General features: G+C 71.2%; 63 protein-coding genes, 1 pseudogene and 1 riboswitch (1 of these 65 cut by a window edge). Of the genes and pseudogenes, 31 read left to right on the top strand and 33 right to left on the bottom strand.

The features are described from left to right. Positions 1 to 156: 156 nt before the first annotated feature. Positions 157 to 777 (top strand): hypothetical protein, encoded by a 621-nt coding sequence (locus tag GCU67_RS20180; RefSeq protein WP_163613166.1) that lies wholly within the window; start codon positions 157 to 159, stop codon positions 775 to 777. A gap of 372 nt (positions 778 to 1149) precedes the next feature. Beyond that, the gene (locus tag GCU67_RS20185) at positions 1150 to 2340 is read left to right on the top strand and encodes an MFS transporter (protein WP_211661798.1); all 1191 of its coding nucleotides are present in this window, start codon (positions 1150 to 1152) and stop codon (positions 2338 to 2340) included. Positions 2341 to 2451: 111 nt separating this feature from the next. On the opposite strand, the gene GCU67_RS20190 is transcribed toward GCU67_RS20185, so the two are convergent. The 5 genes from GCU67_RS20190 to GCU67_RS20210 form a co-directional block, all read right to left on the bottom strand. Continuing rightward, complete coding sequence (locus GCU67_RS20190; protein WP_163613167.1) at positions 2452 to 3093, bottom strand: hypothetical protein; 642 nt, start codon at positions 3091 to 3093, stop codon at positions 2452 to 2454. Between the two features lies 1 nt (position 3094). After that, complete coding sequence (locus tag GCU67_RS20195) at positions 3095 to 4189, bottom strand: hypothetical protein (protein WP_163613168.1); 1095 nt, start codon at positions 4187 to 4189, stop codon at positions 3095 to 3097. Beyond that, a complete protein-coding gene (locus GCU67_RS20200; protein WP_163613169.1) occupies positions 4186 to 4803 on the bottom strand; it encodes an ATP-binding cassette domain-containing protein in 618 nt (205 codons plus the stop codon). The genes GCU67_RS20195 and GCU67_RS20200 overlap by 4 nt, the downstream gene beginning before the upstream one ends. 19 nt (positions 4804 to 4822) lie before the next feature. Next, on the bottom strand, positions 4823 to 5995 hold the full coding sequence (locus tag GCU67_RS20205; RefSeq protein WP_211661799.1) for a biotin/lipoyl attachment domain-containing protein: 1173 nt from the start codon (positions 5993 to 5995) through the stop codon (positions 4823 to 4825). 323 nt (positions 5996 to 6318) lie between these two features. After that, entirely contained in the window at positions 6319 to 6516 is a 198-nt protein-coding gene (locus tag GCU67_RS20210) for a hypothetical protein (RefSeq protein ID WP_163613171.1), read from the bottom strand. A 423-nt stretch (positions 6517 to 6939) separates the two neighbouring features. Between GCU67_RS20210 and GCU67_RS20215 the strand changes: the two genes are divergently transcribed. Then, positions 6940 to 7194: a hypothetical protein gene (locus GCU67_RS20215; protein WP_163613172.1), complete on the top strand. Its 255-nt coding sequence runs from the start codon at positions 6940 to 6942 to the stop codon at positions 7192 to 7194. Positions 7195 to 7532: 338 nt separating this feature from the next. Here GCU67_RS20215 and GCU67_RS20220 read toward each other — a convergent pair whose 3' ends face one another. After that, positions 7533 to 7862, bottom strand: coding sequence for a hypothetical protein (locus tag GCU67_RS20220; protein WP_163613173.1), 330 nt, complete (start codon positions 7860 to 7862; stop codon positions 7533 to 7535). 218 nt (positions 7863 to 8080) lie between these two features. On the opposite strand from GCU67_RS20220, the gene GCU67_RS20225 reads away from it, so the two are divergent. The 4 genes from GCU67_RS20225 (at position 8081) to GCU67_RS20240 (ending at position 12289) form a co-directional block, all read left to right on the top strand. Beyond that, on the top strand, positions 8081 to 8527 hold the full coding sequence (locus GCU67_RS20225; RefSeq protein WP_163613174.1) for a plasmid mobilization protein: 447 nt from the start codon (positions 8081 to 8083) through the stop codon (positions 8525 to 8527). Continuing rightward, positions 8527 to 10110: a relaxase/mobilization nuclease domain-containing protein gene (locus GCU67_RS20230; protein ID WP_246215461.1), complete on the top strand. Its 1584-nt coding sequence runs from the start codon at positions 8527 to 8529 to the stop codon at positions 10108 to 10110. Before GCU67_RS20225 ends, GCU67_RS20230 begins: the two co-directional genes overlap by 1 nt. A 28-nt stretch (positions 10111 to 10138) precedes the next feature. Beyond that, on the top strand, positions 10139 to 11083 hold the full coding sequence (locus GCU67_RS20235; protein ID WP_163613176.1) for a coiled-coil domain-containing protein: 945 nt from the start codon (positions 10139 to 10141) through the stop codon (positions 11081 to 11083). 300 nt (positions 11084 to 11383) lie between these two features. Beyond that, complete coding sequence (locus GCU67_RS20240) at positions 11384 to 12289, top strand: matrixin family metalloprotease (protein WP_163613177.1); 906 nt, start codon at positions 11384 to 11386, stop codon at positions 12287 to 12289. Positions 12290 to 12364: 75 nt separating this feature from the next. Here GCU67_RS20240 and GCU67_RS20245 read toward each other — a convergent pair whose 3' ends face one another. Further along, the gene (locus GCU67_RS20245; protein WP_163613178.1) at positions 12365 to 12784 is read right to left on the bottom strand and encodes a hypothetical protein; all 420 of its coding nucleotides are present in this window, start codon (positions 12782 to 12784) and stop codon (positions 12365 to 12367) included. A gap of 541 nt (positions 12785 to 13325) precedes the next feature. Between GCU67_RS20245 and GCU67_RS20250 the strand changes: the two genes are divergently transcribed. Further along, a complete protein-coding gene (locus tag GCU67_RS20250) occupies positions 13326 to 13652 on the top strand; it encodes a PadR family transcriptional regulator (RefSeq protein WP_211661800.1) in 327 nt (108 codons plus the stop codon). Positions 13653 to 14194: 542 nt separating this feature from the next. On the opposite strand, the gene GCU67_RS20255 is transcribed toward GCU67_RS20250, so the two are convergent. From GCU67_RS20255 to GCU67_RS20300, 10 genes are read right to left on the bottom strand one after another with little or no spacing between them, the layout of a single operon-like run. After that, positions 14195 to 14614, bottom strand: coding sequence for a DUF4913 domain-containing protein (locus GCU67_RS20255; protein ID WP_211661801.1), 420 nt, complete (start codon positions 14612 to 14614; stop codon positions 14195 to 14197). Further along, a complete protein-coding gene (locus GCU67_RS20260) occupies positions 14611 to 16404 on the bottom strand; it encodes a TraM recognition domain-containing protein (RefSeq protein ID WP_163613180.1) in 1794 nt (597 codons plus the stop codon). The genes GCU67_RS20255 and GCU67_RS20260 overlap by 4 nt, the downstream gene beginning before the upstream one ends. Continuing rightward, positions 16401 to 17993, bottom strand: coding sequence for an ATP-binding protein (locus tag GCU67_RS20265; protein WP_211661802.1), 1593 nt, complete (start codon positions 17991 to 17993; stop codon positions 16401 to 16403). Before GCU67_RS20265 ends, GCU67_RS20260 begins: the two co-directional genes overlap by 4 nt. Then, complete coding sequence (locus GCU67_RS20270; RefSeq protein WP_163613181.1) at positions 17990 to 19498, bottom strand: SCO6880 family protein; 1509 nt, start codon at positions 19496 to 19498, stop codon at positions 17990 to 17992. The genes GCU67_RS20265 and GCU67_RS20270 overlap by 4 nt, the downstream gene beginning before the upstream one ends. Next, positions 19485 to 20843 (bottom strand): TrbL/VirB6 family protein, encoded by a 1359-nt coding sequence (locus GCU67_RS22590; RefSeq protein ID WP_163613182.1) that lies wholly within the window; start codon positions 20841 to 20843, stop codon positions 19485 to 19487. The genes GCU67_RS20270 and GCU67_RS22590 overlap by 14 nt, the downstream gene beginning before the upstream one ends. Next, on the bottom strand, positions 20843 to 21574 hold the full coding sequence (locus GCU67_RS20280; RefSeq protein WP_163613183.1) for a DUF8175 domain-containg protein: 732 nt from the start codon (positions 21572 to 21574) through the stop codon (positions 20843 to 20845). Before GCU67_RS20280 ends, GCU67_RS22590 begins: the two co-directional genes overlap by 1 nt. Positions 21575 to 21617: 43 nt before the next feature. Then, positions 21618 to 21905, bottom strand: coding sequence for a hypothetical protein (locus tag GCU67_RS20285; protein WP_163613184.1), 288 nt, complete (start codon positions 21903 to 21905; stop codon positions 21618 to 21620). Further along, complete coding sequence (locus GCU67_RS20290; protein ID WP_163613185.1) at positions 21902 to 22525, bottom strand: DUF6668 family protein; 624 nt, start codon at positions 22523 to 22525, stop codon at positions 21902 to 21904. The genes GCU67_RS20285 and GCU67_RS20290 overlap by 4 nt, the downstream gene beginning before the upstream one ends. A 26-nt stretch (positions 22526 to 22551) precedes the next feature. Beyond that, positions 22552 to 23580, bottom strand: coding sequence for a M23 family metallopeptidase (locus GCU67_RS20295; protein ID WP_211661803.1), 1029 nt, complete (start codon positions 23578 to 23580; stop codon positions 22552 to 22554). A 26-nt stretch (positions 23581 to 23606) separates the two neighbouring features. Continuing rightward, positions 23607 to 23972, bottom strand: a complete 366-nt coding sequence (locus tag GCU67_RS20300) for a hypothetical protein (protein WP_163613187.1) — start codon at positions 23970 to 23972, stop codon at positions 23607 to 23609. Between the two features lie 304 nt (positions 23973 to 24276). On the opposite strand from GCU67_RS20300, the gene GCU67_RS20305 reads away from it, so the two are divergent. From GCU67_RS20305 to GCU67_RS20320, 4 genes are all read left to right on the top strand, one after another. Next, a complete protein-coding gene (locus GCU67_RS20305) occupies positions 24277 to 24735 on the top strand; it encodes an XRE family transcriptional regulator (protein ID WP_211661804.1) in 459 nt (152 codons plus the stop codon). 124 nt (positions 24736 to 24859) lie between these two features. After that, positions 24860 to 25369, top strand: a complete 510-nt coding sequence (locus tag GCU67_RS20310; RefSeq protein WP_163613188.1) for an ImmA/IrrE family metallo-endopeptidase — start codon at positions 24860 to 24862, stop codon at positions 25367 to 25369. Continuing rightward, positions 25366 to 26469, top strand: coding sequence for an MAB_1171c family putative transporter (locus GCU67_RS20315; RefSeq protein ID WP_163613189.1), 1104 nt, complete (start codon positions 25366 to 25368; stop codon positions 26467 to 26469). Before GCU67_RS20310 ends, GCU67_RS20315 begins: the two co-directional genes overlap by 4 nt. Next, positions 26466 to 27086, top strand: coding sequence for a phosphoesterase PA-phosphatase (locus GCU67_RS20320; RefSeq protein ID WP_163613190.1), 621 nt, complete (start codon positions 26466 to 26468; stop codon positions 27084 to 27086). The genes GCU67_RS20315 and GCU67_RS20320 overlap by 4 nt, the downstream gene beginning before the upstream one ends. Before the next feature lie 766 nt (positions 27087 to 27852). Here the strand turns inward: GCU67_RS20320 and GCU67_RS20325 are convergent. Next, positions 27853 to 28254 carry a hypothetical protein gene (locus GCU67_RS20325; RefSeq protein WP_163613191.1) on the bottom strand — a complete coding sequence of 134 codons (402 nt, stop codon included), beginning with the start codon at positions 28252 to 28254 and terminating at the stop codon, positions 27853 to 27855. A 165-nt stretch (positions 28255 to 28419) separates the two neighbouring features. Here GCU67_RS20325 and GCU67_RS20330 point away from each other — a divergent pair, with 165 nt between their 5' ends. The 6 genes from GCU67_RS20330 to GCU67_RS22595 all read left to right on the top strand — a co-directional run bounded on the left by GCU67_RS20330 (position 28420) and on the right by GCU67_RS22595 (position 33805). Beyond that, complete coding sequence (locus tag GCU67_RS20330) at positions 28420 to 28845, top strand: hypothetical protein (RefSeq protein ID WP_163613192.1); 426 nt, start codon at positions 28420 to 28422, stop codon at positions 28843 to 28845. Positions 28846 to 28933: 88 nt separating this feature from the next. Continuing rightward, entirely contained in the window at positions 28934 to 29788 is an 855-nt protein-coding gene (locus GCU67_RS20335; RefSeq protein ID WP_163613193.1) for a ParA family protein, read from the top strand. Continuing rightward, a complete protein-coding gene (locus GCU67_RS20340) occupies positions 29788 to 30144 on the top strand; it encodes a hypothetical protein (RefSeq protein WP_163613194.1) in 357 nt (118 codons plus the stop codon). The genes GCU67_RS20335 and GCU67_RS20340 overlap by 1 nt, the downstream gene beginning before the upstream one ends. 461 nt (positions 30145 to 30605) lie before the next feature. Beyond that, positions 30606 to 31163, top strand: a complete 558-nt coding sequence (locus GCU67_RS20345; RefSeq protein WP_163613195.1) for a hypothetical protein — start codon at positions 30606 to 30608, stop codon at positions 31161 to 31163. A 213-nt stretch (positions 31164 to 31376) separates the two neighbouring features. Further along, complete coding sequence (locus tag GCU67_RS20350; protein WP_163613196.1) at positions 31377 to 31697, top strand: hypothetical protein; 321 nt, start codon at positions 31377 to 31379, stop codon at positions 31695 to 31697. 461 nt (positions 31698 to 32158) lie between these two features. Next, positions 32159 to 33805, top strand: a complete 1647-nt coding sequence (locus tag GCU67_RS22595; RefSeq protein ID WP_163613197.1) for a ParB/RepB/Spo0J family partition protein — start codon at positions 32159 to 32161, stop codon at positions 33803 to 33805. A 269-nt stretch (positions 33806 to 34074) separates the two neighbouring features. Here the strand turns inward: GCU67_RS22595 and GCU67_RS20360 are convergent, their stop codons facing one another. Beyond that, positions 34075 to 34626, bottom strand: a complete 552-nt coding sequence (locus tag GCU67_RS20360) for a VapC50 family PIN domain-containing toxin (RefSeq protein WP_163613198.1) — start codon at positions 34624 to 34626, stop codon at positions 34075 to 34077. Between the two features lie 40 nt (positions 34627 to 34666). After that, positions 34667 to 35119, bottom strand: a complete 453-nt coding sequence (locus GCU67_RS20365) for a helix-turn-helix domain-containing protein (RefSeq protein ID WP_163613199.1) — start codon at positions 35117 to 35119, stop codon at positions 34667 to 34669. Positions 35120 to 35306: 187 nt separating this feature from the next. Between GCU67_RS20365 and GCU67_RS20370 the strand changes: the two genes are divergently transcribed. From GCU67_RS20370 to GCU67_RS20390, 5 genes are all read left to right on the top strand, one after another. Continuing rightward, positions 35307 to 35549 carry a helix-turn-helix domain-containing protein gene (locus GCU67_RS20370; protein ID WP_163613200.1) on the top strand — a complete coding sequence of 81 codons (243 nt, stop codon included), beginning with the start codon at positions 35307 to 35309 and terminating at the stop codon, positions 35547 to 35549. Positions 35550 to 35563: 14 nt separating this feature from the next. After that, entirely contained in the window at positions 35564 to 35746 is a 183-nt protein-coding gene (locus GCU67_RS20375; protein WP_163613201.1) for a hypothetical protein, read from the top strand. Positions 35747 to 35884: 138 nt separating this feature from the next. Then, positions 35885 to 36367: a flagellar basal body-associated FliL family protein gene (locus tag GCU67_RS20380; RefSeq protein WP_163613202.1), complete on the top strand. Its 483-nt coding sequence runs from the start codon at positions 35885 to 35887 to the stop codon at positions 36365 to 36367. Positions 36368 to 36624: 257 nt separating this feature from the next. Continuing rightward, the gene (locus tag GCU67_RS20385) at positions 36625 to 37272 is read left to right on the top strand and encodes an ArsR family transcriptional regulator (RefSeq protein WP_211661805.1); all 648 of its coding nucleotides are present in this window, start codon (positions 36625 to 36627) and stop codon (positions 37270 to 37272) included. Between the two features lie 147 nt (positions 37273 to 37419). After that, positions 37420 to 37574: riboswitch (cyclic di-AMP (ydaO/yuaA leader) on the top strand. A 35-nt stretch (positions 37575 to 37609) separates the two neighbouring features. Next, positions 37610 to 38941 (top strand): M23 family metallopeptidase, encoded by a 1332-nt coding sequence (locus tag GCU67_RS20390; RefSeq protein ID WP_246215455.1) that lies wholly within the window; start codon positions 37610 to 37612, stop codon positions 38939 to 38941. A gap of 182 nt (positions 38942 to 39123) precedes the next feature. On the opposite strand, the gene GCU67_RS22930 is transcribed toward GCU67_RS20390, so the two are convergent. From GCU67_RS22930 to GCU67_RS22935, 6 genes are all read right to left on the bottom strand, one after another. Then, positions 39124 to 40464 carry a peptidoglycan DD-metalloendopeptidase family protein gene (locus GCU67_RS22930; protein WP_163613203.1) on the bottom strand — a complete coding sequence of 447 codons (1341 nt, stop codon included), beginning with the start codon at positions 40462 to 40464 and terminating at the stop codon, positions 39124 to 39126. A gap of 383 nt (positions 40465 to 40847) precedes the next feature. Then, entirely contained in the window at positions 40848 to 41150 is a 303-nt protein-coding gene (locus GCU67_RS21470) for a signal peptidase II (protein WP_211661806.1), read from the bottom strand. 5 nt (positions 41151 to 41155) lie between these two features. Next, on the bottom strand, positions 41156 to 41401 hold the full coding sequence (locus tag GCU67_RS21475) for a signal peptidase II (RefSeq protein WP_211661807.1): 246 nt from the start codon (positions 41399 to 41401) through the stop codon (positions 41156 to 41158). After that, entirely contained in the window at positions 41391 to 42044 is a 654-nt protein-coding gene (locus tag GCU67_RS20405; RefSeq protein WP_163613204.1) for a cation diffusion facilitator family transporter, read from the bottom strand. The genes GCU67_RS21475 and GCU67_RS20405 overlap by 11 nt, the downstream gene beginning before the upstream one ends. Further along, entirely contained in the window at positions 42041 to 42436 is a 396-nt protein-coding gene (locus GCU67_RS20410; RefSeq protein WP_163613205.1) for an ArsR/SmtB family transcription factor, read from the bottom strand. The genes GCU67_RS20405 and GCU67_RS20410 overlap by 4 nt, the downstream gene beginning before the upstream one ends. Positions 42437 to 42577: 141 nt before the next feature. After that, positions 42578 to 43315, bottom strand: a complete 738-nt coding sequence (locus GCU67_RS22935; protein WP_163613206.1) for a DUF1775 domain-containing protein — start codon at positions 43313 to 43315, stop codon at positions 42578 to 42580. 254 nt (positions 43316 to 43569) lie between these two features. Here GCU67_RS22935 and GCU67_RS20420 point away from each other — a divergent pair, with 254 nt between their 5' ends. Then, complete coding sequence (locus tag GCU67_RS20420; RefSeq protein WP_163613235.1) at positions 43570 to 44559, top strand: IS481 family transposase; 990 nt, start codon at positions 43570 to 43572, stop codon at positions 44557 to 44559. A 48-nt stretch (positions 44560 to 44607) separates the two neighbouring features. Here the strand turns inward: GCU67_RS20420 and GCU67_RS20425 are convergent. Together GCU67_RS20425 and GCU67_RS20430 are read right to left on the bottom strand one after the other, a co-directional pair. Then, positions 44608 to 44850, bottom strand: a pseudogene (locus GCU67_RS20425) (YnfA family protein); the annotation flags it as partial. 117 nt (positions 44851 to 44967) lie between these two features. Then, positions 44968 to 45477, bottom strand: a complete 510-nt coding sequence (locus tag GCU67_RS20430; protein ID WP_163613207.1) for a PH domain-containing protein — start codon at positions 45475 to 45477, stop codon at positions 44968 to 44970. 192 nt (positions 45478 to 45669) lie between these two features. Between GCU67_RS20430 and GCU67_RS20435 the strand changes: the two genes are divergently transcribed. The 7 genes from GCU67_RS20435 to GCU67_RS20465 all read left to right on the top strand — a co-directional run bounded on the left by GCU67_RS20435 (position 45670) and on the right by GCU67_RS20465 (position 50713). Next, positions 45670 to 46314: a thioredoxin domain-containing protein gene (locus tag GCU67_RS20435; RefSeq protein WP_163613208.1), complete on the top strand. Its 645-nt coding sequence runs from the start codon at positions 45670 to 45672 to the stop codon at positions 46312 to 46314. Continuing rightward, positions 46295 to 46984, top strand: coding sequence for a vitamin K epoxide reductase family protein (locus GCU67_RS20440; RefSeq protein ID WP_211661808.1), 690 nt, complete (start codon positions 46295 to 46297; stop codon positions 46982 to 46984). The genes GCU67_RS20435 and GCU67_RS20440 overlap by 20 nt, the downstream gene beginning before the upstream one ends. A 48-nt stretch (positions 46985 to 47032) precedes the next feature. Then, entirely contained in the window at positions 47033 to 47875 is an 843-nt protein-coding gene (locus GCU67_RS20445) for a cytochrome c biogenesis CcdA family protein (protein ID WP_338105185.1), read from the top strand. Positions 47876 to 48069: 194 nt separating this feature from the next. Further along, positions 48070 to 48603 carry an SCO family protein gene (locus GCU67_RS20450; RefSeq protein WP_338105186.1) on the top strand — a complete coding sequence of 178 codons (534 nt, stop codon included), beginning with the start codon at positions 48070 to 48072 and terminating at the stop codon, positions 48601 to 48603. A 49-nt stretch (positions 48604 to 48652) separates the two neighbouring features. Further along, on the top strand, positions 48653 to 48973 hold the full coding sequence (locus GCU67_RS20455; RefSeq protein WP_163613239.1) for an ArsR/SmtB family transcription factor: 321 nt from the start codon (positions 48653 to 48655) through the stop codon (positions 48971 to 48973). Continuing rightward, on the top strand, positions 48973 to 49755 hold the full coding sequence (locus tag GCU67_RS20460) for a cation diffusion facilitator family transporter (protein WP_163613211.1): 783 nt from the start codon (positions 48973 to 48975) through the stop codon (positions 49753 to 49755). Before GCU67_RS20455 ends, GCU67_RS20460 begins: the two co-directional genes overlap by 1 nt. 25 nt (positions 49756 to 49780) lie before the next feature. Further along, a complete protein-coding gene (locus GCU67_RS20465; protein ID WP_163613212.1) occupies positions 49781 to 50713 on the top strand; it encodes a cation diffusion facilitator family transporter in 933 nt (310 codons plus the stop codon). 27 nt (positions 50714 to 50740) lie between these two features. On the opposite strand, the gene GCU67_RS20470 is transcribed toward GCU67_RS20465, so the two are convergent. The 5 genes from GCU67_RS20470 to lnt all read right to left on the bottom strand — a co-directional run. Then, the gene (locus GCU67_RS20470) at positions 50741 to 51058 is read right to left on the bottom strand and encodes a plastocyanin/azurin family copper-binding protein (protein WP_338105187.1); all 318 of its coding nucleotides are present in this window, start codon (positions 51056 to 51058) and stop codon (positions 50741 to 50743) included. Between the two features lie 203 nt (positions 51059 to 51261). After that, positions 51262 to 52203: a M48 family metalloprotease gene (locus tag GCU67_RS22940; protein WP_163613214.1), complete on the bottom strand. Its 942-nt coding sequence runs from the start codon at positions 52201 to 52203 to the stop codon at positions 51262 to 51264. 13 nt (positions 52204 to 52216) lie between these two features. Next, a complete protein-coding gene (locus tag GCU67_RS20480; RefSeq protein ID WP_338105188.1) occupies positions 52217 to 52585 on the bottom strand; it encodes a BlaI/MecI/CopY family transcriptional regulator in 369 nt (122 codons plus the stop codon). A gap of 173 nt (positions 52586 to 52758) precedes the next feature. Continuing rightward, positions 52759 to 53730 carry a c-type cytochrome biogenesis protein CcsB gene (gene ccsB, locus GCU67_RS20485; RefSeq protein ID WP_163613215.1) on the bottom strand — a complete coding sequence of 324 codons (972 nt, stop codon included), beginning with the start codon at positions 53728 to 53730 and terminating at the stop codon, positions 52759 to 52761. Beyond that, positions 53720 to 54850 carry the 3' portion of an apolipoprotein N-acyltransferase gene (gene lnt / locus GCU67_RS20490; RefSeq protein WP_338105189.1) on the bottom strand. The gene runs 450 nt beyond the window's last position, so 1131 of the gene's 1581 nt are visible here — the last part of the coding sequence; its start codon lies off the right edge, out of view; its stop codon occupies positions 53720 to 53722. The genes ccsB and lnt overlap by 11 nt, the downstream gene beginning before the upstream one ends.

Here is a 54850-nt window from a genome sequence, read left to right on the forward strand (position 1 = left end):
ATGCACCCGTTGAGACCGCCGGCCTTTGTGAGTGGTTGGCGATGGCCGAGAACGTCCTTTACTTGCCAGCTGGCAAGTGTCACGCGGCAGGTAGCCCCCTCGGCAGCGGCGGCGCGGCTCGCGGACCCCTGCGAGTGGTAGTGCGAGGCTCCGGGCGTGCGCATGGTCACTGTCTTCTCACTGTTCGCTGTCGCCGTGACGATCGCGGGGTGCAGCGGCTCGCAGCCACCGGTGACGGACAACGCTCCCGTCGTAGGTGCTGTACCCGTCGCGGAGGGCAACGCCCCCATCGTTGCGGTTGACGCCGACGCCGAGGGCAACACGCTGATCCCAGCTCAGTACCCCGTGTGTGACCAGGGTGCCGAAATCTTGGCCTACCTGGAGTCGGGCAACAACAACGGCGACCCGGAGCTGGACAGGGTGTTCGCCAGCTACGTCGGGGTTCCCGCTCCACAAGCTCGCGCCCTGGCCGGTCAGTGGATCGAGGCGTGCGATGAGCAGCAGATCGAGATAGAGATGGCCAAGGCCGCTGCCCAGGCAGAGGCTGCTGCGTCATCGGCGGAAGCTCGACGTGAGTCGGCGGTGACCGCTGAGCGGACACGGTCCTGCGCGGCTATCGGCGGGGAAGCTGACCACGACGGCGACTTGTGCCGCGCCCCGGCAGCTGCGGGAGAGGACTGTCGCTTCGCTTGGGTCTACTTCACCGCCGAGGGGACCATCGACCAGGAGTCCTACGACAACGAGATGGAGTGGGGAGGCGGGTGCTTCCCGTCATGACCGGTGGAGCGGACTGCAGTGCTGAGCCCTGCTCGAGCGTGGACACCTGCGCGTAGCCACGTCCACGTCCACGTGCGCCGGCTAGCGGAAGCGGCTGTTGCTCAGGGCGTCAGCTGCCACTTCAGGACGGCCGCGGCCTTGCGCTGCACCGCACTCTGACCTGGCGCTACGGCTGATCTTCGATAGCCTGCCGAGGATGATCGGTTTCGTCGTCGCCTTCAGCTGACGGTCCTGCGGCCCACCCCTCGCAGCCTGCTGTACCGACCTGGGTGGGTCTTAACGCGCCATTTTTCGGCGCTGGACCACTGACGGCGCACCCCGAGACGGCGACTTCCTCGTCCCTCCGGAGGTGCCTTCCGCATCGGAGACGACGTGCCTTCCACCCATCCTTCCTACCGCGCTGCCCTGATGTACCCGCACATCTTGCGGTCGTTCCTGCCCAGCATGCTGGGGAGACTCTCGCTGGCCGTGTCTGGCCTCGCCCTGGTGCTGCACCTGCAGGCCACCACCGGTTCCTTCACCGTGAGCGGGGCGGTGACGGCCGCTTTCGGCATCGCCAACGTCGTCGCTACACCCTGGCGTGCTCGAGCCATCGACCGGTTCGGTCAGGCCTGGCCGTTGGCAGGACTCGGTGCCGTCCACGCGGTGACGCTGGCCGTCCTGGCCGGGGCGCCGACGGATGACCGGCCGGTCCTCGTCTGCCTGGGTGTGGTCGCCGGCCTGTCGGCTCCGCCGTTCGGCGCGACCATGCGGGTGGTGTGGTCCCAGGCGCTGCCCGAGGGGCTGCTGCGGACCCGGGGCCTGAGCCTGGATGCCGTCACCGAGGAGATCGTCTTCACTGCCGGGCCCCTGGCCGGCGCTGCGCTCATCGCTGTGTCCGACCCCCTGGTGGCTTTACTGGCCTCGGCCGGGCTGACCGCCCTGGGCGCGGGCTCCTACGTGACCAGCCCGCTGTCCTTGCGCCAGCGAGGCCACGTCCCCGACGCCGTGGGTGAGGTGGCCGAGGTGATCCGGCCGTTGCGCACCCCTGGCTTCCTCCCCGTCGTCTGGGCGCTCCTGGCTCCGGGCATCATCCTCGGAGCAGTCGAGATCGCTGCCCCAGCGATCGGCGTCGCCGCCGGTAGCACCGTCCTCGCCGGGGCGCTGCTGGCGGTGTTCGCCGGCGCCAGCGCCCTCGGTGGCCTGTTGTACGGCCGGCTGGAATGGAAGCTCTCACCTGGCCGTCGACTGGTGATCCTTGGTGCTGGCCTGATCGGCACGACCGCGCTCAGCGGCCTCATCGGATCCACCGGCGTCCTAGTCGTCGGCATCGGACTGATGGGCGCGTTCATCGCCCCGATGCTGATCACCGGCTACCTAGCCGCAGACCAGTTGACCGATGCGCGCGTGCACACTGAAGCCAGCAGTTGGATCAACACGTCGGTCAACCTCGGCGCCGCCCTGGGCTCCGGTCTCTACGGTCTGTTCCTCGATGAGGTCACGCCCGGGTCGTCCCTGGTCCTATGTGCGGTGGCCGCTGCCTTGGTCACTGCGGCTGGCTTCTTCCGGCTGGTCAAGACGTGAGTCAGCTCGCCGGCCCGACAAGAGATGGGTAGTGGGCCGTCCGTTACCGGGCGTTCCGGTCAGCTTGCGCGGCTGCTTACCCAGCCACCGAAGGCTGGCTGTTCGAGGTCCTCAGGGCGTGGACAAGGGGTCGAACATGAACGGGATGGCCACGCCGGGGTAGAGGGTCTTACCGGTCGACTGGATGCAGGTCGTGAGCTGGTCGACGGGGGCGTTGGCGGGGTCGGATTGCAGGTCGGGGACGTTGGTCTCCTGGCCGGAGACGTTGACACCTCGGTCGCGTAGGCACTGCTGGACGCCGGCGAGCAGGGCAGCGTCCATGCGGGGCTCGTTTGTTGCGAAGTACTGGTCATCCACGAGGCCCCGCCATTGGGCGTAGCAGTCCTTCTCGGCTTGTTGGATGTTGCCCTCTCCGACCCCTGGGCCGGGGGTCATCTCATAGAGGTACCGCTGGTTGTCAGCCAGTGACAGTTGAGGGTCGGTGACCTTTACGCCGGTCTGCCGGATGCAGGAGACGTGGGCGTCCATCGCGTCGCGGTACTCGGCGTCGGTGACCTTGCCGTCGTTGAGGATGTTGGCCTGGAAGGTGAGCCCGGCGTCCTGGGCTTGGCGTGCAGCGACCTGCACGGGCCCCTCGGATTTGCTGCCCTCGTCGCTGGAGCACGCTGCCAGGACCAGGGACAGCGACACGAGGACCGCTCCCCGGAGCTCGGTCGCCCGGTGGGTCGCGGACTTTCGGTTGCGCAGGGTCATCTCAGAATCCCTTCAAGGCGTCCAGTAGGCCCTTCTTTCGGGTCCACAGCAGGAACGCGACCGGTATGACGAGCGTGCTGATCTGCAGGCTGAGCAGGTCCAGGGGAGCCAGTCTCAGGGCTGCCGCTGAGGCATCGGGTACCAGCGCGGTGAGGGTGAGGACCCCGGCGATGGATGCCGGCAGCACGCCCAGCAGCACCACCTCGCACAGGTGCATGAGGAACAGGGCGCCACGGCGGATGCCCAGCAGGGCGTAGAGGGCGTCGTCGGAGCGGCGCCCGTACCAGAGGTAGGCGGTCGTCAAGAAGAGCAGCAGGAAGCCGGCGGGCCACCCGAACTGCGAGCGCCGGTCCTGGAGTTCCTCATCGGGGCTGATGCCGAGCTGGTTGTTGCGCAGCCACGGCGTGGTCACCGATTCGGTGTCGGCGGGGAACCAGGAGGACAGCAGGGTGCCGATGTCATTGGCGGCGCCTGGGTCGGCGGCGATGACGCACTCGGTGGTGGTGCCGACCGGTGGGGAGACGATGAGGATCTGCCGGTCGGCCGCGGTGTCGCGCGGGGAGGGGTCCATGACCATCGAGACGGCTGCGGTGTCGGGGACCCAGGTGCGACTGGGCCGGGTGAAGGTCAGCGCGGCCTCGGGCACCAGACCCAGGTTGGCCGCGGCGAGGCTGCCCACGACGACCCCGTCGGTGAGGACCTGGGCTTGGGGCCAGACCGCGGAGACGTAGCCCGGTGTCACGCGCAGGACGTCGTAGGTGGCCAGGGGCTGGTTGGCCGCGCCCGTGGTGGCGCGCTCCAACACGCTGCCGGCGGCCTGCACCCCGTCCACGGCCTGCAGCGCGTCGCAGCGGGCCGCGGGGATGCGCGCGGTCTCGGTGACGCCGGCTTCCCGCCACACGTAGCGCCCGGCGGCGACCTGCTCATCGAAGCGGGTGCTGATGCCGTCCACGTCGTGCACGGTGAACGCGACACAGCCGATGGCCGCGGCCGCGGCGATCGTGACGCGGAGCAGGCTGGACAGCGGGGTGGCTGCGACGTTCCGCACGGCCTCCTGCACGGCAAGGCGGGTCTTCTGCCGGCTGCTGATGCTCACGCCGCGGCCAGGGCGGGGAGGTCCAGCACGCGGTGGCAGGCCTGGGCCACGGCCTGGTCGTGGGTAGCCACGACGACCACCGAGCCGTTGCGGGCGGCGGCGTCCAGGGCCTGGCAGACCAGCGCCCGGTTGCGGGCGTCGAGGGAGGCGGTGGGTTCATCGGCGAGGATGAGGTCGGCGCGGCTGGCGATGCAGCGGGCCACGGCCGCTCGCTGCCGCTCACCCCCGGACAGCCGGAAGAGACGGGTGCCGGCCAGGTCACCGAGCCCGAGGAGCTGCAGCGCCGAGCGTGCTGCGTCCTCGGCCTGCTGCCGGGTGGCGCCGGCGGACAGCGGGCCGAGGCTGACGTTGTCCAGGACGGTGCGGCGGGTCAGGCCCGGGGAGTTCTGGAAGATCCAGCTCACCGCCTGCTCACCCGGCGGGGCGCCGGTGACGCGGCGGGTGCCCTCACCGGGTGGCATGAGGCCGGACAGGATCGCCAGCAGCGTCGACTTCCCCGAGCCGGAGGGGCCCATGAGCGCGGTCAGGTCCCCGGACTCCAGCGTCAGGGACAGGCCACTGAACAGGCGCCGGTCGGCGAACGCGACCCCGACCCCCTCCAGGTGGAACTTCACCGCGGCACCGCGCGCAGCTTCACGCGCATGTGCGGTCCCGCGCCGGTGGGGAGACAGCGACGGTGACGTCGTCGGTGAGGTCTCCGGTGACGACAGCGCGGTCGAAGGTGTTGCCCACCACGACGACCCGCTCCGCGGCCGTGGCGGTTCCGCGCCTGGCCAGCACGCAGGAGTTCCCGGTCTGGGAGGTGAAGATCGCTGCCGCCGGCACGGAGAACTCCCCGGGCCCGGGTGCGGTGGTGAGCTGGGCGCCCACGGTGCGGCTGCCTGGCTCCAGCAGCTCCAGCAGTGCGGGGAAGGACGCCGGCGCCACGTGCGCGCGGTCCTCTACCAGCTCCAGCGGGGTTCCGTTGACGGCCAGCTGCGCATCGGCGGGCGCGGTGAAGGACTGCACGGGCTGGGCATCGGCCTCCGGCGGGGTCACCTCGGCCGGTGAGGGAGCGCTGGTGTCGGGCCCGGTGGGCTGCTCGACGCCGGCAGGAGCCTGGTCCCCGGCATCCTGCTCCAGGGTGAGCGTCGCTTCGGTGACGCTGCGGCGGGCGGTGAGGACCGGCTCGCCGGCGGCTGGGGCGGGTGCGCCGAGAACCAGCTCGTTGGTGGCGACGACGACCTCACCGGCGGGCAGGTAGAAGAACCAGTTGGGGTCGAACGACGCTCCGGACGTGTCACCGCCGGGCACCTGGCTGACGGCCTTCTGCAGCTGCGCGACACCCCTGGCGGTGGCTTGGGAGTAGGTCGACCCTGCCCCGGAGGAGTACCCCAGTGAGGTCAGCGTGGCGTGCAGCATGGCGACGTCGGGTCCCTTGTCGCCCACGGCCAGTGGGCGGGCGAAGGGTCGCTCGGAGTTGACCGCGAGCCGGGTCATCCCCCCGATCACGGCAAGGGGCTGACCACTGGTGAGTGTCTGGCCGGGCTGGACCAGGAGCTGCTCGACGATGCCGGTGAGCGCGGGGGCCAGGACCGTGGCCCCGCCCTCGAGCCGGAGGGAGATGTTGACCTCCTGAACCACGGCGGCGGTGTTGGCCTGGACCTCGACGTAGACGGTCTGGGGGTCGGCCAAGGTGACCGAGTCCGCGCGGTGCTGCAGCAGCCACACGGCGACGGCAGGGACCGCGACCCACAGCACCAAGCCGAACAGGAGCAGCGGAAGCCGGCCAGCGCGGGCGAGGCGCGTGAGTCCATTTCGGGGCACGGTCATCTCCCGTCGGTGTCCGTCGGCTGTCGCCACAATCTCCAGCGACTGCGAGCCGGCCCCTGTCGAGAGCGGGTGCTGCGCCTGCGACGTTGTGTCCGTTGTAGTACACCAATGACTCGTCGCTGGAGAGCCTCGGACAGGCCGGAGGGGGAGGCCTGAGACGAATGAGGCGGTGCACCTGCCGATCAATCGCCTTGCTGCGGACTTCGTCGTGTACCGGCTGCGAGAAGTGGTCGACCCGCTGCCAAATGCTCAGGACGAGCAGTCCTGGCAGCCACGGGGGTAGCCGCCAGGACCGTGCTGCACGCTAGCGCGGTCGATCAAGACGGTGGGGCGTCGTCCTCGGCGCGTTCGATGTTCCAGGCCGGCGTCCAGCGGCCAACTGCGAAGCCGAAGCGGGGTGCGATCTCGCGGTGGTACTCGACGCAGCCCAGCCACCCGTCGCCGCGGTCCTCGCTCTGCTGCCAGCCGTGCAGCAGCGCCGGGGTGTGCCACTCGCCGCCCCATCGGACGCGCACCGGCACCGGAGGGTGCAGCCGGCGATCGGCCTCCTCCAGGGCCAGGGCAAGGTCGTCCGTGGAGGTGACGAGGAGGTGATCGGGTACCGGCAGCCGGCGGGGTGGCGGACCGGGTTCGCGTGGTGACACCACCCCACTGTTGCGACCTGCGCCGACAGTCTCCTGCTGCACCGGCCTGGCGGCCGGTCGCTTCGCCGTGGTGGTCACGAGACCGGCCTGCGGCCGGTGGCTTCGCCGTGGTGGCTGGGTTGGGGGGTGCGGCAGGTCGTCCCAGCATGCGGGGTCGGGGGCCCGACCGGTCAAGGCCGCTTCGCGCCGGCTGCGCCGGTCGGCTTCGCCGAGCCTGGACCGCCCACCCTCAACCCCGCACCCCGGGACTCCCGACCCGCCGCACACCGCGGCGGCCGAGGAGGAGGACACCTGATGATGACCGAACGCGACTACTTCCCTGCTGAGCAGGACCACGTCAGGGACGCGACGCAGGCGGTGCAGGAGGGCTTGCACCAGCTGGGCAACCACGTCGCATACCTGCAGACGCTGCTGGAGGAGCCGGGCGCAGGCCTGGCCAGCCAGCTGGAGGACACACACGGACTGATCGCCGGCCTCCTCGAGCGGCTGGACGGCGTGCGCGAGGCACAGGCGGCGCTGCTCACCGCGGTCATCATCGAGTTGCAGTAGGCATAAGGCGGCCGGCCAGGGGAGCCCCTGCGCCGGCCGCCCGGCCACCGCCGGACCGCCGCTGCCGTGCATCAGTCGCACCACCGCTGTTCCAGGCGGCCAACCACCCCCCGCCCCCTTCCCGGCAAGAAGAAGTCAGCGGGTGCAGGAGGCCGTGGAGGTCAAGGTGGAGCGCCCGGAGCGCAGCGAGGACGTACGACCTTGACCGGAGCGGACGCGCCCGCAGGCTCGGATTGCCGGGAGGGGAGCGGAGCTCCCGCAGCGCCGGCGTAGCCGGCTCAACCGCGCGGAGCGCGCCGGTGCTGACCGAAGGTCAGCGCCGACGGGCGGACCGAAGGTCAGGCCGGCTCCTGCTGCCCGTTGGCCGTGGCGGCACCGACGGCTGCATCCCCGGCGCCACCGGTCTGCTTGCGGTTCCGGCGAGGTCGACCGGGCAGTCGCCGCTCGGGGGCATCGAAGCCGACGGCCTTGAGATCGGCTTCGCTCCATCCGGCGCGCAGCGCCTCGGCGTAGGCCTGCGCGTCGGCGACCTCGGCCTCGTCGATCACCCGGCGGGCGTCGGCTAGAGCGGCACGGCGGTCGGCCAGTGTGCGGATGGAGCCGAAGCGCGGGTCGAGCAGCTGGCGGGCACGTTCCACGGCCTCGTCGGCACCAAGGTCAGCAGGCATGCAACGACCCTAGCGGCGGGTATTTCCGTGGTCCACCGCTGTAGCGCGCGGAAACCCAGTGAGGTGAGGCGGTAGAGCCAGTGAGGTGAGGCGGTTGAGCAAGCTAGTGGTTTGGGTAACCCAAACCGAGGACGGGGTCGACAGGCGCCCCCGGTCCTGGGCAGACTTCGTCTGGTCCCGCGGTCGCGGGAGCGCTGCGCTGGGCGGAAGGAGCCCCCATGACCGACGCCGAGCCCGCTCCGCGAGGCACGGTCGGGCGCCGTCGCCGGGCCCGCGTGGCCGGCGGTCGCACCGGTAACCACCGGGTGCGGGTGAGTGCTGAGGAGGAGGCCGTGCTGCAGCAGTTGGCGGCGGCGCAGGGCGTGGACGTCGTCGAGCTGCTGGTCGAGTCCGCGCTGGCCGGGGACCGGGAGACCGCGGCGATGCGCCGGCAGGCCATGACGGAGCTGTTCAAGGTCGCCAGGCTGCTGGGCAGCATCTGCAACAACGTCAACCAGCTCGCCCGGCACGCCAACTCCGGGCCGGCGTTCCCGGCGGATGCGGCCGCGACGCTGGCGGCGGTGCGGCGGCTGCTGCCGCGGGTGGAGGAGACCCTGGACGGGTTGGGTGTGTCTGCTCAGTCGCGGGTGTTCGCCGGCCCCGTCCGGGAGGGCCTGACCCCGTGATGCCCAACATCACCCGGGGCAGGCGGCTGGGTGGGCTGATGCAGTACCTGGTCGGTCCGGGCCGGTCCGATGAGCACACCGAGCCGCACCTGGTCGCCGGTGATCCGGCGATCATGGCGTGGCACGACACCGCCGAGCTGGACGGGGCGGCAGCGCGTGAGATCGCGTCTGCGCTGGACCGCCCCCGGCAGTTGTTCGGCACCGAGATCCCCGACGGGCATGTGTGGCACTGCTCGCTGAGCCTGCGCGCCAGCGAGGGCGTGCAGAGCGATGAGAAGTGGGCCGAGCTGTCCTCGGAGTTCGTCGAGGGCATGGGGTTCACCGGCGGCGGCAAGGCCGACGTCCGGTGGGTCGCGGTGCGCCACGGGCTGTCGACCAACGGCAACGACCACGTGCACATCGTGGTCAACCTGGTCCGCGAGGACGGCACGAAGGCCAACCCCTACCGGGACCGGGTCCGGGCCCAGCGCCTGGCCGGAGAGCTGGAGCGCAAGCACGGCCTGGAGGTGCTGGAGGAGCGCGGCGCCGGGCGCGGCGAGCGGTCCCCGACGCGCGCCGAGGTCGAGCGCGCGGCACGCGAGGGCCGGCCCGAGCCGCACCGCAAGACCCTCGGTCGGATCGTCCGCGCGGCCGCCACGGCATCGGAGAACGAAGCGGAGTTCGTGCGCCGTATGCGCCGGTCGGGAGTACTCGTCGACGGCCGGATCGCGGCCGGCACCTCCGACGTCATCACCGGCTACTCGGTGGCCCTGCGACCGGTCGCCGGTGAGCGGCCGCTGTACGTCGGTGGCCGATTGCTGGCCAAGGACTTGTCACTCGATCGGCTGCGCCAGGGCTGGCCGGACAGCCCTGAGCACGCCAGCGCGGCCGCGGCGGAATGGATCGCGGCCAAGCGTGGCCGGCGCCCCGTGGCGCCAGGCCGCGAGGTCGAGGAGGTCACCGACCAGCAGTGGCATGAGCTCATCGCCCAGCAGAGCCAGATGAGCAAGTACCTGAGCAGCGTCCCGGTCGACGACTGGGCCACCTGGTCACGGGTGGCCAGTGAGACGTCGGGTGCGTTCGCGGCCTGGTCGCGCCAGGTCGAAGCCACCCCGGGGCCGCTGGCCGAGGTCGCGGACTCCCTCGCTCGGTCGGCACAGGTCCGGGGCCCGCAGACCGCCCGGCCGAAGGTCGGCACACCGTCGATGCGGGGCGCGGCGATGCTGCTGTCCTCCGTCGCCCACGGCGGGCAGGGCACCGTCGCGCAAGCCGTGCTGTTCAGCCAGCTGCGGGCCACGGTCAAGGCCATGCGCCAGGCCCACGAGGCGGTCGGCGACGCCCGCCGAGCAGCAGAGATCGAGCGCGTCATGGGCGAGCGGCTGGCCGGCGTCCGCGCTGGCCTCCCGAAGCTGCAGCCCAAGACTGCGGCGGTGGCTGACCCCGCCGCGGCAGAGGCCAAGCGGGTCGCCTCGATCGGGCGCCGGCCCTTCACCGGCGCCGACCTGGCCGACCGGCCCGGGTCGGTGCTGCCAGCGAGGCTGACGCCGTCACGGCAGGAGCAGGACGCCGAACGCGCCGGACGCGGATCGGACCTAGAGCGATGACCACGACAGCGAACGGGAGTGTGCGGCGATGAGCGAGTCCGACGGCGTTGACGAGGTCGTGGGCGGCGGTGTCCGAGTGGCGATCACCGCCGCCGGGCTCGTCGCCGAGAGGCTGGCCGAAGCGCGCGTTCAGCGGGCTCGTCAGGCCGAGGCCGCCAGCGTGGAGGAGACCCGCCGGCTGGAGGCACGGCTGACCGCCGAGCGCGCCGCGGCACGCGCCCAGCTCACCCAGATCGACCGCGAGGGGTGGTGGGACAACGCTGGCGTGGACGACGTCGCCGACGCATGGGAGACCGCCCAGGCCTGGCGGCAGCTGGACCCAGCGGCCGAGCGCGCCGCGGAGCGGATCGAGCGCGAGGTGCGCGACCGCTACGGCGTCGACGTTCACAACGTCGACGGCCTGGACCGAGCCACCCCCGAGCGCGCTGCAGCCGAACGCGAAGCTGCCGGAATGGAGCGCAGGCGGGCACGACAGGCCGGAGAGGACCTGGAGGCCGCGCTGCTGCTGGCCAGCACTAACAGCCCCGCGGCGGCGGAGGAGCTGGGGGCTGACGCTGATCCCGAGCGCACGCCCTTGGATTGGGGCCGGAAGGCCGAGGAGTTCCAGGCCGCCGGCTACTCCCGCGAGGCCGCGGAGAAGCTGGCCACCGACTACCTGGAGTGGGAGGACCGTGACGCGGCCGCCGGCGGCAGCGTGAAAACCCCGGTGCGCGACCCCGACGACCTGGCCCACCAGGTCGTCGCCGGCATCCGCGCCAACGCAGAGCGCGACGTCACCGGGCGCCGGGCGGACCTGGCGAAGGCACTGGCCGGTGTCAACGACCACGAGGCTGTCGAGGCCCGGCTGCAAGCCGACGTCTCCGCCGGCCGACCAGCACGAGATGCAGTCACCATGCCCCGCCAGCGGGCGCCCAAGGCCCGCAAGGACCGTGGTGCCGGCGTCCAGGTCCGACAGCGGGGTCTGGGCCGCTGACGGCGCGCGTTCAGCGAGACTGAGCTGGGGCTCGCCCTCGCGTCTCTCCAGCGCTGCTTCAGGCGACACGCCCTAGTTGGTCGCTTGACACTCCGGAACCCTCTTGTCACCTATCTCCTCAGCGCGTACACAGCTCACCGAGGGTGACCACCGGGTCGCCCTGCGGTACGGCGAGAGTCAGGCCAAGCACCTGATGACAAGCACATGCACGGCTCGCCCGCCGCTGCTGTCTCCCCTGCGTTGAGGAGCACATCCGCAATGACTTGGCGTCTTTCTCGCTCGATCGCCGCAGCAGTCCTGGTGCTCGGCGTCTCGGTCTCGGCGGCACCCACTGCCCTGGCAGCACCACCGGACAATCCCAAGATCAACGCCCCTCTGACCGATCTTAAGAACTACCCGAAGCGCACTTCCATCACCCCGCCGAAGCCGGCTCCGAGCTCATTCAGCTCAGCCACCCAAGTCGGCGCGGACCTCACTGTCACGTCATCGGTCAAGCTGGCCGACGGGATGATGAGCACGACAACCTACGACCCGGGTCCTGGCATCAGTGCCGACCAGTTAGCCACGTCGTTGCGCGCCGCCGGAACATCAAACGTGGCTGTCGTCCCGGCTTCCGCGGCCCTGAGCGTCCAGAAGTTCTCGACTGGCGGCATGTCGATTGCTGCCAGCGGCCCTCCCGCCCGAACGGCTTGTTCCTACGGGACCGCAAGGACCTTCTGCCCCTCCTCCGATCCCAACAGGGCGCCCCAGATCTTTTGGTCGAATGATGGGTACTCGGACCCGCAAGTCTATTTCAACGACCACACCGGGAACCTGTGGCCCACTGACGCAGCCGTCTACACCTGGAATCAGTCGGTAGGCATCGACTCCTTCTACAAGTACAACGCATGCGGACCGGCCGGTACCCACTGCGTCAACGTCTTCAGTGGCGTGTACAACACGGATTGGTCAGGGGCTACGAACCATAACTGGGACCCCAGTACCGGGCGCATCATTGGAGCTAGCACCCAGCTGAACGAGCGGTGGGCGCGACAGCCTGACGGCTACCGTAAGACGGTTTGTCATGAGCTCGGGCACGTTCTCGGTATGGACCACAACGTCCAGGACTACAGCTGCATGTGGGCCAACAGCACTGAGGTCGCGCACCGGGTACCGGACTCCGACGACTTCAACATGCTCGCAACCCTGTACTCGATCGTCCGCTGAAACACTCTCCCGGTCAGGGCCGCATGCGCACAGCGCGGTCCTGGCCGGGATCAACGCCGACGCACTCGCCGTCGATCATTCGCAACGGGATGTCGGCGCATGCTCAGCCGGAACGAAATTCACAGTTGCATCCGCCTCAGCAAAACGCGCGTCCGCGACGGTGAATGTCAGCAAGTCGTCACCGGCCATGATCATACTGCCATCAATGGAGTTGACCGTCTCACTGAACCCAGAAGTCCGGACAGGAGTCAGCTCCGGCAGTGCGGTTACAGCAACCCAGTCGCGCCCCTGGAAATTTGCTTCTCGACCTCCGCAGTGAACATACAAGGAGAATGGCTCTCCAGCGGAGACCGCCTCTTCGACAACCTGGTCGGAAGCGACAGGAGCTTCCGACGCTGCGGGAACTTGTGCCGTATTTGATGAGACTTGCTGCTGCGCTGTACAGCCAGCCAGTCCGAAGACTGCAACGATAGCAAAGCCTTTGACTATTCTCACGGGTACTCCAAGTAGCTAAGGGGCGAGGCTACCGAGGGTTCCTGACGGGCCAATACGCCTCAGTAAGGCGCGCCGACCATCGCATTGCAGTCATCCCACCGCCCCCTGCAGTCACTGTGCGTACCGTTCTGCCCCGCTCTGCTGAGGTCAATGAGCCGCACGCAGACGTTCGCGGCTCCCCCCGACGGCAGCCCGGAGGTTGGCTGCCCTGACCGCGGAGCACTTCGGCTGACGCCTCGTCCTTAGGCGGTGAACAGCCCGTCCGGGGGCAAGTTCAGCGGGAGCGGTTTGAGCCGTTTCCCGTGACCGCGCTCGGGGTGGTAGCCCTTGAACGGCAGGATCGGATCGGTTTGGATCGGGCAAGTCGGTGTCTCTCACCAGCTGACGCCCGCTTCCTCGCCGGGGGGCGCCAACGGTGGCTGTTGGCGCCCCCGGGTCGTGGGCTATGAAGGGGACATCGGGAACGTCAGTTCCAACGGGCGCGATTCGGTGGCCTCTGTGGACGTCCGATGGCTCCCTATGTAGAGTTACGACCATGCGAATGAGCAGCACGACGCTGGCGGTGCTCGCCGCCTTCCTCAACGCCGCGCCAGCGCCTCGCTACGGGCTAGAGCTGATGAGAGAAGCCGACGTGAAGTCGGGCAGCCTCTACCCCATCCTTGACCGCCTCGAGGACGAGGGCTGGGTCGTTGGGCAATGGGAGGAGACGACCGCCCAAGCAGCAGGTCGTCCGCGGCGGCGGTATTACCAGCTGACCGCTCTGGGCGTGATCTCAGCTACCCAAGAAGTGCAGCGGGTACGTGCCCGACTGGGGGCCGCCGGTGGCTCCATCGCCGCTCAGCCTGCTGGCTTCGGGGTTCTTTCGTGAGCGTGCTGGGGGACGCGCTGGTCGGCGTTTTCTTGGGCGGTGGCGGCGTAGTTGGCGCTGCGGTGGGGGCAGAGGTCATCGGCAGCTCGCGGTGGTTGTCCCGCCGGCTGATCCATCGTGCGAGTAGGCGGGTGCCCGAGCGGCGTCGAGAGACCCGCCGCGAAGAGTGGTTTGCCGAGTGGGACGCATTCGACGGTGCGGACCTCTCGCGCCTCCTGTGGGCCCTGGGCGTCTACGTCGGCGCTCAGCGCATGGCCGTGCGGGGCTCCCGGGCTAGTCGGGCGGCTACGCGGGAACCGGCGCCGACGGATGCAGGGTCGGAGACGTATCTGCAGCTAGGTGAGGTGCGGGTTAGGACGGTTTCGGAGTACAGCTCGCCGATCGGCTTTCGATCGGATGATCGGTTGATCCTCACCTGGGACTCTTATGCCGAGCAGCTGTCGAAATCTCGGATCCGCCACGAGAGCCCAGCGGTGACGGTAGAGCAGGTGATAGCGGCAAACCGGGGACTTCTAGAGGGTCGGGTGCCTCATCGGCATAGCTCAGGTGAATAGCCCGGCAGGCGGCTCCTCAAGGGGTAGTGGTCGAAGGCGCTCTCCGTGACCACGTTCAGGGTGGCAGCCCTTGAACGGTCCCAGCTCCGGGTCCATGAGGACGCGCATGTGCCGGTCGGCGTGATCGAGCATCCACACCGACAGCCCCGTCGCCGGGTCCATCCGCAGGTGCTCCCACGACCGCCACAGCGCCTCCAGCCGCATGATCGCCTCAGGGTGCTTCCACCACGACGGGCACCAGGTGAGGTGCCGCCCGTCGACCGGCCGACACCAGGTCGGTGCGATCAGATGGGCCACGAACAGGTCCAGGGAGCTGTAGACCAGGTCCGGACCCTCGTTCACGACGTCGTCGGGGTCGACGTCGTGCTCGTCGAGCTCGGCGTAGTCCTCGAGCGGGTCAAGGCTCACGCCGGGCCGACCCCGCGCGCGGCAGCGACGACCGGCGGCATGTGCCGGCGGGAGGGGTCATGCGCCTCGATGGAGGCCCGGATCGCCGGCGCCGCGGGGCTGTCCATCCAGGGCAGCGTGCGGACCAGCATCGGCGGCACACCGGAGGCGAACACGACCGCGCGGAAGCGCGGCATCGACCCGAGGTCGGAGACGTCCAGGACGCGGTCCCGGCGCAGCGACCGACTCGTGGTGGTCGCGCCGCGGCTGCGGGAGGTCGAGACGGTGTCGACGTCGACCTCACCGATCAGCGTGGACAGCTCGGTCAGGAACTCGGTTTCGGAGACGCCGCCGCCGTAGACCTTGACGTTGGCCGCGGACCACAGCTTGCGCATGCCGTCGCGGCCCCAGACCTCCACGCCTTGGGACCACGACTGCAGGATGGTCAGGATCGTGATGCCCCGGGACCCGTAGTGGGAGTACAGGTCGGGCAGGTTGTGCCAGCGGCAGACGTTCGCGGCCTCATCGAGCACCGCCACCAGCGGCACCGGGAGCCGGCCCTGCGGCGACACCCGGGCCAGGTTCTCCGCCGCCTCGGTGACCGCCACCGTCATGGCGGTCACCAGCGGACCAGTGGACCCTTCGCCCTCCTTGGAGAGGGAGTGCAGGGTGTCGGTGGAGCGCACGAAGTCGGCCGGGACGAACTGCGGCCGCCGGTCGGTCCCGACGGGCCCCTGCGGGGTCACCCACGTGGTGGCGCTGCGATTCGTCAGGAAGGAAACGGTCTCCTGGGCGGTGCCGTAGACACCGGCCCGTTGCTTCTCTGGGGCGTCGATCGTGCCCTTGAGCGCGGCCGCGGACAGCGGGTAGTCGTGGGTGGTGAGGATGTGGACCGGCTCGTCCTCGGTGGGGTCGGTCAGCCACAGGTAGACCTGGGTGATGGGCCGGTCAGCGAGGGCGGCGGCCAGCAGCAGGTTGGCCAGTAGCGAGGTGCCTGCCTTGTCGAAGTAGGCATCGGTCTTCGCGCCGGGCTCGCGCGCCGCGGTGGCGAACAGGCGGGCCAGCTGGCCGGCCTTGGCCTCGTCGGTGACGTAGGACAGCGGGTCCCACCACCAGGTCGCCGCCTCATCGGCGATCGACTGCGGGTCGAAGATCCACACCCGACCGACGGCGGAGCGGGGGTCCCGGGTGGCGTCGACCAGGTCGCGCTTGTTGCTGGTGGCCAGCACCGCGCCCGGGGCGGCCATGATCGCGGGGATCGCGCGGGAGGTGGACTTGCCGGTGCGTGGCCCCCAGACGTCGACGCAGACGTCCTCCCAGCTGGAGTAGAGGGTCTGCCCGGTGGCCACCGTGGCGGCGATCGGCAGACCTGGCGTGGCGACGCCGAGCCGGGTGGCCTTCTCCTGTGCCCCGCGCGCGGTGAGGGAGGCCAGGTCGCGGCCGCGACCCATCCGGCGGGCGGCTGAATCGACGCGGCTACGCCGCCGCCGCCAGCGCAGCACCGTCACCGTCACCGCGGTGGCCACCAGCAGCAGCAGGACACCGGCGGCCACCAGCAGCCACGTCGCGGCCGGTGGCCACGCGACGTCGCCGCGCACCAGCCCGGAGACGAGCTCGAAGGGGTTGCCGGGCAGGTCGGTCTGCGGTGCACCGACCGGGACGGGGGTGAGGGAGTTGCCCAGGTGGACCGCGGCGGTCACCGACCCCACGCCGAGCAGGACCAGGACGGCGAGTGCGCCGACGAGGAGGCCCTGGGTGTCCCCGTTGGCTCCGGACGTGCGGGTGCGCCGCTGTCCCGACGCGGGGCTCACGACACGCCCTCGGCGGCCTCGACGGCGTCCAGGACCTCGTCGACCGGCGGCAGGTCGGAGACCTTCCCGGTGCGGCTGATGGTGTGCCAGAGCTTGTTGGTGTCGTTCATCGTGGCCTCGACGCTGGTCAGCTTGACCTGCACCGGGATGCCCGGGCGGCCACCGACCTTGACCAGGAACTTCCCGCGCCCGGGAGGCGCGGACTCATGGCCTCCGTCGGGGTCCCACGCCGGCGGGTCGGTCCAGGAGGTCAGCATCTCCTCCTCGGCCCGGGACACCGAGACCGCCGACCGCAGCATCTCCATCTCCGCGGCCGGGAGGCCGCCGCAGACGACCATGCCGGAGCGCTCGACCAGGCCGCGCGCCTTCATCCGGTCCTCCGGGGAGGGGAGCGCGAGCAGGTCGCTCATCGTGTGGCTGATCATCGCCTGGCCCACGCCCCACTTGCGGTTGAGCCGGGTCAGGGTGTCCACGCGGTCGACCAGGCCCCGGCCGGCGCGCAGCGCCCGCCACAGCTCGTCGAGGACCACGAAGTAGTGCCGGCGGGGCTCGAGGCCTGCGTCGGCGAGGCGGTTGGAGACGTTGATCGCCCCGAAGCCGGTCGACCAGGACGCCAGCAGCGCGGCCGCCTGCAGGTCCATCTGCCCGTCGTCGATCGAGGACACGTCGAAGACCACCGGTCGGTCACGGCGCATCGGAGCGGTGGTCTGCTGGGTGAAGATCCCACCGAACCGGCCGCCGTGGGTCATGCCGGCGAGCGTGGCCTCCAGGCCCTCGGTGAGCTGTCGGTACCGGTCGTCGCTGCCGTGGTCGATCGCCACCTGACGGACGTCGGCCGGGGCGTCCCGGATCACCTGCAGCAGGTCGGCGAGCACCGGGGTGCCCACGTGCCGCTCGTCGAGGACGGCTAGTGCCCGGTCCAGGATCGACTCCTCCCGGTCCGTCGGCGGTGCCTTTCGCAGGATCGTGATCAGGGAGGACACCATCGTCGCCCGCACCTCGTGGGCGTCGGCCAGCAGCGCCCCGCGGGCGCCGCCGGTGAGCCGGTCAGCGGCCGCCTTGGCCTCGGATGAGTCCAGGACGTTGAGCGACCCACGGCCCGGGCCCAGGCGGAGCACTTGCCCGCCCAGGGCCTCGATGAGGTCGACGTAGTCCGGGCGCAGGTCGCCCAGCACCATCGGCTGCACGCCGTAGCCGGCCAGCCCGAGTGCCATGCGGCGCACGATCGTCGACTTCCCCAGACCAGGGCGGCCCAGGACGAACATCGACGGCTGGCTGATCAGGTTGCCCCGCTGGAACCAGCTCACCGGGTCACAGCACAGCGTCGAGCCGGACACCATGTTCCGGCCGATCGGCACCCCGACCATGGGGGACCCGGTGCCGGCGGCGAAGGGCCACAGCCCGCACACCTGCACGGTTGTGCCGCGCCACTCGTCTGCGGCCTGGACGTAGCCGGCCGGGCCGCGGCCGCGACCCACCCAGCCCCGCGGCCCGGGTCGCGGTCCGCGCGGAGCGCTCACCGGCCCGGACGCCTTGGTCGTCGACGAGCTGCTGGTCGACGTCGTCTTGGACTTGGAGCGACCGATCACAGGGACTCCCGGATCTCCTGAGGCACCCGAAGGTGGCGGGGCAGCACGAGGCCGATGGGCAGTGCGGAGGCGAACGCAGAGCCCTGCGACCCGTAGACCGGCCGCAGCAGCACCCGCGCGGCCGCGGAAAGGTTGTCGATCGCCGCGCGGGCGTCGGGGAGGCGGTCAGAGCCGGTCACCGTGGCGGTGACGACCATCCCGAAGTTGACCAGCCCAGCACCCCGGGCCTCCTCCTCGGCGGCCTGGTGGGCGGCGCGCTGGTCGATCTGCGCGCGCGCAGAGGGCCGTGCACTGCCCGTGGCCCGGAAGTCCGCGGCACGGCGGTCCTGCTCGACGATGTGCGCAGCGCGGGCAGCCGACAGGGGCCGGTAGAGCAGCGTGACCCGCTTGCGGTCGACGTCGCGGTGCGGGGCCAGCAGGTCCCGCAGCACCGAGGAGTAGACCTCGCCTCGAGGGGCCGCGGACATGGCCCAGGTGACCGACACGGCGGAGTCGTGCCGGTAGTAGTCGTAGTGCTCCTCAGCGGTCGCGGGGCCCACCTCGCCCCACTGCAGCTGCGGAGACTCCCCGGCCGCCCGGGCGGCGTCCAGCAGGCGGGCGGCCTGCGGGTCGTAGGCCACGCGCACCATCTCGCACAGCTCGGCCGCGGTCACCGGACGGGCACCACCGGCACCCGTGGCGTGCAGCGACTGCGACAGCGCCGGCAACCGGGAGGCGAGGTCCCGGCCCATCTCCTCCGGGGTCCGCTTGCGCGAGCCGGCCCGCACCGCAGCGGAGAAGGTGACCGACACCCACGCGCGGACCGTGGCCGAGCCCTCGGGGTAGGTGTCGACGACCTCGCGGAGCATGGCCTGGGCGACGAGGGGCGCGTCGGGGTCGACGTGGTTCTCGACCTCCCGGCGCAGCCGGGTCCCGGTGTCGGGGGCGGTTTCCACGGTCACCGCGGCGGCGATCGCGCCGGGCTCGTTGGCGAGGTTGGCCAGCCAGGCACCCCAGTTGGCCACCCAGGAGTCGACCTGCTCGGCGTCGACCAGGGAGGCGCCGTCGGGCTCGGTGGAGAACACCACGGTGTAGTCGCCGGTGCTGGGCACGTGGATGAGGGCGAACTTCCGGCCGTAGGAGTCGGTCCATTCGCTCAGCCGCGACGGAGCGGCCAGGCCGGGCATCTGGAAGCTGCCCCACGGCAGCTGGCCCAGCGGGCCGGATCGGTAGAGGTTGTGCCCGCGCTTGCGGTGCCGGCGGAACGCCATGCGCGCGGTGACCCGCTGCGCGATCGAGCGGCGGTGCCGGTCCTTGACCGTCAGGACCAGGAACGCGACCCCGCCGATCAGCGCCCCGACCAGCGCCGGGACCAGGCCGGCGGTGGCCATGAGCAGGATCTCGATGATCATGAAGAACAGGAGCAGTCCGGTGCCCAGGGCACCGAGCTGCCACAGGCCGGGGCTGGTCGGTCGACGCCAGTTCCCGTAGGTGCGTGCCGGACCTCCGGCGTTAGCGACTGCCACTGGGGCCCCCGTCGTCGATGTTGGATGCGTCGTTGGCTGCGCCTCGAGCGGCGCCTACGCCGCGCTGCGCGAGAGCGACGCCAGCTCCCACGGCCCCGCCGGCTGCGGCGCCACCTGCGGCGCCAGCGCCAGCGCCACCGGCCGTGCCGGCGGCGCCGCCTGCGCCGGTTGCCCCGCCCGCGCCGGTCGCGCCGCCTGCGCCGCCAGCACCGGTGCTACCGCCACCGCCGGTGGCTCCAGTGCTGCCGCCGGCGCCCGAGGGCCCACCGCCTCCAGGCCCACCGGTAGGCCCTGAGCCGCCCGGGGAGCCACCGGAGCCCGGAGGCCCACCGGTGGTCGCACCCGACGGGCCGGGCGCGCCCGAACCTCCGCCGGAACCGGTGGAGGCACCGCCCTTGGCCATGCGGGCGGAGACCGCTCCGGTGGCCACGGAGGCGACCAGGGCACCGCCACCGCCGCCACCGCCGCCGGTCGCGGCGCCGACCATCGGGGCGACGAACTTGAGCAACGCCGGCAGCGCTACCAGGCTCATGATCATCAGCGTCACGCCCGTCAGGGCGGAGGTCACCACGTCGTCCCCGGTGGTGCCGATCAGCTGGAACGCCGTGGCGTAGATGATCGCCGCGGCGGGCTTGTAGAGGATGAAAGCCACCGTCCAGCTCAGCGCCTTCTGGAACCACGCCCGGCCGGTCTCGGTGTTGGTGAAGCTGGCCGACAGGGGCAGGACCCCGGCCAACACAATGAGGAACCCGCCGCGCACGACCAGCAGGACGATCTGGACCAGCGAGGCGAGCAGGCCACCCAAGCCCAGGACGATGAGCAGGATCGCCGAGACCGCGGCCGATCCTTGGGGACCGGCGGCGCCGCCGAGGGTGATCATGCGATTCAGACCGGCGCCGAAGTCGTCGGTCGACCGGCCGATGATCCAGGCCGCGAAGCCGTCAGCGGCCGTGACCGCCAGGCCGATCCCGGCCAGCGAGGCGCCGGACACCAGCACGAGGGTGAACATCGCCCGCAGCAGGTCTCGGCCCGGCTCCGCGCGCCGCTCGTAGGCCATGCGCGCGCCACCGATGAGCACCGCGACCACCGCGGCGGCTGCCACGTAGTAGGACAGCGAGCCCTGCACGAACGCCACCGGGGCGCTGGGGTTCCCGCCTCCGTTGGTCAGGGCCGGGGTGTCGACGTTGACCCAGAACGTGGCCAGCGAGGAGATCGCCTTGCCCATCGCCTCGACGATCTTGTCGGCCAGGTTGTCGATCGCGTCGTCGACCGCGCCCCCGATGGCGTTGCCGAGCTCACACTTGAGATTGCCGAAACCGCAGTCGTCTTGTCCCGCGTCGGCCATCAGCTGCCCGACCAGGGGACGTAGCCGGCCAGGCTGTCGAGGGGCCGGGTGCCGGCGCCGAAGTTGCCGTCAGCCGGGAGCTGCATCAGCCAGTCGTCGTCCGACCACTGCAGCGTCAGGGGAATGGCGCCCTGGACACCATCGGAGGTGGTGACAGCCAGGTCCAGCATCGCTACGTCTCCCGTGTAGGTGAGGAAGGTGAAGCCGCTGATCTGGTAGCCGCCCACGCCGAGAACGGCGTCAGGCTCGGTCTCCAGAAGGCCGTTCACTGCGTCTGCGCCCGGGCCGGGGGCGGTGAGGTTGTCGACGGCGAGCTGCATGTCCTCGACGGTGGAGGTCATCCCCATCCAGTTGACGGCGGCGAAGAGGGCGCCGGTCGGGTCGTGCGAGAAGCAGGTGCGCAGCCCCTCAGCGGTGACCTGGCCCGGACCTGCTCCGTCGGGGTCGGTCGGGGCGACGAGCTTCCCGACGAGCTCCCAGTCGTTGACCGGTGCTGCCACTGGGGGCAGCTGATCGCCCTCGGGCTGGTCGCACTCCCCGGAGTCCGCGGGCGCCGACGTGGTCGGCGCCGCAGTGTTGGAGGTACCGCCGGCCACGGGGGCCGGAGCGCTGTCGTCGCCACCGGTGAAGATGACGACGACAGCGGCGACGATGACCAGGGCCACGACGACGGCAGCAGCGATGAACCCGCGTCGGGCGAACGGGCTGGGGTCGTTGTCGGGCTCGGTCACGGTGTCCTCCAGGAGGGTGCGCAGGGCATGAGGGGTGAGGCCCCTAGACGAGCGCGCCGACGAGTCCGGCAGCGCCGCCGATGACGATGGAGCCGGCCATCACCCAGCCCAGCTTGACGGCCTGCTCGCCACCCTCGCCGCGTCGACCCGCGAACAGCATGCCGACGCCAGCGCAGATCACGCCGACGACGCAGAGGCCGACGGCGACCCAGGCGACCCAGTTGACGATCGTCACCAGGCCCTCGGAACCGGGGGGAGCGGTGCCCTCGCCGGGGTCGATGACGGCGAGGACGTCGAGGCCAGCGGTGTTGGCGGACGCGAGGAGGTTCATGACGGGCCTTCCTGGAGGGTGGTGAAGGGGACGAGGGGCCCCGGTTGGGCGGGGGAAGCCGTCCGAGCGGGAAGGGCGGTGAGGTCGGCCGCGAGGCGGCGCAGGGAACGGGGGGCGTCGGCGGCGTCGACGACGGGGAGCTGGCCGGGCAACTTGGGCTCAGCCAGGCGCAGCTGCTCCTCCCACGGCAGGAACCAGGTCCGGGGCACCCCGCCGGCCACCAGGCGGGCGAAGTCGCGCAGCTCGCGCGGCAGCTTCCCGGGGGCGTCAGGGATCAGCGCCAGCCCGACAAGCTCGACGGCCGGTGCAGCATCGGCCGCCCACTGCTGGGCGGCCCGCTGAGCGGCCCGCAGGCCAGACAGGTGGGTACGGGCGACCAGCAGCACCCGCGGCGGGGTGTCCGCACGCGGCCACCGCCGGTCGGTGCCCGATCCGGACAACGCCACGGCAAGGGTGGTCTCCCCCGCGCCACCGTGGACCCCGACGACCCACAGCCGGTCATCGGCGGGGACGTCGAGGACGTCCAGGCCGTGGGTGGGGGCAGAGATGCCCGGTTGTGGGGCGGCCGGGCCGGAGGCGTGCTCAAGCTCGGTCGAAATCGCCGCGGTGGTGGCGGTCATGGAGTCCTTTCCGCGCTGGGCCTTGGTCACTGGACGCTCACGCCGACTGAGGCCAGGACGGGGAGGGGGTCGGTGAAGGCGCCGCCGCGGAGCACCTCGAAGTGCAGGTGGCAGCCCGTGGAGTCCCCGTAGGAGCCGACCCGGGCGATCTGCTGGCCAGCGACGACGGTCTGCCCGACCGCGGTCAGGACGTCGGCGGGGTACATGTGCGCGTAGCGGGTCACCACGCCGTCGCCGTGGTCGACGGTGATCAAGTTCCCGTAGCCGGTCGAGGGGCCGGTGCCGACCACCGTCCCGGCGGCGGCCGCGTAGATCGGCGAGCTGCACGGCGGGGCGATGTCGATGCCGTTGTGCGGCCGCCCCCACCGCATGCCGTAGACGGAGGTGAGCGGGCCGACCGCGGGCTTGGTCCACGCACCCGGCGGCAGCGGGACACCCGGCAGGGCGCCAGCGCCACCGCCGGGGCTGCACGCCAGGGCGCCGCCGCCTGGGTTCAGCGTCTCCACTGGCACGCCGGTCAGCGCCGCCACGACCTGCCCGGCGGGGTCCCAGAAGGGCGTGTAGTAGCCGGGGTCGGCGTTGCGCTGCACCGCGTGCGCGGCCGCGGTCGGCGACAGCGCCTCCCAGCCGGTCACCCGCTGGAGCGCGCGGAAGAAGTTGGTCGCGCTGGTCGTGGGGTCCATGCGGTCGGCGTAGGAGCCCCACGCGCCGTTGTCGCGCTGCTGGAACAGGCCCCGGGAGTCCGGGCCGGCGAGGTCACCCCGGTCCAGGACGCGCAGACCCGACTCCCCCATCGCGGTCATCACGCCGATGGTCTGGCCCTGCACCGACAGCCCGAGGCTCGCGCCGGCGTTCATCACCAGGGCGGCGTTGACCAGCTGCTCCCCGGAGTACCCGGCCACCGCATCAGCCGGTAGCGCACCAAGGTCGACCGTCGCACCGCCACCGCTGGCCTGGCAGGACGTCGACGCCGTGGCCACCGCGCCGCTGAGGCCACCGAGCATCACCGTGCCGAGGAGCACGAAGAACAGGGCAATCGGCACGAGGGCGGCCATGACGAGGGTCGTGGCGGACCGCCGGTTCACCGGACACCGTCCGGGGCGGTGATCGTCTCGACCAGCCAGTCAGCGGTCCCGCTCTCCCGGGACAGCAGGAGCCGGTAGTCCCCGACGTCGGTCGGGATCACGACGTAGGCCAGGAACGCGGACGTGCTCTCCTCAAGCCGTCCACCGCCGGTGACGGCCCGGGCGGGCACCTCGGCCGGGTCGGTGCCGGTGTAGGCCGAACGGGTGGCCGGGGTCAGCAGCGGAGCCAGCTCGGTGAACCACGGGTCGGCTCCGAGGGTCGGACGGGCGAAGGCGGTCATCGCGCGCTGGGCCAGGTCGACAGCGGCCACGCTCGAGGCGGCGTCCTGCGACGGCGGCACCGGTGCCGGCTGCGCGCTCATGGCCGTGTCATTCGGGCCGGCCACCGGTGTGGGAGTAGTCCCTGCAGCAGGGTCGGCGCTTGTGGGCGCCGCGTCAGGCACCGCACTATCCCCGCAACCACAGAGAAGGGTGCCGGCGACCGCGATAACTACAGCAATGCGCGAAGGCAATCGCACGTGCACCCCCGGATCACCTTGCTGTAGTTACGAAGCTCGTCAGAAAGCTAGGCGGCAGTTATGGGCCGCGTCAAGGCGCGATCGGTGATGCCTGGCTGTCTAGAGTTCCCGCGCAGGAAGACGTGGGTGGGTGGAGCGAGGAGCGACGTTGGCGGAGCAGGGCGAGGGCGGCATGCCGCGGCTGGCTGCCCAGCTCAACAAGCTCTTCGCCACCGTCCCCCGCCCTGACGGGACGACGCTGTGGACCAACGAAAGCGCCGCGAGCGCGCTCACCGCAGCCGGTGTCGCCACGTCGGCGGCCTATCTCAGCCAGCTGCGCACCGGTAAGCGGGACAACCCCTCGGCCCGGCACCTGGCCGCGATCGCCCGGCTGTTCCAGATGCCGATGGAGTACTTCTTCGACGAGGACCTGGCCGCCCGGATCGATGCGGACATGCAGACCCTGGTCGCTCTACGCACCGCCGGTGTGGAGAACATCGCCCTGCGCGCGCAGGGTCTGTCCCCCGCCAGCCTGTCCGGTGTCGCGGACATGATCGAGCACATCCGGCGGCTTGAGCATGGCGGCGCGGCCACCCCACCGCCGCCGACCCCCGGCCCGGCCGAGTAACCAGCGACACACCCAGACCGGGCCAAACGGCACCCGGCCGGGCGTAAAGCCAGCTCAGCGGTGACCCCCGGTCATCGCCCGCGCCTACCCTCGCAAAGCGGAACGACTCCGGGAGGTGGGATGGATGACCAGATCGACGATGCGCCGAGACGTGCGCGACGCGCTCGCCGACGTTGAGGGGCTCGTGCCCGTCCCGTGGAGCGTCGAGGAGCTCACCGAACGGCTGGGCGCCCACCGGGGCAAGCCCATCCGGCTGGTCGCCTGGACTTTCCCCGCCGAACCCGATGCCCCTACCGGGCTGTGGGTGGCCACCGAGCAGGCCGACTACGTCTTCTACGACGACGCAGCCTCCCCGGCGCGGAGAGAGCAGATCATCGGCCACGAGCTGGGACACCTGCTGCTGGGCCACACCCCGCGCCTCAGTGAGGCCCTCGACGGACTGATCGAAGCACTGGCGCCCTCTGTGAGCCCCGAGCTAGCCCGGCAGGTGCTGGCCATGGCGCGCACCGGTTACGCCGAGGCCGACGAGGCCGCGGCCGAGCTGTTCGGCACCAGCCTCATCCGCGCCGCGCACACCAAGCGCGGGCCGGCCGAGCGTGGGGAGCTGGGGCGGCTGACCGAAGCGCTGCAGTGACCTACGCAGCGATCGCCCTGTTCTGGATCGCCACAGCAGCCCGGCTACGCAGCTTCACCCAGGCACCCAGCTTCATCAACGGCACTTACGCCCTGGCCGCCGCTGCGGTCGCTGCCGGGGTGAGCATCAAGGCCGCGGAGCAGGCCATCGACGACGCGACCGGCCCCTATGTGTCCGATCTCCTCGAGCACGGCGTCATCGTGCTCGCTGGAGTCGCCGCACAGCTGTTCCTGCTAGGACTGCGCACCCCGCGCCCCCGCCGGGAGCAGACCCGGCTCCGGTTCGCCGTGGCCGCCGGCGTGCTGCTGGCGATGGTCATCGCCTTTGCCCTGGCACCGGTGCATGACCGGTTCGCCGGGGACCTAGACGCCGTCTACGGGGCACTGCCGGAAGTTGCGTTCTACCGGCTGGTCTTCAACGGCTACCTGATATTCGTCCTGGTCGACAACGTCCGGCTGTGCCTGCGCTACGCCTCCACCCCTGGCGACCGCGCACGCACCGTCAGCCTGACGATCACCGGCTGGGCCTCGGCGGTGTGCCTGGCCTACCCCCTCAGCCGCATCACCTACGTCCTCCTGGAGAACACCACCGGCCAGGGAGCTGAGGTGATCCAGTCGATTGGATCGGCAGCCGCCACCACCGGGCTGTGCGCCCTGGCCATCGGCGTCCTCGCTCCCCGGGCCATCGCCGCGACCCGGCGGTGGCTGGTCGCCCTGGCCGGTATCCGACGGCTGAACCCGCTGTGGAGCGACCTGACAGCGGCCTTCCCGCTGGTCACCCTCCCAACTCCGGCGCCGGTCACCCTCAGCCGCGCTGAGCTCCGCTACGACCGTCACCTGCTGGAGATCGCCGAGGCCCTGGCCCGGGCCCGCGTCCACACTGGACCCCGGTCAGCGCGCAAGACCGTAGAGTCGACCGCTGCCGCCTTGGCGGCAAGCCGCAATGGCGGCTGGTCTGCTGCCGCCGGCACGGTGGCAGCCGAGCTGCTGCCTGTAGCAGCAAGCCCGGCTCAGGAGCGGGCCCTGCTCGGGGCTCTGGCCGCTGCCTACCGGTCTGCTACAGCTCGAGACTCAGCACCGCCCGAGGAGGCCCGCACATGAGCGTGGAGACCAACCCCAAGACGACCCCTCGGTTCGGCCGCCGTCGACTCTCCATCGCCCGCGTCATCACCGAGGTCAGCGGGCCGGCCCTCTGTGCCGTCACCGGGCTGCTCGTCGTCGCCATCCGCAACGCCGGCAGCGGCGCAGGAGCAGCCTGGGGCGGGTTCGCCGCCCTCTTCGTCGCCGGCATCCCCATGGGCTACATCGCCAAGGGCGTCAAGGCCGGCAAGTGGAGCGACCACCACGTCGCGGACCGCACCAAGCGCGCAGTCCCCCTGCTCATCGCACTGGCATCGGTCGCCGTCTGCGCGGCCGTGCTCGCCGCCGTCGACGCGCCGCAGGAACTCGTGGCGCTCGTGCTGGCGATGCTCGCCGGCCTCGCCGCCGTCCTCACCATCACCCACTGGTGGAAGGTCTCCATTCACGCCGCCGTCGCCGGCGGCCTGCTCGGGATCTTCGTCGTCCTCTTCGGCCCCTGGGCCCTGCTCGGCCTCCCCCTACTGGCCGCCGTCGCCTGGTCCCGCACCGTCCTGGACGCGCACACCTGGCCGCAAGTCATCGTCGGCGCGCTGCTCGGTGCGGCTGTGGCGGCCGCAGTGTTTCCGCCCCTCCGCTGACTCTCCTGAGCACCTGATTTGCGAACCGAGCACTCTTGCCCGTTATCGCTAACATAGAGATGAAGTTGCGGCTGCTGCTAACTGCAAACCGCGAGGTCCGCATGGCGTCCATCCCAGGCTGGGTGGTTGACGCTGGTGGGCCGGTCGCTCAGTCGACCGATTCAGATACATGTCGACACGCCGAACGGGTCTTCCGTATCTGAATCACATCGGTGTTAGCTAGCCACATGTCTCGTAAGCCAAGTGGGGGTCGCCCGAGCAAGGGCGACCGCGACTCGATCATCACCAGGCCGGCTCGTCCGCTCGGGAACGTCGTGCGCGCCCGGGCTGATGAGGCCGGCATGACCATCAGCGAGTACGTCGCCATGGTCCTGGCCAACGCGCACGGGCTGCCGGAGTACGCGCCCGCGCGCTCGACGACGCAGGACCAAGGGGTGCTGCCGCTCGGCAAGACCGCCTAAACGCGGAAGGGCGGCTCCCCCAAGGGGAACCGCCCTGTACCGCTAGATGCCGGATCGGTGCGCCAACACCGCGCCCGGCGACACTTCCCCGCCCTGTCACCAACAGGAGGCTTTGTGCTGCCCTCTCATCGTAGAGCGCTGTCCGGAAACGGGCCAGTGCCACGCTGGAGATTCGCGCACCAGTCCGGCGTGTCCGCCGGGCTGCGGTGCTGAGTCGCGCCCTCAAACGCCCCGTCACCACCCGTCGGGTCTCCGCAGGCATCCACGGAGACCCCGGCGCCACCAGCCGCACGCCGGCCTGGTGGTCAGCTGCGGACTGGACCGCCGAGGTCAAGACCACCCTTCGGGGTCACCGCGACGTCTGCCGCGCCCACCACATTGAGCCCGACACCGTGCTCGCCGTGGCCCGCGGCATGGCCAGCTACGCCGACTACACCACCGGACGGGACTGCCGCCCCACCAACGACCGGCTGGTCGCCGATGTCCAAGTCTCGCTGTCCACCGTCCAGCGGGCCCGCCGAGTGCTCAAGGCACTCGGCTTCGTCGTCGAGCTCGTCGCCGGCCGGTCGTTCCTCACCCGCGAGGAACGACTGGCGGCCTGGCGCCGGGGATCGACACATCGCCAGCTCGCCGCTGAGTTCGCGCTGTGCAGCCGCCGCGACCGGCCCCGCCGGCCGCACCGCAGCCGCAGCCATCCCCAGGTCCACCGCTCCGCTGTGGAGCGTGACACCCCACCCGGCTCTCCGAAGGAGAGCTTGGTTTCTCACCCAAGTAGCACTCATCTTCAAGCCACAGCCGAAACGAGGAAGGCCGCTCCGCGGCCTACACCAACCGAGAGCGTCACTTCCCTAGGCCGCCGACGAGGTCATCCCTTGGCCAGGAGGCTCGCCGAGGGCGTCCAGCGGCGCCTGAGCTGGACGCGGGGTGTCCCGGCAGCTCGATTGATCCCCCTACTCACCCCACACGCCCTGGCCGGGTGGACACCCCGCGACGTCGAGCGCGCCGCCGACGACACCCGCGCGGTCCTGGGCTGGAGGATTCCGGCCAAGCTCGACCACCCCGCGGCCTACCTCGCCCGGCTGCTCCGTGGCGTCGACCCCGCCGACCGCCCTGGCGCCCTCGACGAGTTCATCGCCGCCTCCGAGGCCGCCGGCCGACGGCACGAATTGCAGCTGCGCATCGGCACCCCGTGCGCCCACGGGCAGCCCGCCGGCGACGTCCCGCACCCGGTGCACGGGCATCTGGCCTGCCCGCTGTGCCGGGCGGCAGCGGCAGCGGCGCCAATCTCATGGCCCTGACCTGCACCGACACACCGGCGGCGTGCTGGCAATGCGGCATGCCGCAGTGGCAGCATTGCGGCATGCCGCACTGCTCACGGACCAGCCCATGTTGACCGCAGCGGTGATCAACCAGAAGGGCGGGGTCGGCAAGACATCAGTCACCCTCCTCCTGGCCGGAGCCGCCGCCGCCCAGGGCCTGCGGGTCCTCGTCATCGACCTCGACCAGCAGGGCAACGCCAGCTCCTCCCTCGGCGTCACCGGCGAGACCGCCGAGTTCACCGCCTACGAGGTCCTCGACCAGGCCAAGCCCGGCGTCGCCACCGCGGCCGCAGTCCCCGCTCCCGCCTGGCCAGGGGTGTCGGTCATCGCCGCCCACCGCAGCCTCGCCCAGCTCAACATGAGCGCCGAGCTGGGCATCGAGAGCCGGCTGCGCACCTCGCTGCAGGGGGTCACCGACTGGGACCTCGTCCTCATCGACTGCCCGCCGGCGGTGGACCGCATGGTGCAGAACGCCCTCACTGCGGCCAACGTCGCCGTCATCGTCACCCAGCCCACCCGGTACTCCCTCGAGGGTGTCGGGCAGGTCATGGACACCATCGAGAAGGTCCAGGCCTTCCTCAATGCCGGCCTGGTCATCGGCGGCGCGATCATCAACGGCCTGCGCCCGCGCACCCGCGAGGCAGGTCTGCGCGTCGACGAGCTCCGCACCAACCTCGACACCGCGGTCTGGGAGCCGGCCATCCCCGAGCGCCAGATCATCCGCGAGATGGAAGGCGCCGGCGTGCCGCTCAACGACTTCGGCCGCGACGCCCAACCCGTCGCCCGCGTCGTCGACGTCCTCCTGGCCCGACTGCTGTGGCTTGACGGCACCTACCGGGCCGCCCACCCCGACCGCGACCCCGAGGTGCTCTACACGCAGTACCTGGCGTGGCTCGCCGCCAACGAGAAGGTGACCTCCTGATGGCACCCCGACCGCAAGCAGCCCCCTCGGCCGGCCTGCGCAGGACCCGCCCCGACGACCACGCATTCGTGCCTGCAGGTGCCCAGCCCGCCGGCCCCGCGGTCAGCCCGGACGGTGCCGCCACTGCGGCAAGCCGCAATGACGGCACCCAGGCTGCGGCCGCCGCCCCTCAGGAAGCGCTGGTCAAGATCTCCACCCGCATCCCGCCGGCGGTCCACCGGTTCATCAAGGTCGTCTGTGCCGAAGAGGACCTGACGACCCAGGGCATCGCCGTCGACGCCCTCATCGCCCACCTCGAGAAGCTGGGCCACCCCCTTCCCGACGACCTCCTGCAGATGCTCCGGCCACTGCACTGAGCTGCCGGCCGCCGCACGAAGAGCGCGGCGGCCGGCAGTCCTTGTTGCGCTATTGCGCCATGCGGCTCTCCGCCGATGCGGCATTGCGGCATTGCGGCAATGCGGCAATGCGGCTCGGAGGATGGCAGGAAGTGCGCGAAAGGCCAGGCCAGGGGCCCGCTGCGCGGCGCCGGCTACGCCGTCGTCTCTGACCGCCTCCGGCGGGCTGTCACCAAATTGCACCCCCGACCCGTCCGGCAGCTCAGCGTAGGGACCTTCCGCGCCCCGCTACGGCCACCCGCGTTCATGATCCTTTGACCCTCCGGGCGCTGCGCTGCCAAAGCATCGTGAGCGCGGGCGTCCTCCGCTCCTCCGCTCCAGGTCCCCGAGCAGAGCTCTTTGCCGGACGGGCCGGGGGAATGGGTCAGACAGAGACCCGAACGCATCCCCTCCCGTCGTCTGGCGGAGCAGGGGAGCCAGCCATGACCAGCCACAACCCGGGCACCAGCGGTCAGCAGTTCGTCCGCGCCACCGTCCACCTCGCCGGAGCCGTGACGGTCGAGACCGGACACATGGCGCAGTACAGCGCGGAGCACATCCAGGCCCGCATCGGCGGAGTGTTGATCTACTTCCTCGACCTGGCCGCCGTGGACGCCTTCGCCGCCAGCGTCAGCCAGGCCGCCGAGTTCGGCCGCACGGCGTTCCGGCAGCGGAGCACCTACTGCCTGCCCGACGAGCTGATCGCCAATACCCAGGAGGTGTGCCTGGTCGTGCGGCTGCAGGGCCACCAGGAGCCCGCTGAGCGCAACGGCGCGGTCGCCAACGACAGCACCGGCGGCCGCGGACACGTCATCGTCGGCGTCGGCGCGCTGCGGCTGTTCCTGCACGACCCGCAGGCCCTGCAGCGGCTGGTGCACGTCACCGACACCGTCGCCCGCCTCGCCGCCGCCCTGTGGCCCGCCCTCACGCTGGACGAGATCGAGTCCCGCGACACCTACGCGGAACGTTGGGAGGAGCAGCAGCGGCAGGCCCGGCGCTGATCTGAGGGCAGGCGCCCGGTCATCAAGGCCGGGCGCCCGCCGCCGATCCGGCGTGGGCGCGGGACGACCGGGCATCGAGCCCGGGCGTCCCGCCTCGCGGCATCCCAGCGTCCACCGACGAGATGGCGGCACCGGCGTCCACACACCCAGGTGTTGTCCACAAAAGCCGGAATGACCGCCCCGCAACAACACCGGGGCGCCCACGCTCACCCCATGACCAAGCCCCTGAACACCCGTCCCGGCCAGATCACCCAGCTCGCCGTCACCTACGAGATCCGCCGCAGCCACGACAACAGCGTCATCAGCGCGCACTGCTGCCAGCCCTGCGCCAGCGTCGCCTTTGGCCGGCTGCACCTGGCCGACATGATGGGCGGGGAGAACCAGCCCGGCCCCCTGGAGTACCTCGAGGCTCGCGTCATTGAGGTGGCCACCGGCGAGTGGACCCTGTTCACCCAGGCCCTGGTCCCCCTTGATGGCATCCCGCCGGTGAAGGACGAGAACTACCCGCACTACCTCTATGACGGGATCATGTGAGGCCGCACCAGAGCCAGCTCCGAGGGCCGACCCAGCCCAGGAGAGCACCGAGTTGTTGCGGCACTGCGGCACTGCGGCACTGCGGCACTGCGGCACTGCGGCACTGCGGCACCGCGGTATGGCGGCGACGGCCCACCAGCACCCTTCGGGCCCCGCTCCGCGGGGCGCCGGCTGCGCCGTCGATCGGACCGCCTTCGGCGGGCTGCCACCAACGAGCGCCCCCGACCCGTCCGGCAGCTCAGCGTAGGGACCTTCCGCGCCCCACTCCGGCCGTCCGGAGTCATGATCCTTTGACCCTGCGGGCGCTTCGCTGTCAAAGCATCGTGACTCCGGCCGTCCTCCGCTCCTCCGCTCCAGGTCCCTGAGCAGAGCTCTTTGCCGGACGGGCCGGGGGAGTGGTGGAAGGACACCAGTCCCGTACCCCTCCCGATCCGGCTTCGGCTCACGATCAGGAGGACCACATGACCACCGTCCAGACTCCCGGCACCGGCACCATCCCCGCCGTTGAGCCCAACGTGACCGCCGTCCTCACCGAGCAGATCGCAGAGGGTGCCGGGACCGAGGAGCAGCAGACCGAGCACGAGGCCACCAGCGCCAACAGCCGCGAGAGCGACGGGACGGGGGAGGGCACCGGGTCCGCGCACGAGTTCAAGTGGCTGGACCCCGCCACCCTGCGGGTCCACCCGCGCAACGTCCGCGACGACCTGGGCGACCTCACCGGCCTGGCCGACTCCATCACCGCCCAGGGCGTGCTGGAGGCCTTGACCGTCGTCCCGCACGTCGACGCCGAGGGAGTGCCCGGCTACCAGCTCGTCGCCGGTCACCGCCGGGCCGCCGCCGCCGTCATCGCCCGCGCTGTCGCGGTGGCGTGCATCGTGCGCCACGACCTGGCCGCCACCGCTGAGGACCGGGCCGGGCAGGCCCGCCACGTCGGCGCGATGCTGTCGGAGAACCTGCACCGCGCCGGACTGTCGGCCGTAGAGGAGGCCCGAGGCGTGCAGGCCATGATCGACCTGGGCGAGTCGGTAACGAAGGTGGCCAAGGGCACCGGCCTCGGCCGCAAGCGCGTCGCCAAGGCCGCCGGGGTCGCCCGGCTGAACGAGGCCACCGCCGCCGCTGTCACGGCCGCCGACCTGACCCTCGACCAGGCCGCTGCCGTCGCCGTCTACGCCGACGACACCGACGCCACCGCCGCCCTGATCGAAGCCGCCACCGCCGGGCCGGGGCAGTTCGCCCACGCCTTGACCCGCGCCAAGCACGCCCGCGAGCAGGCCCAGCGGGCCGCCGCCCTGCTGGCCGAGTTGACCGAGGCCGGGCGGCGGGTGCTCGAGACGGGAGACGGCGCGCAGCTGTCCCGCCTCAGCCAGCTGGCCCACGACGGGGCGGACCTGACCGCCGAGGCCCATGCGGCGTGCGAGGGGTCGGCGGTCTACCTGTCCAACAGTTGGAACGGCGTGCACGCCGTCGAGGTGTGCACCGACCCGGCGGGGTTCGGGCACGCCAACCGCTGCAGCGGGTCGACCATGCTGCCCACCGCCGCCGTCACCGACTCCGAGCGCGCCCTCGCCAGCGACGCCCGCCGCGCCGTCATCGCAGGCAACCGCGACATGGCGGCCGCGAACGAGACCCGGCGGGAGTGGGTGCGGGCGCTGCTGCTGCGCAAGACCGCACCCAAGGGCGCGCTTCGGTTCGCCGTCGAGACCATGACGAGTGACCCCCGGTCGGTGTCGCGGTGGCTGTCGGGGCAGTCCAACGCCGCCCAGGATGGGGCGAGCGCGGACCTGCACATCAAGGCCCCCGGCCTGTGGTCGACCGTGAAGGGCGAGCCGACGCTGACCAGCGGTGAGCCGCTGAGCGACGGGCGGCTGCCGGTCGCGCTGCTGGGCCACGTCGCTGGAGCGATCGAAACCGGATTCCACAAGGGCACCTGGCGCAACCCCAGCGCCAGCGACGCTCGGTGGCTGCGGTTCCTGGTCGCATGCGGCTACACCCTGGCCGAGGTCGAGCAGCGCATCGTCGACGCGATCGACGCGCGCACCAGCGACCACGACACCGAATCCAACCCGACCACCGACGAGGACTCGGACGAGGACCTCGCCGACGACTGACCTGGGGCGGGGCCGCCAACCGGCGGCCCCGCCCCAGCGGCCCGGCACCCGCCCAGTTGCACCGCCGGTCGGGTGCCGGGGCTCCTGCGGGGGTCGCGCGCACGTCCCGCCGTTGGCGCGTCGGGACCCCCGTCAGCAAGCTGCCGGCGGGCCTGGCGGCCCGACGCGCTCGCCGGCCACGCCAGTGAGCACTTCCCGCAGCTGCCGGCCGCGCTGAGCGGCTACGGCACCCCGGCTGCAGGCGTCACCGGCCCGCTGCGGGGCTGCGGTCAGGAGCGGAGCGCGGCCACGGTGGCCACCAGTCCCTCGTTGCTCAGGGCGGTGAGCACCTGGTCGACGTCCATCGGGGGCCTGCTGAAGTTACTGGCGATCTTCTGCACGAGGGCGAACACGACCTTGGGGTCCAGGTCGACCATCGCGTGCAGGAAGTCATCAGCGCTGCTGGCCTCGATGTCCCAGCCGGCCAGACGCTCGGCGGGGAAGTCCTTGCCGTTGTTGGTCACGATCGTCTGAGCCCCGACCTTGATCGCGGCGGCCAGGACGTGCCGGTCATCGGGGTCAGGCAGGTCCAGGGCCTCGATCAGCGGCTCATAGCCGCGGACCAGCACGTCCCGGATGGCGTCGTTCATCAGGACGCGGGTGCGGTCCAGCCGAGCAGGGTCGAGATCGGGCCGGTTCTTCTTCAGGTTCCGGAAGACCTCATCGAGGATCTGCTCGGTCCAGGTGGCCCGCACCAGGCCGGCCCGGGCGACCTCGATCAGCAGGTTCCGCTGGAGAGAGGGGTAAAGCACATTGGCGTCATAGACGACTACGAAAGCCACGCGATGCCTTCCCCTCGAGGGGCCTGAGCCAGGCGCGGGGTCAGATCATCTCCTGGGTGAGAGCGTGCAGCTCATCGGCGGCGGCGCTACGGCGACGGTCGTCGGCGCGCATGTACTCCATCAGCGAGGCGGCCTTGATCCGCCGGTGGGTGCCCACCTTGCGGAAGTCGATGTCCCCCCGCTCGAGCAGCCCGATCAGGAACGGGCGGCTCACGTTGAGCATGTCCGCGGCCTGCTGGGTGGTCAGCTCAGCCTGAGAGGGAACGATCGAGACACCCTGGCCGGCGGCCATGTGCGCCAGCACCTGGGCGAGCAGCTCGACGGCTGAGCGGGGAACAGTGAGGGAGTCCCCGTGCTCGTCGTCGACGACCAGGCGGACGACCTCAGGGCCGGGGTGGGTGGCCAGGAAGTCCTTGACGTGCGGCAGTGCCGCAACGGCGGCAGTGATGTCACCGTCATCGGGGGTGACCGGACGGTCCAGCAATGACGTCATGGCGATCTCCTGATCAGTCAGCGGTACGAGGTGCCTCCCGTCCCGCTCCGTCCATCAAACGCAACAAACGAAGTAATCGCAACAGTTATCGGCAACTGAGGCTGTGATGTGACCCGACCGGATGACAAGTGATATCGCCGCGCGGGCACAGCAGGGGGGCAGGTCCTGCACGTCCTAGCGTCGGCGCGTGCCTTACCCGCCGCGGCCGCAGCTGCGCTCCCTACCGGAGTTCGCCGGTACCCGGGACGGTGCGCACCCGCTGCTGCAGGCACGGCTGGAGGCTTTCATCGTCGCCTCCTACCGGGAGGGGCGTTCGCTGCGCGAGATCGCCGAGCTGGTCGACCGGTCCCAGACCGCGGTCCGCAAGGCCCTGGACAAGCATCAGGTGCCCCGCCGGCCAGCAGGCGCACGCCCGATTGCAGACCAGTAGCGGCGACCCCGCCAGTGCTGCAGCTGAACTTCCGCGCCGCCCGATTCAAGGATTCCGGTGAGCGGCCGATCCAGAAAGAAGAGCCGAACCACTGGGGGAGCGTCGTGTCAGTCGATGCGGTGGGCAGCAACAGCTCGGTGGTCGCAGCGGCCTTCGGCAGTCTCAGGCGACCGACGGTGGCAAAGGCTCCCGACTGAGGTGGGTGGGGACACCGGCGCAGCCCCCGCAAAGACCAGACCACCGACACCCAGCACCCCGGCGGCGCAGGCAATCACCACAGGCAGCACCACCGAGGACGCCGGACCCGGCGCCTCCGACTCCGAGGGAGGCCACGGATGAGCAAGGACAAGACCAAGAAGGACGAGAAGCCCGCGGACGAGGAGGGCGCGAAGGGCGGCAAGAAGAAGCTGCTGATCATCGGGCTGGTCGCCGTCCTGGCGATCGGTGCGGCGGCGTACTTCTTCCTCTTCAGCGGTAGTGGTGAGGCCGAGGCCGAGCCGGCGCCGGAGGCCGGCACCGTGGTGCTCGCCGTCGAGCCGGTGGCGATCAACCTCGCCGGCGGCAGCTACCTGAAGCTGGGCTTCACGCTGCAGATGTCGGCCGCCTACGACCTGAACGCCGGCGGCGGGCACGGTGGCGGCGCCAAGCCCGATGGCTCGAAGGCGTTGGACATCGCCATCTCGCAGTTCTCCGGCGCGGCCCTGACCGACGTGCAGGCCAACCGCGAGGCGATGAAGGCCCACTTCGAGGAGGCCGTGATCGAGGCCTATCACGGGAACGTCTACGAGCTCTGGTACACGGAGTACGTCACCCAGTGAGAGGACCCCTGGTCGTCCCACCGAAGCTGATGCGCCGCACCTGACGCATCGGTCCTGGCATTCCACTCCGCGCCTCCACGAGGGGCGGTCCGTACCAGCCGGTGCCGGCTCCCCGGCGCCGGCTGGTCGTCGGTGGGGCCTTTCATCTACTTCCTCGACCTAGGGGAGCGAAACACTGCATCTGCCGGGCTGGCTGGCAGCCCGACGGCTCACAACAGCCCCAGCCACTTCCTATTACTGGAAGTATCGTCTCATCTATGAGAAGTCAGTCTCCCTCGCTGATGCCGATCTTCCGGTCGCAGCATCAGGCAGAGCTGCTGACTCAGCTCTATCTGCACCCAGACGCCCAGTACGCCCTCACCGAGCTGGCGCAGGCGGCTCGGGTGCCGCTGAGCACGGCACACCGGGAGATGGCCCGCCTGGCCGACACTGGCCTGGTCGTCACTCGCAGCGCCGGTCGCACCCGCCTCTATCAGGCTGACGCCGGTCATCCCGCCGCCCGGGCGCTCACCGAGCTGCTGACCTTCACCTTCGGCCCGGCCCAGGTGATCGCCGAGGAGTTCGCCGAACTACCCGATGTGGAGTCGGTGCTGCTGTTCGGGTCCTGGGCGGCCCGGTACGCCGGCCAGGACGGTCCGCCGCCGGCTGACATCGACGTCCTGGTCATCGGCACCCCGCACCGCGCGGCGGTCTACGCCGCCGCCGACCGGGCCGCCGCCCGGCTGCAGCTCCCGGTCAACCCGGCGCTGCGGACACCGGACCAGTGGCAGGCCACCGGTGACGCCCTCGTCGACCAGGTGCACCGCTCGGCTCACCTGACCGTCATCGAGCGCGCCGCGCTCGCCGACGCCGCCGCCATGGTCGAGGCCAGCGCCCAGCTGCTGCCCACACTAGGCATCTTTTGAGCTCGCCCGCCTGAGCATGGGGGTGGGTCTGTCGTGCGGCGGCTGGCCGAAGTAGTTGGCCGACGTTATCGACCTGTGACAACTACTCAGCTTCGTAGTAGCGTTTCGTCCGGTCTGCGTGAGCCACGACCTCGCCCTGAGGTCCTCACTCGGACCCCGTCGAACTGCCACCGCTCGCGGTGGCGGACCGGGGACCCATCGTTCCCCTGGGGTGAATCTCGCCTGGCCACCGTGCCGCGGTGAGTAGGGCTGTCTCCGGCCCGAACCCGTCAGCTAACTCGGTAGACGGTGAGGGAGAACGGAGCCCGTCGCGTTGGCGACATCGCACGACATCGTCTTGCACCACCCTGCCCGTCACCAGCCGCCCCACCCGCGCCGACCCCGCCGGCGCACCACGGCGCTCGCCTCGGCCCTGGCCGCCAGCGCGGCCCTGCTGCTGACCCTCACCGGCCCCGCGGCCCAGGCCGCACCCGGAGAGCCGGCTCCCGCCAGCCAGCCCGAGCTCGCCGCGGCCGAGGCCGCACTGCGCGGCATCGAGGAGTCCGTGGCGGCCGCGGAGGAGAACCTGCAGCGGCTCACCGTAGAAGCCGAAGCGGTCGCCGACCAGAGCCTGGTCGCCCAGGCCGAATTGGCCACCGCCCGACAGGAGGCCGATGCCCGGGTCGCGGAGCTGACGGCTGCCGCCGCGGCGGTCGACCAGAGCCAAGCCGACGTCGCGACCCTGGGCCGGCAGAGCTACATGGGCGCGGAAGCCTACGGTGCTGCCTCGGCGTTCTTCGGCGCGGCCAGCCCCGATGAGGTGCTCGACCGGGCCGCGACCCTGGACCACCTCGGGGAGGCCCGGGCCGAGCAGCTCGACGAGCTCGAGGTCGTCCAGGTCCAGCAACAGGCAGCAACCGAGGCAGCCAAGGCGGCCGTGGACGCCCGCGACGCGGCCGCCCAGGCCGCCGCGGAGGCCGAGCGGGTCGCCAACGACAAGCTCGCCGCCGCCCAGCAGACCTATGACGCCGCCGTGGGGGAGCGGGCCGCGCTGGAGCAGCAGCTGCAGCAGGCCCGGGAGCGGCTGGCCACCCTCGCCCGTGAAGCGGCAGCCGCAGCAGCTGCCGAGCAGGACCGCAGCGCCGCAGTCGCGGCCGCAGCAGCTGCCGAGCGGGCCCGCAGCACCGCGATCCCCGCCGCACCTGCAGAGCCGGCCAGCGGGGGCACCGCCCCGGCCGAACGGGGCAACCAGGCGGCGTCCCGTGGAAGCGAGCGGAGCGCCGCCGGCGCCGGCATCCCGACCACCGGCCGGGTCACCTCCTGCTACGGCACCCGCTCGGGGACCATGCACAACGGCATGGACATCGCCGCCCCCATCGGCACCCCCATCTACGCCCCCGCCGATGGCGTGGTGCTCCAAGCCGGCCCCGCATCAGGCTTCGGTCTGGCCGTCTACCTGCAGCACGCCGATGGCTCCATCACCCTCTACGGCCACATCGACAGCTACTCCGTCGCCGCCGGGCAGCGAGTGACCGCGGGGCAGCAGATCGCCGCCGTGGGCAACAAGGGCCAGTCCACCGGCGCCCACCTGCACTTCGAGGTGCACCAGGGCGGGCTGTACGTCAACCGCACCAACCCCGTTCCCTGGCTCACCGCGCGCGGCTTGTCCCTGGGCGGGTCCTGCGGCTGACCATCCCGGCCGGGGCCATCCCTCAGCGGGGCCACGGGCAGCGCAGCCCGTGGCCCCACCGGATGGATCGTGCTGGCCCGGCCGAGGAGAGACCAAGGCGCGGTGAGTCACGGCGACAAGAACCACTCGGCTGCGCCAACGGGCCGGTGTGCCAGCTGCCCGAGCTGACCGGCTGCTCGAGGTCAGCAGCGGCCGCCCATCGAGACCCCGCGGTCGGCCAGCCAGGAGATCGGGTCCACCGCGCCGGCGTGCAGGCCGGCGGTGTTGACCTGGAAGTGCAGATGCGGGCCGGTGGACTGCCCCTTGTTGCCCACCTCGGCGATCACCGTGCCGGCTGACACCCGCTGCCCGGCAGACACGAAGTAGTCGTTGATGTGCCCATAGACCGACACCGACCCGTCATCGTGCTGCAGGTAGACCGCCAGCCCGTAACCGCTGGCCTCCCCGACACGGACCACCTTTCCAGCAGCGGGGGCATAGATCGGCGTGCCGATCGGGGCGGCGATGTCCACACCGTTGTGCATGACTCCCCAGCGCATCTCAAAGCACGTGGTGAACCGGCCACTGGTCGGGGCCGCACCGCCACCGGAAACCGGCCGCGGCGCAGGAGCACCGACGACGTCGGGAGCAGGGGACTGCTTGCCTCCGGTCGCCGGCGGGGTGGCAGGAGAGCCTGCCTTGACCGGGGAAGCTGGCTGCGTGGCGGTCTTCACCGGGGGAGTCGTCTGCGCCGCCGCCCGGGCGGCAGCCGCTGCCTGCGCCGCAGCCTTCGCGGCCGCGGCTGCCTGCGCGTCGGCCTCGGCCTTCTCCCGTGCCTGCTGCTGCTGCCACGCCTGATAGGCGTTGCGCTGCCCCTGCAGGGACAGCAGCCGCACCTGAGCCTCCTGCAGCTGCGTCTCGATCGTGGCGCGCTGTGCGGCGAGGGCGTCAGTGGCGGCCTGGAAGACCGCGACCTGCTCATCGGCCGCCACCTTGGCAGCGGTCGCCTGCTCGGCAGCCTGCGCGCGGTCGGCGACCGCCGTCTTCGCCCGGGCATCAGCGTCGGCGTGGGCGGCCTCAGCGACGCGCAGACCCTCCAGCGTGGCGGTGCGCTGATCGGCGAGCAGACGCAAGGTCGCCGCCCCCTCCAGCAGCTCGTCGGGCCCGGCGGCGCTGATCAGCGCGGCGATGCCGCTGAGGTCTCCGCTGGCCATGTACCGCTCCCGGCCCACGGTGGCCACATCGGCCCGGGCCACGGTCACCGCCTGCTGGGCCGCCTGCAGCTCCGTTGCGGTCACCACGGCCTGCTCCTCCGCGGCCTCCAACTCGCCTTGGGCGATGCGGTCGGCCTCGCTGATCGCCTCGGCCTGCACCATCACCTGCTCCAGGTCGCTCTCCGCGCCGGACAGCAGCCCGGCCAGGCGGCCGACCTCAGCGGCAGCTTGCTCCTGGCTGGACTGGGCGGCACTGAGATCGGCATCGCTGGGGTTGCTCGGCGCTGCCTGCGCCGGCGCGGCCAAGGGGCCGAGTGAGACGACAGCCACCGCCGCGACCAGCCCAGCTGTCCACCGACCCACCGGACGGCGTGAGCTGCTGAGCCCAGCGGGGCGGACCGGAGCCGGTGACACGGCGCGGCGCCATGCTGCCTGCTGCGGCCGGCGAGCAGCCTTCACAGAGCGGGCGCGTGCCCCGCTGCGTCGAAGGTCTCCGGTGCTCATCTGCTCGCGTCCTCACATCTGGTTGCTACTACTCGGTGTAGTGGCAACGGCAGTGAGGTCGAACGGCTTAAGGGCGACCGGCCAGCTTTCGCAGGAAGCCGGTCCCCGGAGCCAGGCAGTGCGTCCGCGCATCGAGACCAGCGACCCAGTCCAAGCCCCCTGTCGCATGCTGCTTCGGGGGCGAGGGAATTGCGGTCCCAACTGCCGGGTCAGGTACCGGGCGCTGTCACGGGCTTGTCGACACGCTCGCCATCGCAGGCCGAGGTGTCCTCACGCAGCGCTGCCAGGGCAACGGTGATCGCGCCCAGGGTGATGAGGACGTCGGCGACGTTGAACGTCGGCCACCAGCCCGTGTGCAGGTAGTCCGTGACCAGGCCGTCGCCGGCGCGGTCGACCAGGTTGCCGAGGGCGCCGGCGAGGACCGAGACCAACCCGATCAGCAACAGCGCGGAGGCAACTCTGACTACGCGCCAGGCATAGACCGCCACTGCAGCGGTAATCAGGCCGCTCACCGCCATCACGACTCAGCTGGGCAGGTCCGCCCCGAGGCTGAACCCTGCACCGGGTTGTATCCCAGGCGCAGGGCGAGGAGACCCACGTCCACGCTCTCGCCTGCGGACAGGCTGTCCTCCGCGATCTCCTTGACCGCCAGGTCAGCCCCGGCGAGCACGAGGACCGCGGCACCAAGGCCCAGACGCACCACGCCAGGACGGCCGCGCCGAGGCTGATCGGGTGTCACGACCGGCCCGGGGTCAGTCGTCATCGTCATCGTCCTCGACGAGCTCGCCCTCCCAGGCCTCCCGACCCTCGCTGATGGCAAAGGCGGCGATGACGAAGCCGGCGACGGGGTCCAGCCACGTCCAGCCGACGAGGGCGTAGAGACCCAGACTGATCAGGGTCGAGATGCTGAGCAGGACGCAGATCCTGGTCTCCGCGGCGTCGGCCAGGATCAGCCGATCGCCACCGAGGGCCAGGCCGACGCGGCGCTTCGCGCGCGCCAGCAGCGGCATGATGACCACTGAGGCGGCCAGCAGCACCAGGCCGACGATGGAGGTGTCGGGTTCCTCATCGCTGAGCAGGCTGCGGATGCCCTCGACGATCACATAGGCGGCGAGGACGAAGAAGGTGATCGCCACGGCCTTGAGGGCCCGGCGCTCCTTGGCCTCGTCGGCCTCCCCGTTGCGCAGCCGCGCCGCCAGGCGCAGGCCCACGAGGACCGCGGATGCCGATTCGATGCCGGAATCCAGGCCGAAGCCGATGAGGGAGACCAGGCCAGCCAGGATGCCGACGGTGATGGCGATGGCGCCCTCGGCCACGTTGTAGAGGACGGTGAACTGCGTCAGGCGCAGCCCACGCCTGGTCAGCCGCTCGGTCTCGGCCGACGTCAGGGCAGTGGTCTCACTCATCGGGCCGTGACCTCCTCGCGGCTGTCCGCCCCGTAGGTCGGGCAGAGGTCCACAGCGTCACCGGTCAGCGCCAGCAGCCGCTCCGCGGCGGCGAGGAGATCGAGGAGCTCGTCGTGGGTGGTGAGGGAGAACATCGACGCCCGCCCCTGCGGGCGCGAGTCGACGAGGCCGCAGTCGCGCAGGCAGGCCAGGTGCTTGGACACGGTGGACTGAGCCAAACCCAGATGCCTGGTCAGCTCCACGACGCGGTGCTCACCGAGGCTCAGGTGGCGCAGGATCGCCAGACGCGCCGGATCAGACAGGCTGTGAAACAACGACGCAGCCGGCGACAGACCGACCGTCTCGATCCGGCAGTCCGCCAAAGACTCACCCGATGGGGATGTCATCGTCATGAGGCGATGCTAGCCGAGCGTGTGGCCTGAGTGCACCCGCGTAGGCCCGGGCCGGCAGGCCGGTGCGGGCGCTGCCGTCCCGGCACCGCTGCAGAGCGGATGCGCTGCGCGAGGGCGACTCTTCAGAGGTGGGGATCGACCTCAGGAGGCGTTGGACTGCCGACGCCGGAACCACAGGACGGCTCCGGTGATCACCGCGATCACCGCGATCAGCCCGATCACCAGGCCGGTCGACGATGACCCTTCGTCGGTGGTGGCGGCAGCGGCGGTATCGGTGTCCGTGGGGGCCTGGCTCGCCGGGGCCTCACTCGTGGGCATGGTGCTCGAGCTGGGTGCCGGAGCGGAGGACGACGTGGGGGCGGCGGTCGGTGCGGAGGCGGCGGCCGGTGTCACGGTGATCGAGGGAGCCGGGTTGGCCGGGTCGGGATTGTCGGCGGTCGGCAGCTCGATCCAGGCGTCCTCGGAGTTGTCGGAGTAGTTCACGAGTGTCTTGAAGGGCAGCTCCGTCGTGGCGTCGGCCGGGAGCTGGGTGATCGCGACGCTCAGCTCGGCGTTGACCCCGACCTCGAGTGCGGGGCCGGCGATCTCGTAGCCGTCCGCGGTGGGAGCCAGGACCCATCCCTGGGGCCCGGAGGCCAGGGAGACCGATGAGGGAGCCAGGCCGGCGGGCAGCTGGGTCTTGACTCCGGTGATGCCCGCGGTGTCGGACTCCGCGGCGATGTCGAAGGCGACCGTGACCGGACCGGCCCCTGCCTGGGCGCCGTCCGCGGTGGCCTCGACGTGTGCGCTGGCTGTAGTGGCAGCCAGGACAACGGTGCCCAGAGCGGCACCGACGACGACCGCCACTTGGCGGGCGGGAGCAAAGAGGGCGTTGATCACGACCACTCAGTCGTCGCCAGCGTCCCGCTGGTTCCCCGCCTACGAGACTTCTTCGTAGCCTTTAGGGTCAGCGAGCAGGAAGGGAGCGACGGAGTCTGTGTGGCTCAGCTGGGCCGCGGCGCGTACATGATCACGGCCACGCCAGCTAGGTGTAGTGACCACGACCGTTGTTGACAGCGTGCCGGGCTGAGACGTGAGGAGACCTCCGGGCGAAGGTGTGGGTGCTGACGCCTCACCAACGACCCGGAGGTCCCGTGTCTCACGCTAATGCCCGCCTGACCGTGCATGGCCGAGCGGAACTGGTCCGCCGAGTCATCGAGCAAGGTCGCCCGGTCGCCCACGTGGTGGCCGAGCTGAACATCTCCCGGGCCACCGGCTACAAGTGGCTGGCCCGCTGGCGGGCCGAAGGCCCAGCCGGCCTGATCGACCGACCCAGCCGAGCCCATCGCCTGCCGGGCAGGACCAGCCCCGAACTCGAGGCACGAGTGCTGGTGCTGCGGGCCGAGCGCAAGCTCGGGCCAGCGCGGATCGGCCCCCTGGTCGGACTCGCCCCATCGACAGTGCACGCGGTGCTGACCCGGCACGGCATGCACCGACTGGCCTGGCTCGACCGCCCCACCGGCGAACTCATCCGCCGCTACGAGCGCGCCCGCCCCGGCGAGCTGGTGCACGTGGATGTGAAGAAGCTCGGGGCGATCCGCGACGGCGGTGGCTGGCGGGTCCACGGCCGCGGCTCAGCCGAGCAGCTGGCCAGCCGCGCCGAACTCAACGCCGGCCGGCGGGTCGGCTATGACTTCGTGCACTGCGCGATCGATGACCACACCCGGCTGGCCTACGCCGAGATCCACCGGGACGAGACCGCGGCCACCTGCGCCGGCTTCCTGCGCTCGGCCGCTGCCTTCTTCGCCACCCTCGGTATCAACCGGATCGAACGCGTCATGACCGACAACGCGATGGCCTACCGCAAGAGCCACGCCTGGCGCCAAGCCCTGCTCGACCTGGGCGCCGAGCCGCGCTTCACCCGGTCCTACCGGCCCCAGACCAACGGCAAAGCCGAACGCTTCAACCGCACCCTGGCCGACGAGTGGGCCTACATCCGACCCTTCACCAGCTCAGCCGACCGCGCCGCGACCTTGCCCGGATGGCTCCACACCTACAACCATCACCGCAACCACACCGCACTCGGCGGACAACCACCGATCACCCGCACCACCGTCAACAACGCTGCTGGGCATTACAGCTAGGCAGATGAGCGCCCCGATGACGTCGGCGCGGTCCGGGCGGTAACCGTCGGCCACCATCCCCCAGGCCAGCGACCCGGCCACGAACACGCCGCCGTAAGCGGCGAGGATGCGGCCGAACTCGGCATCCGGCTGCAGGGTGGCGACGAAGCCGTACACGCCCAGAGCGATGATGCCCAGGCCGATCCACAGCCACCCCCGGTGCTCGCGCACCCCCTGCCAGACCAGCCAGGCACCCCCGATCTCGAAGATGGCCGCCACGACGAACAAGGCGATGGAGCGCGCGAGGAGCATGTGGGTCCCTTCTGTGCGCTACGGGTGGCCAGTTTGGCGGGAGAACCGTAGATGGCACGCCACGGGCGCCCGATGTCCCTCGATGCCCGGCTGTGGTGCCGGTGCGTCGGAGCCGGGTCAGTCCGGTGGGTACAGCAGGTCCTCGCGTGGCTTGACGTTCGCGGCCTGATGGGCCGCCAGCAGCGAGCGCAGGCCGCGCACCGCGGTCAGGGTCCGCTGGCCGTCCCACGCCTGCAGGGCCACCACGGACAGCTCATCGCCGTTGCGCAGGGACAGCGTGGCCCAGGAGGACTTCTCCTCGAAGCGGACAGCCGCGACCTCGAACCAGGACAGCTCCTGGCCGGTGGCGATGTTGCGTACCCGGATGCCGTGCTCGTTGGCGTCGACCCGCGGGCGGCCCAGCCACAGGACCGCCGCGGCCACCAGCAGCCCCAGCCCGAACATGGCGACCTGATCGACTGGGCCGAAGGCGACCACCCCGACCGAGGAGGAGGGCAGCCGCAGCACGATCACGGCCGTCACGACCACGATCGCCAGCGCTACTGCCGCGACGACCATCCGCACGAGCCGCGGGACCGCGGTCACCGTGGAGGAGTTCGCGGGCTGAGGTGCCTGGCGGGCGGACATCGGGTCTCTCCTGGGATCGGCGACTGAAGACGCTGCCGCGGCAGCCAGGCAGTGGGCCATCGGTGCTGCCCGGGCCAGAAGTTGACATCCGGCAACCGGTGCGCGGCCTGTAGCGTCAGCTACGACGGATGATAGTAGGTGACGGGGTTGGTCGTGTGCCGTCCCGGACTCCTCGACTGACCAAGGAGCCCCGTGAGCTCGAACCTGAAGATCTCTGCCGCACTCGTCGCCGTCTTCGCCGTGGCGCTGGCGGTCTTCGGTGTCGTCCGCGCCCAGGGCGGAGACGACGGGCTCCCGGCCGCGAACGCGGCCGTGGTCCGTGAGGACAGCCACCGCCTGTCCAGCGCGGCCGACGGCCGGGTCACCCTGGTGGAGTTCCTGGACTTCGAGTGCGAGGGCTGCCTGGCCGCCTACCCCTTCGTCGAAGAACTCCGCCAGACCTACGAGGGGCGGATCACCTTCGTAGCCCGCTACTTCCCGATGCCCGGGCACGCCAACGCCGAGAACGCCGCGGTCGCCGTCGAGGCCGCCGCACAGCAGGACCGGTTCGAAGACATGTACGACCGGATGTATGAGACCCAGGGCCAGTGGGGGGAGAAGCAGGACTCCCAGGCCGCGGTCTTCCGCGGCTTCGCCGAGGAGCTGGGCCTGGACATGGCCGACTTCGATGCCACCGTGGCAGCGCCGGAGACGCTGGAGCGGGTGCTGCGCGACCGGGAGGACGGGATCGCCCTCGGGGTGGAGGGCACCCCGACGTTCTTCCTCAACGGGGAGAAGCTGTCGGTCACCACGACCGATGAGTTCATCGAGGCCCTCGATGCAGCCCTCGCTGGCTGACCCGGTCGCCGGCTCCACCGGCGACGCCGGTCGCGAGACCACGCGCGGGGTGCGGCCGGGGGCCGGTGCTGCCCCCGGTGGCCTCACCGAGCGAGGCCTGGCCTGGCTGCTGCTGATCGGTGGGCTCACCGGGCTGGTCGCGGCTTTCGTGCTCGCCGTGGAGAAGTACGCGCTGCTCGCCGACCCGACCTACGTGCCCAGCTGCAGCCTCAACCCGGTGCTCAGCTGCGGGTCGATCATGGCCAGCGAGCAGGCCGAGGCCTTCGGGTTCCCCAACCCCCTGCTGGGCGTCGCCGGCTTCCCCGTCGTCGCCTGCCTCGGGGCGGCGCTGCTGGCCGGCGCCCGACCCGCGCGGTGGTTCTGGGCCGGCCTGCAGGTCGGCGTCTCCGCCGGCGCGGTGTTCGTGCACTGGCTGATCTTCAGCAGCCTGTACCGCATCGGCGCCCTGTGCCCCTACTGCATGGCCGTATGGGCGGTGACCATCCCGATCTTCTGGTACGTCACCCTGCACAACCTCGAGCAGGTGCACGCCCGGCTGCCCCGGCCGGTGGCTGCCATGGCCACCACGCTGCAGCGGTTCCACGGCGTCATCCTCACCGCCTGGTTCCTGATCCTGGCCGCCGCGATCCTGCACACCTTCTGGCTGTACTGGAGCACCTTCCTTGTCTGACGTCCGGCCCGTGCCCGCCACTGGTACGCCAACCGCCACGAGCGTCCCGTGAGGGAGATCGGTGACGCCTTCGCCGACATCGTCAGCGACGGCTCCCTGCTGCTCGCGGCCGCCGTCGCCGCACTCGCCGGGCTGGTCAGCTTCGCCTCACCCTGCGTGCTGCCGCTGGTACCGGGCTACCTCGCCTACGTCGCCGGGCTGACCGGCGCGCAGACCCGCGCAGCCAGCACCGCCCCGGCAACCTCCCAGCCAACCGCTGCCTCCCCGGGGACCGTGGCCACCGCGGCCCCGAGCCCGCTCGCCGAACGGCGGCGCGTGGTCTTGGGCGCACTGCTGTTCGTCCTGGGCTTCACCGCCGTCTTCGTCTCCTTCGGGGCGCTGTTCGGGGGACTGGGCCGCCTCCTGCTGGAGTGGGCGCCCGTGCTCACCCGAGTGATGGGCGTGGTCACCATCCTCATGGGCCTGGCCTTCCTCGGTGGGCTGCCCTGGCTGCAGCGGGAACGCCGCATCCACCGCCGCCCACCGGCCGGCCTGGCCGGCGCCCCGGTCCTCGGCGTCGTGTTCGGGCTGGGCTGGACCCCCTGCCTAGGGCCGACCCTCTCGGCGGTGAACACCCTGGCCTACACCGAGGCCTCCGCGGGCCGCGGCGCCGCGCTGGGTCTGGCTTACTGCGTCGGGCTCGGGGTGCCGTTCCTGCTCGTGGCACTCGGCGCCCGGCGCGCACTGACCCTGTCGGCCTTCGCCCGACGGCACGCCCCGGCGGTGATGCGCGTCGGCGGCATCCTGCTGCTGGTGCTGGGAGTGCTGCTGGTCACCGGACTGTGGGAGGGGATCATGTCCTACCTGCGGTCCTGGCTGGCCGCGACCGGGCTCGGCTCCTCATCGATCTGAGCGCCCCGGCCTGGTGGTCGGTCGTGGCCCGCGGGCCGGCCACGACGGCGGCCTAGACTACTAACGTGCTTAGGCGAACGCTTTCCGGCCGGACCACAGCAACGCTCATGGCCCTTGGGCTGACGGCGACTCTCGCCGCCTGCGGCGGGAGCGACAGCTCAGCCGAACACGGCGGTGACCACGGGGTGGCGTCGGTGTCCTCCGCCGCGGAGGAGGGGATCTACGCCGGGCGTGAGCTCACCGAGCCGCAGGCGAGGCCGGCATTCACCCTCACCGACCAGAGCGGTGCCGCCTTCGACTTCTCCGCCAAGACCGCCGGCCAGCCGACCCTGCTGTTCTTCGGCTACGCCAACTGCCCCGACGTCTGCCCGACGACCATGGCCGACGTCGCCCTGGCGCTGCGCTCAGCACCTGCAGACGTCGCCGCCCGCACCCAGGTGGTGTTCGTGACCACCGACCCCGCACGCGACACCGCGGATTTCCTGGGCACCTACCTGGCCCGCTTCGATGAGGGACTGCCCAACCGCTTCGTCGGCCTCACCGGCACCCAGGCCGAGGTTGAGGCAGCCCAGGAGGCGGCCGGGGTCCCCCTGGCCGAGGGCGAGGGCACGATGCACGCCACCAGCCTCTACCTGTTCGGCAACGACGATCTGGCGCGGGTGGTCTTCTCCGCCGGCGACACCTCGCAGCAGATCGCTCAGGATCTCAAGCTGATCGCCACCTCCTGACAGTTCACTTTCTCCTGAATTCAGGTTCAACTGTACTGTCAGCGGCGTGATGCCCGTCCTGCACGCCGAGGTCCTCACCAGATTCGGCCACGCCCTGTCCGACCCGACCCGCACCCGGCTCCTGCTGGCCCTGCGTGAGGGCCCGGGCTACCCCTCCGAGTTGGCCGAGCAGCTGGAGGTGACGCGGCAGAGGCTGTCCAACCACCTTGCCTGCCTGCGCGGCTGTGGACTGGTCGTTGCCGTGCCCGAGGGGCGCCGGTCCCGGTACGAGCTGGCCGATCCGCGGCTGGCGCACGCTCTGGATGATCTGCTGGGAGTGGTGTTGGCCGTGGACCCCACTGCCTGTGCCGTGGACGAGGAGTGCTGCTGATGGCCATCGAACCCCTGCGGCTGACCACGGCTCCCGCCGCGACGACCCAGGCCGCCCCAGCCTTCGCCGCGCCGGCCCTGGCCGCTGAACGGCGGGCCGTCCTCGCCCGCCGCATCCGGCTGTTCGTGGCCGCCACCATCACCTACAACCTCATCGAGGCCGTCGTCGCCCTCACCGCCGGTGCGAAGGCCTCCTCCTCGGCGCTGATCGGCTTCGGCCTGGACTCCGTCATCGAGGTGTCCTCGGCCGCGGCCGTGGCCTGGCAGTTCGCCGGCCGTGACCCGGAGGCGCGGGAGCGGGCGGCGCTAAAGGTCATCGGGGCCTCGTTCTTCGCCCTGGCCGCGTTCGTGACCGTCGACGCCTTGCGGTCACTGCTGGGATCGGGGGAGGCCGAACACTCCTCGGTCGGCCTGATCCTGGCCGCGGTGAGTCTGGCCGTCATGCCCGGGCTGTCCTACGCCCAGCGCCGAGCCGGCCGCGAACTCGGCTCAGCCTCAGCAGTGGCGGACTCCAAGCAGACCCTGCTGTGCACCTACCTGTCCGCCGTCGTGCTCGTCGGCTTGGCCCTCAACAGCCTCCTCGGCTGGTCGTGGGCAGACCCCATCGCGGCCCTGGTCATCGCCGTCATCGCCGTGCGGGAAGGCCGGGAAGCGTGGGCGGGAGACGACTGCTGCTCACCTGCCTCCGCCCTCCGGCTGGCCGCACCTGCCGGCGGAGCAGCTGACAGCGCTGGCTGCGTGTGCTCGCCGGGCTGCTCCTGCTGCACCGACCCGGCCACGTGACCTCCCAGGGAAAGAAGGCGACGCGATGAGCGGTGGCCACAGTCACGACCACGGCGCAGGCGCAGCAGGGACCGGTGACCACCGCCGGCGGCTGGCCATCGTCTTGGGCATCACCACCACCGTCCTGGTCGTCGAGATCATCGGCGCGCTCGTGTCCGGAAGCCTGGCGCTGCTCGCCGACGCCGGGCACATGCTCACCGACGCCGCCGGCCTGACCATCGCGCTGATCGCGGCCAACCTCGCGCTGCGCCCAGCCACCCCGACCCGCACCTGGGGCTACCGCCGGGCCGAAGTGCTCGGGGCCACCCTGCAGGCGGCGGTGCTGCTCGCGGTTGGGGTCTTCGTCTTTGTCGAAGGCATCCGCCGGCTCTTCGAGCCACCGGAGGTCGGGTCCACCGCGATGGTGGTGTTCGGGGTCATCGGCCTGGCCGGCAACCTCATCTCCATGCTCGTGCTCACTCGCGGGCGCGGCGCCAACGTGAACATGCGCGCGGCGTTCCTCGAGGTCGTCAACGACGCCCTCGGGTCGGTCGCGGTGCTGCTGGCCGCGCTGATCATCGCGCTCACCGGATGGCTACAGGCCGATGCCGTGGTGTCGCTGCTGATCGCGCTGCTGATCATCCCGCGCACCCTGAAGCTGCTGCGCGAGACGGTGTCAGTGCTGCTGGAAGGCACGCCGCCCGGGCTAGACCTGGACGAGGTGCGGACGCACCTGCTGGCCCAGCCGCACGTGCTCGACGTCCACGACCTGCACGCCTCCCAGATCACCAGCGAGCTGCCGGTGCTCACCGCGCACGTCGTCATCGACGAGTCCTGCTTCCAGGACGGACATGCACCCAGGGTGCTGGACCAGCTGCAGTCCTGCCTGGTCGGGCACTTCCCGGTCAGCGTCGAGCACTCCACGATCCAGCTGGAGCCGGCCAGCCACGCCGGACACGAACACCCCGCCCACCAGTGACCGGCAGCAGAGACGGCAGGGGGCTGGTCAGCTGGCGGTGACGGTCATCGTCCCGATCTGGCCCAGCCGCACGTGGAACGAGCACTCGTACTGGTAGTCCCCGGGCTGTGAGGCGGTGAACTCGAAGGAGTCGCTGGCCCCCGGCGGCAGCACCTGGATGGCCTCGGTGATGTCGGCGGGTCCACTGCCTGGGGTGAAGAGCAGATTGTGGGTCATCTGCTTGGCGCTGCTGGTGAGGGTCAACCGGACTGGTCCCGGCGCGACGGTGAACCGGTCGGGGACGAACACGTAGTCATCGCTGACCGCGATCGTCAGCTCCTGGACGCCGTCGGCGCCCACGGTCACTGTGCCCGCCTCCGCTGCGGGGGCCGGCGCTAAGTCGGACGGTGACGCCGATCCCTCACCACCGCCGCAGGCCGCCAGCGCCACACCGGTCAGCCCGGCCACGCCTGCCGCCAGAAGCGTCCGCCGGGTCAGTTCACTGTTCACACTGAAAGCGTACGCAAACTACTAGGACGCTTCGTACGCCCGGGAGGGCGCTCGCCTGCTCAGATGTTGCAGAGGTCGTTGAGTGCCGCGGACAGCGTCGGCAGCCCGGCGATCAGCACCGGGGCGAGCAGCACGACCCACAGGCCCCCAGCCAGCAGGCGGTGCCGCCACGGGGTCATCTGAGCGGCCGGCTGCAGCAGCCGCGAGACCCGCAGGACCGCCCCTTCTTGCGCCATGGCCATCGCCGCTGCCGGTGCCCGCATCTCGACCAGGCTGACGATCGCGGAGGCGACACTGACCCGGTCGACGTCCGCGGCGGCAGCATCGTCGGCGAGCAGCTCGATGAGCTGCCGGGTCTGGGCGGAGGCCACCTGGAACAGGCGCACCCGCGGGAAGGCCCGCATCAACCCCTGGGACAGCGTCACCGCCAGGTTGTGCCGCGCCCGCAGGTGCGCGGCCTCGTGTGCCAGCACACCGCGCAGCTCGTCCTCGGACAGCGCGGCCAGGGTCCCCGTGGTGACCACGATGCGTGTCTTGCGGCCGGGCACGCAGAAGGCGGCCGGCGCCTGGGCGTCCATGACCAGCACGCCCAGCTCGTGGTCCAGCTCAGCGACCATGTCGATCGACCGGTGCAGCTCCCGCCGCCGCCGCCACCCAGAACCCAGCTCCCACGCAGCGCACAGCAGCACCCACGCGGGCACGGCACCAGCGAGCAGGGTCCCGGCCAGAGCACCGGGAAGGAACTCAGCCGAGCCGTAGGCGCTGGCGACGCTCACCGCGCAGGCGTGGAACACCGCCCCGAGATCACCGGCCAGCGTGGTGACCGGGATCAACAAGGTCACCCCCGCCAGGACGAAGGCCGTCACAGCACTGAACGTCAGCGCCTGCCAGGCCAGGATCGCCAGCCGGGGTGCCTGTGCCGTCCACGCCGCACCCGCCAACCGTGGCCCGGCGATCAAAATCGTCACCCCGATCACGGCCAGGGCCACAGCCGCGCTCACGCCCGGCCGCCGGTCACCGGCCGCGGCCCAGTACGAGCTGCCTCCACCGCTGCCCGCAGCTGCGCGACGGCATCGGGTTGCAGCTCAGCCACGAGTGCATGAGCACCTCCTGCTGGTCCCCGGACTCGGCCAGGACGTCCTGGAGCAATGCGGCGGCGTGCTCGGCGCGACTGCGAACCGGGCGGTACAGCCACGCCCGCCCCGACATCTCCCGGGTCAGCTGCCCCTTGGTGTGCAGGTTGTCCATCACCGTCATGACCGTCGTGTAGGCCAGCTTCCGGGACGAGGACAGCGCACCGAGCACGTCGCGCACCGTCGACGGCTCCCCCCGACGCCACAGCTCGGCCATGATCGCCGCTTCCAGCTCACCGAACGGGCGCACGCCCCCACCTCTCCCGGGCGCCTCATCGGCGCACCACCGCTGCCCGGCGGACTCCCGTCGGGCAGCTGAACTCGGTCTCATCCCACAGCCTAGGAGGCGCCGGTCGGCACGCCCACGGACAACACCGCACCGCAACCGCCGTCGGCGGCTCCGGCAGGTTCGGCCGAACCGTCCTAGGAGACGCCGCCGTAGGAGTGCAGCCCGGTCGACACGAGGTTCACGAACAGCAGGTTGAACACCATGGTGCCCAGCGCCACCAGATTGGTCCACGCCGACGGCGCTCCGCGCCACCCGGCGGTGTTGCGGGCATGCAGGTAGGCGGCATACAGCGCCCAGGAGATGAACGCCCACACCTCCTTGGGGTCCCACCCCCAGAAGCGACCCCAGGCGCTCTCGGCCCAGATGGCGCCGGCGATGACTGCGAACGTCCAGATCGGGAAGCCGAAGACCGCCGTCCGGTGCGCCACGCGATCCAGTGCCTCCGCGCTGGGCAGCTTGTCGCCCCAACCAGTCGCCCGCTCACCGACCGGTGACTCCGCCCCTTCTCGCCGGGCGGCGACCAGGTAGAGCGCGCTGGCCACACCGCTGACGATGAAGACCCCGAAGGAGATGATCGCGGCGGAGACGTGGACGGCCAGCCAGTTCGACCGCAGCGCGGCCACCAGCGGGCCGGACTCGGCATAGAGGTACATGCCGATGAGCACGAGCCCGATCACCGTCGGACCCAGGACGAAGACACCGATCCGCCGCAGGGCCGGCATCCGGATCACCAAGAACAGGTAGGAGAGCACCCCGACCAGCACTGCTGCGGTGGCGAACTCGTACATGTTGCCCCAGGGCACCCGCCCGGCAGCCGCGCTGCGAGCAACGAGCACGCCGGTCTGCGCAACCGCGCCGACGCCGGTGAGGACGACTCCGAGCTGGCCCCACCGTGCGGGCCGGACCTTCGGCGCCTCGCCGCCATTCCCGGGTGGAAGTGTCGGGTTCGGCGCGCCGGCGGTGACGGCGACCAGGTGCGGGCGGGCAGGCGCAGGTGCCCGCCCGAACGCCAACTCAGCGCAGAAGCCGACCGCTGCCAGCCCGTAGACGGCGATCGTCACGCCGAAGAGCGCATCGGACAGGCCAGCTAATGCTTCAGAGGTCATGGGGACCTTCCTCTTCGATGTCGTGCTCGGGGTGGGTGCGCGCCCGCCGGGATCGGCGGTCGATGACCAGAGCGGCCAAGACAGCGGCGCCAGCGATCGCAGCGAGCGCGAGCTCCGGCGTGCTTCCCAGCCGGGTGGCTGTGGTGGTCTGGGTCCGCTGCGCCACCGCGCCGGTTAAGGACCAGGGCGTGAACAGCTCGGAGCGGTCCACGACCGTTCCATCGGGTGCCACGACTGCCGAGATCCCGCTGGTCGCGGCGACCACCACGGTGCGGCCGTGCTCGATGGCGCGCAGCCGGCTCATGGCCAGCTGCTGTTCGCTCTCCGCGGTGTAGCCGAACGTGGCGTTGTTGGTCTGCACGACCAACAACGAGGCGCCGCCGTCCACGACCTCGGAGACGAGCCCGTCATAGGCGACCTCGAAGCAGATGACGTCCCCCAGGCGCACCCCGCCGACGTCGAGGACCCCCGGGTCGGTACCAGGCAGGAAGTCACGCCGCAGCAGGTCGACCTGCTCGCTGAAGAAACGGAAGAACGACCGGGCGGGCATGTACTCCCCGAAGGGCACCGGATGCCGCTTGGCGTAGCTGGCGCCAGGACCGCTGACCGGATCCCAGACGATGCCGGCATTGGTCAGGTAGCGCCCCGGCCCATCCAAGACCGCACCGACCAGGATCGGTGCCGCGATCGCTCGAGCCGCGCCGTCGATCGCCGCGGCAGCATCCGGGTTCTGGAAGGGGTCGATGTCGGAGGCGTTCTCCGGCCAGATGACCAGATCCGGGCGCGGGGTGAGGCCACCGTCGACCCGCTCGGCCAGCAGCAGGGTCTGCTCCACGTGGTTGTCCAGCACTGCCCTGCGTTGAGCGTTGAAGTCCAGGCCGGACCGGGGGACGTTGCCCTGGATGACCGCCACGGTGGCCAGCTCCCCACCCGCCGACAGCTGGCTTCCTGCCAAGGGCAGCTCCACCAGCACACCGACTCCGGGGACGGCGGCCGCGGCAGCGCACACGAGTGCCCACCGCCGGCGTGACGCCGGCTGCTGCCCGGCGGCTGACCTCCGCGACATCGCCGGTCGCCTGACCAGAAGTGTCAACACCGTCCCGGTGAGGGCAACCGCGAA

This window comes from Modestobacter muralis (assembly GCF_010682105.1).
GTDB classification, from domain to species: domain Bacteria; phylum Actinomycetota; class Actinomycetes; order Mycobacteriales; family Geodermatophilaceae; genus Modestobacter; species Modestobacter muralis.

Excerpts from the sequence above, each read along its gene's own strand:
- GCU67_RS20440 (WP_211661808.1), top strand. The coding sequence starts at position 46,295 with ATGCAGCCCTCGCTGGCTGACCCGGTCGCCGGCTCCACCGGCGACGCC.
- GCU67_RS20385 (WP_211661805.1), top strand. The coding sequence starts at position 36,625 with ATGAGAAGTCAGTCTCCCTCGCTGATGCCGATCTTCCGGTCGCAGCAT.
- GCU67_RS20340 (WP_163613194.1), top strand. The coding sequence starts at position 29,788 with ATGGCACCCCGACCGCAAGCAGCCCCCTCGGCCGGCCTGCGCAGGACC.
- GCU67_RS20405 (WP_163613204.1), bottom strand. The coding sequence starts at position 42,044 with ATGAGTGAGACCACTGCCCTGACGTCGGCCGAGACCGAGCGGCTGACC.
- GCU67_RS20235 (WP_163613176.1), top strand. The coding sequence starts at position 10,139 with ATGAGCGAGTCCGACGGCGTTGACGAGGTCGTGGGCGGCGGTGTCCGA.
- GCU67_RS20290 (WP_163613185.1), bottom strand. The coding sequence starts at position 22,525 with ATGACCGCCACCACCGCGGCGATTTCGACCGAGCTTGAGCACGCCTCC.
- GCU67_RS20380 (WP_163613202.1), top strand. The coding sequence starts at position 35,885 with ATGAGCAAGGACAAGACCAAGAAGGACGAGAAGCCCGCGGACGAGGAG.
- GCU67_RS20410 (WP_163613205.1), bottom strand. The coding sequence starts at position 42,436 with ATGACGATGACATCCCCATCGGGTGAGTCTTTGGCGGACTGCCGGATC.
- GCU67_RS20225 (WP_163613174.1), top strand. The coding sequence starts at position 8,081 with ATGACCGACGCCGAGCCCGCTCCGCGAGGCACGGTCGGGCGCCGTCGC.
- GCU67_RS20455 (WP_163613239.1), top strand. The coding sequence starts at position 48,653 with ATGCCCGTCCTGCACGCCGAGGTCCTCACCAGATTCGGCCACGCCCTG.
- GCU67_RS20350 (WP_163613196.1), top strand. The coding sequence starts at position 31,377 with ATGACCAAGCCCCTGAACACCCGTCCCGGCCAGATCACCCAGCTCGCC.
- GCU67_RS20295 (WP_211661803.1), bottom strand. The coding sequence starts at position 23,580 with ATGGCCGCCCTCGTGCCGATTGCCCTGTTCTTCGTGCTCCTCGGCACG.
- GCU67_RS20345 (WP_163613195.1), top strand. The coding sequence starts at position 30,606 with ATGACCAGCCACAACCCGGGCACCAGCGGTCAGCAGTTCGTCCGCGCC.
- GCU67_RS20460 (WP_163613211.1), top strand. The coding sequence starts at position 48,973 with ATGGCCATCGAACCCCTGCGGCTGACCACGGCTCCCGCCGCGACGACC.
- GCU67_RS22595 (WP_163613197.1), top strand. The coding sequence starts at position 32,159 with ATGACCACCGTCCAGACTCCCGGCACCGGCACCATCCCCGCCGTTGAG.
- GCU67_RS20430 (WP_163613207.1), bottom strand. The coding sequence starts at position 45,477 with ATGTCCGCCCGCCAGGCACCTCAGCCCGCGAACTCCTCCACGGTGACC.
- GCU67_RS20300 (WP_163613187.1), bottom strand. The coding sequence starts at position 23,972 with ATGAGCGCGCAGCCGGCACCGGTGCCGCCGTCGCAGGACGCCGCCTCG.
- GCU67_RS20215 (WP_163613172.1), top strand. The coding sequence starts at position 6,940 with ATGATGACCGAACGCGACTACTTCCCTGCTGAGCAGGACCACGTCAGG.
- GCU67_RS20335 (WP_163613193.1), top strand. The coding sequence starts at position 28,934 with ATGTTGACCGCAGCGGTGATCAACCAGAAGGGCGGGGTCGGCAAGACA.
- GCU67_RS20220 (WP_163613173.1), bottom strand. The coding sequence starts at position 7,862 with ATGCCTGCTGACCTTGGTGCCGACGAGGCCGTGGAACGTGCCCGCCAG.
- GCU67_RS20250 (WP_211661800.1), top strand. The coding sequence starts at position 13,326 with ATGAGCAGCACGACGCTGGCGGTGCTCGCCGCCTTCCTCAACGCCGCG.
- GCU67_RS20310 (WP_163613188.1), top strand. The coding sequence starts at position 24,860 with ATGACCAGATCGACGATGCGCCGAGACGTGCGCGACGCGCTCGCCGAC.
- GCU67_RS20365 (WP_163613199.1), bottom strand. The coding sequence starts at position 35,119 with ATGACGTCATTGCTGGACCGTCCGGTCACCCCCGATGACGGTGACATC.
- GCU67_RS22590 (WP_163613182.1), bottom strand. The coding sequence starts at position 20,843 with ATGGCCGACGCGGGACAAGACGACTGCGGTTTCGGCAATCTCAAGTGT.
- GCU67_RS20285 (WP_163613184.1), bottom strand. The coding sequence starts at position 21,905 with ATGAACCTCCTCGCGTCCGCCAACACCGCTGGCCTCGACGTCCTCGCC.
- GCU67_RS20230 (WP_246215461.1), top strand. The coding sequence starts at position 8,527 with ATGCCCAACATCACCCGGGGCAGGCGGCTGGGTGGGCTGATGCAGTAC.
- GCU67_RS20465 (WP_163613212.1), top strand. The coding sequence starts at position 49,781 with ATGAGCGGTGGCCACAGTCACGACCACGGCGCAGGCGCAGCAGGGACC.
- GCU67_RS20190 (WP_163613167.1), bottom strand. The coding sequence starts at position 3,093 with ATGACCCTGCGCAACCGAAAGTCCGCGACCCACCGGGCGACCGAGCTC.
- GCU67_RS21475 (WP_211661807.1), bottom strand. The coding sequence starts at position 41,401 with ATGACGACTGACCCCGGGCCGGTCGTGACACCCGATCAGCCTCGGCGC.
- GCU67_RS20320 (WP_163613190.1), top strand. The coding sequence starts at position 26,466 with ATGAGCGTGGAGACCAACCCCAAGACGACCCCTCGGTTCGGCCGCCGT.
- ccsB (WP_163613215.1), bottom strand. The coding sequence starts at position 53,730 with ATGACCTCTGAAGCATTAGCTGGCCTGTCCGATGCGCTCTTCGGCGTG.